The sequence below is a fragment of the Shigella flexneri 2a str. 301 genome (assembly GCF_000006925.2).
Lineage (GTDB): Bacteria > Pseudomonadota > Gammaproteobacteria > Enterobacterales > Enterobacteriaceae > ECMA0423.
The window spans coordinates 55933-113603 of record NC_004851.1; the positions used below are offsets into that span (position 1 = coordinate 55933).

The following is a 57671-nucleotide window of genomic DNA, read 5'->3' on the forward strand; positions in this document are numbered from 1 at the left end:
CCTGAGTGGTGACGACCCAGTTATTTCCATAGTTAGTTCCTGAGGAAAGCACGCCAATCAGTACCCATTTTTTTTGCAGGGAATCATAAGCAAACAGGGGGGAGCCGCTGTCCCCCATATTCAGATAATTAGCCAGAGGTCCATTCGCGGGATTAAAAATGTCACCGGTCTGAGCTGTAATCATCTGTCCGTTGTTATAGGAGTTCAGCGCGCTGACGGTTCCCCCAACAAGAAATCCGCCATTGGTATACACTTGGGTGCGATTACCATTTTTGTCTTTGACGTACTGCATCCCCCCCCCAAGGCGATAGAATTCAGTAAAGCGTCCGCCGGCCTGATAGGCACCGCTCACAGCCCCGATGTCAGACACTTCTGCCGGCGCCACCTCTGTCACCAGTTTACTCAGGCGGCGGGTTTTAATATCAAGACCGCTATTATTATTTGTACCAACCGCAGTATAGGTGTTTTTGGCGTATCCGAAGCTCATCGTGTCAGAACCGCTGACATGTTTGGCGGTAACCACATACTGAGGGGAGTAAAGTGTATGGTCTCCCGGAGGCAGGCTACCGGTAGTAATAGTGGCACTACTGAAATCAGCCATCGGGGCTTTATCAAGTTTACCGACCAGATTGCCCTGCTTGTCGTAAATGGAAATATTCGTGGTCCCCGGCGTAAACTGACCTTTATTCTCGGCAAAGTCGCGGAATATCTGATAAGGGATCTCTGCACTGACCGTTGCTGACAGAGCTGGCCATGCCGAGGAAAGTGATAAAGCTGCAACAGACGTAAGAATAACCCGACGTGAAAGTCTGCGATGGCTTTTGCAGGTAACCCTGCGGGCCAGTTCGGAGACAGCAATCAGGCTTTTGGTTATATGGCAATACTTAAGATAATATATTTTGTTCATATAGAAACATCAACCTAATTTTGACAAAGATTAATTACATAGGATGTAGATGGAGCAGTCCGAGATTCTACTAATATCAATTATTAAGCATCTGTTTTTTAGTTGGTGTAATATAATTTTTATTAAGGTAAGCGGAAAAACAACCAAAAAAAACGCAAGATGTTATTTTTTTATCATTTTGAGCCAGTTTGGCTGGGGGGATACTCTTCTCTTAAGCTTCTTGCTCAACTTTAAAAATAGTTATGCCAGTTCGGTATCGATAAGGGGCAGTTTGGATATCGAGAACCACGGCAGCCTGACGGCTGCAAATTGAAAACTGCCCCTGTTCGTCCTGGTGTTGCCGCACGCTCCGCAGAATATGTATGCTCTGAGGACCTGTTTTATTAAGGACTCATCCTCTTATGTTGACCCGCAAAAGTATAGATACCGTTCTGCTCTCTGTTGGTGCTGAGAAGCTCTCACAACGTGAATGGGACTGGATGAAGATGCTCAAACCCATGGACCCACCACCTGCGATGGTCGCGGCCTCCATCCTGGAGCGCCGTGGCGACACAGCAGCCCTTACCCGGCTACAGGATACCGGGGGTTAATCCGTCCTCATGTTGTCCGCTTTTACTCCCCGCCCGCTGAAACGTCTGTTCACGGCCAACCAGTGCTGGACATCCTTCCTGGATGCGGGCGGTCTGCGCGATATCGAGGTTGAGGCTGTCACAAAAATGCTGGCCTGCGGCACGCGGATACTGGGCGTGAAGGAATACATCTGCGATAAACCTGAGTGCCCCCACGTCAGATACGTCACTAACTCATGCGGCAGCCGTGCCTGCCCGTCCTGCGGAAAAAAGGCCACAGACCTGTGGATAGCGACACAGCTGAATCGTCTTCCTGACTGCGACTGGGTACACCTGGTCTTCACCCTGCCGGACACGCAGTGGCCGGTGTTCGAAAGCAACCGGTGGCTGCTGAATGACGTGTGCCGTCTGGCGGTGGAGAATCTGCTGTATGCCGCCCGGAAACGGGGGCAGGAACCCGGTATCTTCTGCGCCATCCACACGTATGGCCGTCGTCTCAACTGGCATCCGCATGTACATGTGTCTGTAACCTGTGGAGGTCTGAATAAGCATGGTCAGTGGAAAAAGCTGAGCTTCCTGAAAGACGCGATGCGTTCGCGGTGGATGTGGAATATGCGGCAACGGCTTCTGAAAGCGTGGTCAGAGGGGCTGGCGATGCCGGAGTCGTTGTCACATATCACGACGGAATCACAGAGGAGAAGCCTGGTGCTGAAAGCCGGAGGAAAATACTGGCATGTGTACATGTCGAAAAAAACGGCCGGCGGGAGGAATACGGCGCGCTACCTGGGTCGTTATCTGAAGAAGCCGCCGATAGCGGCCTCCCGGCTGGCACATTACAACGGAGGGGCGAGCCTGAGCTTCCGTTACCTGGACCACAAAACGGGAGAAACGGCGACGGAAACGCTGACACAGCGTGAGCTGGTCGCGAGGCTGAATCAGCACATCCCGGAGAAGTTTTTTAAGATGGTGAGGTACTTCGGGTTCCTTGCCAACCGGGTGTGTGGAGAGAAGCTGCCGCAGGTGTACCGTGCTCTGGGGATGGATAAACCGGAACCAGTGGCGAAAGTGTGCTATGCACAAATGGTGAAACAGTTCCTGAGTCGTGACCCGTTCGAATGCGTGCTGTGTGGCGGCCGGATGGTATACCGCCGGGCCATCGCGGGACTGAATGTGGAGGGGCTGAAGAAAAACGCGCGGGATATCAGTCTGCTGAGGTATATGCCGGCCTGACACAGGCTAAGTGTGCCCGGGAATCGGTGCAAGTATAAAAAACAGCCTGTTGCGGTATAAGAATCGACCATGCAGAGAGAGAAAACACCGGAGTGGAGGGAAAAGCAGAAAAGCTCACGTGGCATAAGGCGTGGACAGCGGTATCGTCTGGTTTTTCAATTTCCTATACGTGAACTATGGCTCGCTACGACCTTCCCGATTAGGCATGGACCATCATCAAGCCTCTGTTACCTCCTGAACCCGCCACACCACGGGCCGGACGCCCATGGGCTGAGCACCGTAAAATCATCAATGGCATGTTCTGGGTGTTATGTTCCAGTGCACCATGGCGCGATTTACCCGAACGATATGGGGCATGGAAAACTGTTTATAACCGCTTTAACCGATGGTCAAAGTCAGGCGTGATTAATATTATTTTCAACAGGTTGCTTTCGCTACTTGATGCAAACGGCTTTATTGACTGGTCTGCCACCGCGCTGGATGGCAGTAATATCCGGGCGCTGAAATGTGCCGCCGGTGCTCAAAAAAACATCCCGATATCGACGGAGATAATGGGCCGGGTCGCTCTCGCGGCGGTTTTGGCACCAAAATCCATCTGGCAACAGACGGAAGTGGCCTCCCGTTAAATATCGTGCTAAGCCCCGGACAAGCTCATGAAAGCCAGTTCGCGCAACGACTTCTGGACGGGATTGGCGTTCAGCGTCAGAACGGCAGCATGAAACGCCGTGGACATGCGGTACTGGCTGATAAAGCGTATTCAGGGCGCGCATTGCGCAACGAGCTGAAAAATAACGGTATAAAGGCAGTAATCCCCCGAAAGTCAAATGAGAAAATGGCATCGGATGGACGTGCACAGCTTGATCGTGATGCGTACTGCAACCGTAATGTCGTTGAACGGTGCTTTGGGCGGCTGAAAGAATATCGCCGCATCGCCACGCGTTACGACAAAACGGCGAGAAATTACCTGGCGATGGTGAAACTGGGCTGCATCCGACTCTTTTATCAACGCTTACGTAATTAAGGGACACAGCCTAAATAGCTGCGCGGAATAGTAGATCCCTTTGAGGGAACTTAGCCCGGATTGTGCGATCTGATCAATCGCCAAATCAAAACAAATCACCAACCGGACTGAGCAATGCCGATCATAGCACCAATTTCCCGTGACGAACGACGCCTGATGCAGAAAGCCATCCATAAAACACACGATAAAAATTATGCCCGCAGACTGACTGCCATGCTGATGCTGCACCGGGGCGACCGTGTCAGCGACGTTGCCAGAACGCTCTGCTGCGCCCGCTCCTCTGTTGGACGCTGGATTAACTGGTTCACGCAGTCGGGTGTTGAGGGACTGAAATCATTACCTGCCGGGCGTGCCCGTCGCTGGCCGTTTGAGCATATCTGCACACTGTTACGTGAGCTGGTAAAACATTCTCCCGGCGACTTTGGCTACCAGCGTTCACGCTGGAGTACAGAACTGCTGGCAATAAAAATCAATGAGATAACCGGTTGCCAGTTAAATGCCGGAACCGTTCGCCGCTGGTTGCCGTCTGTGGGGATTGTGTGGCGAAGGGCTGCGCCAACTCTGCGTATCCGTGACCCGCATAAAGATGAAAAGATGGCAGCAATCCATAAAGCACTGGACGAATGCAGCGCAGAGCATCCGGTCTTTTATGAAGATGAAGTGGATATCCATCTTCATCCCAAAATCGGTGCGGACTGGCAACTGCGCGGACAGCAAAAACGGGTGGTCACGCCGGGACAGAATGAAAAATATTATCTGGCCGGAGCGCTGCACAGCGGGACAGGTAAAGTCAGCTATGTGGGCGGCAACAGCAAAAGTTCGGCGCTGTTCATCAGCCTGCTGAAGCGGCTTAAAGCGACATACCGTCGTGCGAAAACCATCACGCTGATCGTGGACAACTACATTATCCACAAAAGCCGGGAAACACAGAGCTGGCTGAAGGAGAACCCGAAGTTCAGGGGCATTTATCAGCCGGTTTACTCGCCATGGGTGAATCATGTTGAACGGCTATGGCAGGCACTTCACGACACAATAACGCGTAATCATCAGTGCCGCTCAATGTGGCAACTGTTGAAAAAAGTTCGCCATTTTATGGAAACCGTCAGCCCATTCCCCGGAGGCAAACATGGGCTGGCAAAAGTGTAGCGGTATTAAGCGCAGCTATTTAGATTATTGCCGCATTTTCTCCACCACGATCAGAGCCGAAAAAAGATAATTTTTTTCCAACTGCCACCCGGCGTAATGCGTTTTCACCAATGTTACCCCACCTATTGCGGCAAAAGGTAATGTCTTCAATCGATAGAAGTTTCTGGTAATCTACTGGTATTTGAGGTTTTCCATGACTACCGTTACTGTTCATTGTCCGCGCTGTAATTCCGATGAAGTTTATCGACATGGCCGTAGTTGTTCCCGGCATGAGCGTTTCCGTTGTCGCTCATGTAAACGTGTTTTCCAGCTCACTTACTCTTATGAAGCCAGAAAACTCGGCGTTAAGGAGCAGATCGTTGAAATGGCACATAACGGCGCAGGGGGCCGTGATACCGCCAGGACACTGAAAATCGGCATCAATACCGTCATACGGACATTAAAAAGCTCTCGCCCCGGCGGATAACATCTGCGCCAGTCGCTCACGCTGATGTTGCCCTTATCTGTGAACTTGATGAGCAGTGGCGCTTCGTTGGCAGCAAGGCGCAACAACACTGGCCCTGGTATGCGTACAACACTAAAACTGGCGGTGTGTTGGCTTACACTTGCGGGCCACGGAATGATGAGACCTGTCGGGAACTGTTAGCCCTGTTGACTCCGTTCTGTATCGGCATGGTGACCAGCGATGACTGGGGCAGCTACGCCAGAGAAGTGCCGGAGGAGAAACACCTGACCGGCAAAATCTTCACGCAACGTATGAACGTAACAACCTGACCCTCCGCCCCCGCATCAAGCGGCTGGCACGTAAAACAATCTGCTTCTCGCGTTCCGTGGAAATCCACGAAAAAGTCATCGGTTCCTTCATTGAAAAGCACATATTCTAATGATTGGAAGTACTACCCGGCAAAACTCATTCAGTGCATTCCAGTGATTCAGGATATAGTTGAACGCCTTTACCATTTCAGCATGGTTTGACAAAGTTTTCCTCTGGAGCTTTATCCAGTCATACAAGGACTTCATTCGCGGCACACATTTCTCCTGCCTGACCGCAAGCCGTTTTTCTGCCGGCCTCCCTCGTATTAAATGTGTATCGTTTTTTTACAGTAATTTTAATTTGTCATTCTATAATAGGAATAAATGAGCTTGACTAAAATATGATGTAAAACAAATATACTTACTCGGCTTACATTTCCTTGCTCACTGGAATGTTGAATTCAGTGTTATTATTGACTGCAGCCACAATAAAAAAAGAATTCCATAGAAAACCTCCATAAATAAATTACAACTAACTTCTGTTATGTGTAAAATGGAAACTATTAAAACTTAATATCGGAAATGGTAAGTGAAATTTGTATAAATATACAATTTTAAATATTTATTCTCACAAATATAAGGTTGACCTAGCATTATGTTCTCTGTAAATAATACACACTCATCAGTTTCTTGCTCCCCCTCTATTAACTCAAACTCAACCAGTAATGAACATTATCTGAGAATCCTGACTGAATGGGAAAAGAACTCTTCTCCCGGGGAAGAGCGAGGCATTGCTTTTAACAGACTCTCCCAGTGCTTTCAGAATCAAGAAGCAGTATTAAATTTATCAGACCTAAATTTGACGTCTCTTCCCGAATTACCAAAGCATATTTCTGCTTTGATTGTAGAAAATAATAAATTAACATCATTGCCAAAGCTGCCTGCATTTCTTAAAGAACTTAATGCTGATAATAACAGGCTTTCTGTGATACCAGAACTTCCTGAGTCATTAACAACTTTAAGTGTTCGTTCTAATCAACTGGAAAACCTTCCTGTTTTGCCAAACCATTTAACATCATTATTTGTTGAAAATAACAGGCTATATAACTTACCGGCTCTTCCCGAAAAATTGAAATTTTTACATGTTTATTATAACAGGCTGACAACATTACCCGACTTACCGGATAAACTGGAAATTCTCTGTGCTCAGCGCAATAATCTGGTTACTTTTCCTCAATTTTCTGATAGAAACAATATCAGACAAAAGGAATATTATTTTCATTTTAATCAGATAACCACTCTTCCGGAGAGTTTTTCACAATTAGATTCAAGTTACAGGATTAATATTTCAGGGAATCCATTGTCGACTCGCGTTCTGCAATCCCTGCAAAGATTAACCTCTTCGCCGGACTACCACGGCCCACAGATTTACTTCTCCATGAGTGACGGACAACAGAATACACTCCATCGCCCCCTGGCTGATGCCGTGACAGCATGGTTCCCGGAAAACAAACAATCTGATGTATCACAGATATGGCATGCTTTTGAACATGAAGAGCATGCCAACACCTTTTCCGCGTTCCTTGACCGCCTTTCCGATACCGTCTCTGCACGCAATACCTCCGGATTCCGTGAACAGGTCGCTGCATGGCTGGAAAAACTCAGTGCCTCTGCGGAGCTTCGACAGCAGTCTTTCGCTGTTGCTGCTGATGCCACTGAGAGCTGTGAGGACCGTGTCGCGCTCACATGGAACAATCTCCGGAAAACCCTCCTGGTCCATCAGGCATCAGAAGGCCTTTTCGATAATGATACCGGCGCTCTGCTCTCCCTGGGCAGGGAAATGTTCCGCCTCGAAATTCTGGAGGACATTGCCCGGGATAAAGTCAGAACTCTCCATTTTGTGGATGAGATAGAAGTCTACCTGGCCTTCCAGACCATGCTCGCAGAGAAACTTCAGCTCTCTACTGCCGTGAAGGAAATGCGTTTCTATGGCGTGTCGGGAGTGACAGCAAATGACCTCCGCACTGCCGAAGCCATGGTCAGAAGCCGTGAAGAGAATGAATTTACGGACTGGTTCTCCCTCTGGGGACCATGGCATGCTGTACTGAAGCGTACGGAAGCTGACCGCTGGGCGCAGGCAGAAGAGCAGAAGTATGAGATGCTGGAGAATGAGTACTCTCAGAGGGTGGCTGACCGGCTGAAAGCATCAGGTCTGAGCGGTGATGCGGATGCGGAGAGGGAAGCCGGTGCACAGGTGATGCGTGAGACTGAACAGCAGATTTACCGTCAGTTGACTGACGAGGTACTGGCCCTGCGATTGTCTGAAAACGGCTCACGACTGCACCATTCATAATCACGTCGCATAAGCATAAACCGCAGACCGGATTGACTCCGGAAAAACTGTGACCCGATTACGGACCTTAACAACAACCCGTAAATCCTCGCTCAATACCGGCAGGGATTTACGGCGTGCAACTGACTTTTTTGAGGGGATAACCAACCAGATCGTTTGCTATGGGAATATCGAGACAGTAATGAGTTAAATGATAAAAATTGTTTGAAAATATAGGGGATAAAGATCAATCCAAACTGGATGAAAGTAGAACTGGTCACATTAACATGGGTAGACTGATATAACAATCGACGGTTACTGGAAAGACAGGAACATATTCCTCCAGCCGGAATGAAAACGCCGATAAAGCTCTAGGATTGTTTTTTTAAAGACTTTCTCGTTTTATTTGCATTAATAGACCAAGATATGAATAGTGAGGGGTTAATAAATGAAACCGATCAACAATCATTCTTTTTTTCGTTCCCTTTGTGGCTTATCATGTATATCTCGTTTATCGGTAGAAGAACAGTGTACCAGAGATTACCACCGCATCTGGGATGACTGGGCTAGGGAAGGAACAACAACAGAAAATCGCATCCAGGCGGTTCGATTATTGAAAATATGTCTGGATACCCGGGAGCCTGTTCTCAATTTAAGCTTACTGAAACTACGTTCTTTACCACCACTCCCTTTGCATATACGTGAACTTAATATTTCCAACAATGAGTTAATCTCCCTACCTGAAAATTCTCCGCTTTTGACAGAACTTCATGTAAATGGTAACAACTTGAATATACTCCCGACACTTCCATCTCAACTGATTAAGCTTAATATTTCATTCAATCGAAATTTGTCATGTCTGCCATCATTACCACCATATTTACAATCACTCTCGGCACGTTTTAATAGTCTGGAGACGTTACCAGAGCTTCCATCAACGCTAACAATATTACGTATTGAAGGTAATCGCCTTACTGTCTTGCCTGAATTGCCTCATAGACTACAAGAACTCTTTGTTTCCGGCAACAGACTACAGGAACTACCAGAATTTCCTCAGAGCTTAAAATATTTGAAGGTAGGTGAAAATCAACTACGCAGATTATCCAGATTACCGCAAGAACTATTGGCACTGGATGTTTCCAACAACCTACTAACTTCATTACCCGAAAATATAATCACATTGCCCATTTGTACGAATGTTAACATTTCAGGGAATCCATTGTCGACTCACGTTCTGCAATCCCTGCAAAGATTAACCTCTTCGCCGGACTACCACGGCCCGCAGATTTACTTCTCCATGAGTGACGGACAACAGAATACACTCCATCGCCCCCTGGCTGATGCCGTGACAGCATGGTTCCCGGAAAACAAACAATCTGATGTATCACAGATATGGCATGCTTTTGAACATGAAGAGCATGCCAACACCTTTTCCGCGTTCCTTGACCGCCTTTCCGATACCGTCTCTGCACGCAATACCTCCGGATTCCGTGAACAGGTCGCTGCATGGCTGGAAAAACTCAGTGCCTCTGCGGAGCTTCGACAGCAGTCTTTCGCTGTTGCTGCTGATGCCACTGAGAGCTGTGAGGACCGTGTCGCGCTCACATGGAACAATCTCCGGAAAACCCTCCTGGTCCATCAGGCATCAGAAGGCCTTTTCGATAATGATACCGGCGCTCTGCTCTCCCTGGGCAGGGAAATGTTCCGCCTCGAAATTCTGGAGGACATTGCCCGGGATAAAGTCAGAACTCTCCATTTTGTGGATGAGATAGAAGTCTACCTGGCCTTCCAGACCATGCTCGCAGAGAAACTTCAGCTCTCTACTGCCGTGAAGGAAATGCGTTTCTATGGCGTGTCGGGAGTGACAGCAAATGACCTCCGCACTGCCGAAGCCATGGTCAGAAGCCGTGAAGAGAATGAATTTACGGACTGGTTCTCCCTCTGGGGACCATGGCATGCTGTACTGAAGCGTACGGAAGCTGACCGCTGGGCGCAGGCAGAAGAGCAGAAGTATGAGATGCTGGAGAATGAGTACTCTCAGAGGGTGGCTGACCGGCTGAAAGCATCAGGTCTGAGCGGTGATGCGGATGCGGAGAGGGAAGCCGGTGCACAGGTGATGCGTGAGACTGAACAGCAGATTTACCGTCAGTTGACTGACGAGGTACTGGCCTGAACCGCCCCGGGAATCCTGGAGACTAAACTTCCTGAGAAAGAGGTAAACAGGATGACTAAAAATACTCGTTTTTCCCCCGAAGTCCGTCAACGGGCAGTCCGTATGGTTCTGGAAAGTCAGGGCGAATATGACTCACAATGGGCGACAATTTGTTCCATTGCTCCAAAGATTGGCTGTACGCCGGAGACTCTGCGTGTCTGGGGTCGCCAGCATGAGCGGGATACCGGGGGCGGTGATGGAGGGCTCATCACCGCTGAACGTCAGCGTCTGAAAGAGCCGGAACGTGAAAATCGTGAACTGCGCCGCAGTAACAATATCCTTCGCCTGGCTTCCGCTTATTTTGCAAAGGCGGAGTTCGACCGCCTCTGGAAAAAATAATGCCACTGCTGGATAAGCTGCGTGAGCAGTACGGGGTCGGACCGGTATGCAGCGAACTGCATATTGCCCCGTCAACGTATTACCACTGTCAGCAACAGCGACATCATCCGGATAAACGCAGTGCCCGTGCGCAGCGCGATGACTGGCTGAAGAAAGAGATACAGCGCGTATACGATGAAAATCACAAGGTATACGGTGTAAAGTCTGGCGTCAGTTGTTACGGGAAGGTATCAGAGTGGCCAGATGCACTGTGGCACGTCTCATGGCGGTTATGGGACTTGCCGGTGTTCTCCGGGGTAAAAAGGTCCGTACGACCATCAGCCGGAAAGCCGTTGCCGCAGGCGACCGCGTAAACCGTCAGTTCGTGGCAGAACGACCTGACCAGCTGTGGGTGGCTGATTTTACTTACGTCAGCACATGGCGGGGCTTCGTCTATGTGGCGTTCATCATTGATGTGTTTGCCGGATACATCGTGGGGTGGCGGGTCTCATCGTCCATGGAAACGACATTCGTGCTGGATGCACTGGAGCAGGCGTTATGGGCCCGTCGACCGTCCGGCACGGTCCATCACAGTGATAAAGGTTCTCAGTATGTATCGCTGGCCTACACACAGCGGCTTAAGGAAGCCGGATTACTGGCATCAACAGGAAGTACAGGCGACTCGTATGACAACGCGATGGCGGAGAGCATCAATGGTCTTTACAAAGCGGAGGTAATACACCGTAAGAGCTGGAAAAACCGTGCAGAAGTGGAACTGGCCACACTCACGTGGGTGGACTGGTATAACAATCGACGATTGCTGGAAAGGCTGGGCCATACTCCTCCGGCAGAAGCAGAAAAGCTTATTATGCTTCCATCGGAAACGATGATCTGGCAGCCTGAGTTCACAGATAAAACACTCTCCAGGAAACCCGGGGCGGTTCAGTGAACCTCGATCGGTGTGGTGGATTAGCCCGGCAGGTGGGCGCTGGCTCCTGAGCGCCATAAACAGGGCTTTACCCGTCAACTCTTTCGTCATGCGCTCTCCCATGGCGTAACCGACAATTTCGCACGTATAAACATCTTTGACGCCAGCGAGATACAGCCATCCTTCCCGGGTGGCAACATACGTTATATCTGCGACCCAGACCTGATTAGGGGGGTTGGGGAGCAATGGAACAGTAAACGCCGTTAAGAAGTCAATTTAAATAGCCAAAAATTAACTAGCCAATTTACATTGCAGGTTGTAATTTTTAACCACCTTTTTTACGATAGCCAAATTACCTATACCCATCCCGGCCCTGCCAAGCCATACCCGCTATCGGCGATGAAAATGCTTTTGTGCGCGGTCGGAGTGGTCCCGACGAGGGTTTTACCCGAAGTCGGGGCGTATCTCCGCGTTAGCGGGCCGTGAGGGCCGCTTACGAGCGTGTATGAGAGACGTACAGTGGTTTTGTCCGCTCACACCAGTACATACAGGTACGGAAATAAAACCAGTCGAAATGCCGGTAACGACGATTACTCCTGTCTCTGATGCCGGTGGACTACAAGATTTTATTTACTGGCGTCCTGATGCGGACAGGGCTGGTATGGAACCTGTTTATGTGATACTTAATGATCCTCTGGATTCCGGGCGATTTACGCGTAAACAACTAAATAAAAATATCTTAAACATGCAAGTAATTTTGGTATTCTCGATACAAGAATAAATAGTAGTAACTACTATAGCTGCAAATAATGTTAAAAACATTTCTATGATCATCTTTACATTTTTCATGATTGACAATTGTTTTTGGTTAAAAAAAGACAACTAATGAGTGTGATAATGCAATACTTTGAGTGATTATATAATGATAAGTAAACAGGTTTGCGACAATTGGTTATCAGTATTACAGAAGGATTAAATATGTCATTATTCACAGAACCTAAGGAAATTGAAAGATTACCCTCTGAAGAGATTGAACGATTATATCCCGTCCTGCGATACAGGGTCTTTATCAGCATTTTCCTCGGATATATGGGGTATTATTTTGTCCGAAACACCACCAGTGTGTTATCCGGTGTGCTGCACATGTCTGCAACCGAGATCGGCATTATCTCCTGTGCCGGTTTTTTATCCTATGGTATATCAAAGTTTGTTTCCGGACTTATTTCTGACAGAAGTAATTCAAAAGTATTTTTGTCTCTTGGTTTATTCCTGTCCGGACTGGTAAATTTTCTGATAGGATATATTCCCGGGATCATCACATCCGTTACGTTATTTTCAACAATGTATTTACTTAACGGCTGGATCCAAGGTATGGGATATCCTCCTGGTGCCAAAACACTGGTGTTCTGGTATGAACATCGGGAAAGGATCACCTGGGCCACACTGTGGAATTTATCGCACAATGTCGGGGGAGCTCTGGCCCCCGTTCTGATTGGTTTCAGTTTTGGTTTTTTCGGCGACAGTGCTCTGGATCATGCCCGGGCCGCATTTATCTTCCCAGGAGTACTGTGTATGGCAATGAGTGTGCTGATTTACTTTATTCAGGTGGACAGACCTGTATCAGTGGGGCTTCCTCCCATTGAAGAATGGAAAGGTAACGTCGTTTCACACCCGGCTAAAGGCCGTGAACAAGGTCCGAGACTCTCCATTCCTGATATCATCAGAAAACATATCATCCGAAATAATAAACTCATTTACTGCTGTATCTATGGTTCGTTTGTTTATATTCTGAGATACGGTATTGTTTCCTGGGCTCCTAAGTTTTTAAGTGACAGTCTGGATGTCGGTGGTAAGGATATGGGAAAACTGGCATCAATGGGGGGGGGTTCTGTTTTTGAAATCGGTGGTGTGGCTGGTATGCTTCTTGCCGGATACCTGTCTGTCAGACTGTTCAGAAACTCAAAACCATTAACAAATACTTTATTTCTGGCACTTACCATTATTTTATTAATCGCGTACTGGTACGTGCCATCAGGCAATGAATATCTCTGGCTAAACTATACAATCCTTATTCTGTTGGGGCTGGCAGTGTATGGTCCGGTGATGTTTATTGGTCTTTATTCAATGGAGCTTGTTCCTAAAGAAGCTGCCGGAGCCGCATCAGGGCTGTCAGGCACATTTTCCTATATCTTCGGCTCAATTGTTGCGACACTGGGAATGGGACTTGTTGTCGATTATCTGGGATGGGGGGCCACATTTATCGTACTGATACTGTCTGCTGTTTTTGCCATCATTTTCACACTGATGAGTCGTGAACGCTCACTGGAGTTCGAAAAAGAGTAATTTTCTCAGGAAAAACATAAAATTACTGACTAAATATTTATTTTTTGAATCGCAGGGCATTCCGGATAAGGTTGATATCGTGTCACGGCTGAAGACCTATGGATACAGTATTTCTGGTGTGGAGACGGATGACGGATATAAGGCGCTTGTCCGCGCTTTTCAGCTTCATTTCCGGCAGAAAAATTATGACGGCATAATGGATGCTGAAACCGCTGCCATCCTGTATGCATTGCTGGAGAAGTATTTCCCGGGTAAATAAGGAGTGAGTCGTCAGAGCTGCGATATATCTCCTTCCTCCATGGGCTGTCTCTTATACACAAATCCCCACCCGGGGATTTGTGATGTCAGATGTCCCCAGTAAGACTATGTTTTCATTGCGCTCTATGAAGCTGAGTGCTGATGAATCCCCTAATGATTTTTATCAAAATCATTAAGTTAAGGTAGATACACATCTTGTCATATGATCAAATGGTTTCGCCAAAAATCAATAATCAGACAACAAAATGTGCGAACTCGATATTTTACACGACTCTCTTTACCAATTCTGCCCCGAATTACACTTAAAACGACTCAACAGCTTAACGTTGGCTTGCCACGCCTTACTTGACTGTAAAACTCTCACTCTTACCGAACTTGGCCGTAACCTGCCAACCAAAGCGAGAACAAAACATAACATCAAACGAATCGACCGATTGTTAGGTAATCGTCACCTCCACAAAGAGCGACTCGCTGTATACCGTTGGCATGCTAGCTTTATCTGTTCGGGCAATACGATGCCCATTGTACTTGTTGACTGGTCTGATATCCGTGAGCAAAAACGGCTTATGGTATTGCGAGCTTCAGTCGCACTACACGGTCGTTCTGTTACTCTTTATGAGAAAGCGTTCCCGCTTTCAGAGCAATGTTCAAAGAAAGCTCATGACCAATTTCTAGCCGACCTTGCGAGCATTCTACCGAGTAACACCACACCGCTCATTGTCAGTGATGCTGGCTTTAAAGTGCCATGGTATAAATCCGTTGAGAAGCTGGGTTGGTACTGGTTAAGTCGAGTAAGAGGAAAAGTACAATATGCAGACCTAGGAGCGGAAAACTGGAAACCTATCAGCAGCTTACATGATATGTCATCTAGTCACTCAAAGACTTTAGGCTATAAGAGGCTGACTAAAAGCAATCCAATCTCATGCCAAATTCTATTGTATAAATCTCGCTCTAAAGGCCGAAAAAATCAGCGCTCGACACGGACTCATTGTCACCACCCGTCACCTAAAATCTACTCAGCGTCGGCAAAGGAGCCATGGATTCTAGCAACTAACTTACCTGTTGAAATTCGAACACCCAAACAACTTGTTAATATCTATTCGAAGCGAATGCAGATTGAAGAAACCTTCCGAGACTTGAAAAGTCCTGCCTACGGACTAGGCCTACGCCATAGCCGAACGAGCAGCTCAGAGCGTTTTGATATCATGCTGCTAATCGCCCTGATGCTTCAACTAACATGTTGGCTTGCGGGCGTTCATGCTCAGAAACAAGGTTGGGACAAGCACTTCCAGGCTAACACAGTCAGAAATCGAAACGTACTCTCAACAGTTCGCTTAGGCATGGAAGTTTTGCGGCATTCTGGCTACACAATAACAAGGGAAGACTCACTCGTGGCTGCAACCCTGCTTACTCAAAATCTATTCACACATGGTTACGTTTTGGGGAAATTATGAGGGGATCTCTCAGAGCTGAGTGAGCGTAACGACTGGAGCTGCTTCTGCGGTGCTCCGGTGGCGAACGTGAAGTCATACTCTTCGAACATTTTCACCGCCGGGAAGGCTGCCATTCGGGTATACATCGCCTGTTTACGTTGATGACGTGCCAGTTTTTCTTCATGAAGCATGATGCTCCAAGTAAACGTTCACCGAACACCGTATTGACGATTATCCTGATGGTAGCACCACCTTCCATGGCAGGAGGTCGTCAACTCGGTTGGAAGGCCATTCCGGCAGTACGCTCAGAATATGGCGCAGATACGCTTCCGGATCGATACCGTTCAGACGGCAGGTGCCGATCAGCCCGTACAGCAGTGCACCACGCTCGCCGCCGTGATCGCTACCGAAGAACACGTAATTTTTCTTTCCGAGACAGACTGCACGAAGCGCTCTTTCCGCTGTGTTATTGTCCGCCTCCGCCAGACCGTCATCACTGTAATAACAGAGGGCGTCCCACTGATTCAGTACATAGCTGAATGCTTCGCCCAGTCTGGATTTTTTCGACAGCGTGCCATTCTTCTCCACCATCCATTCATGCAGCGACGTCAGTAACGCTTTGCTTCGCTGCTGCCTGACTGCAAGACACTCTGACTCTGGTAATCCCCGTATTTCATCCTCGATGGCGTACAGTTCACTGATTCGCTTCAGGGCTTCTTCTGCCGTCGCACGCAAGTAATCCGGGGCCCGCTATGCCGCGCTCTATCGGGCGGGACGGGGCTGGCGCTTTGAACCGCCCCGGGTTTCCTGGAGAGTGTTTTATCTGTGAACTCAGGCTGCCAGATCATCGTTTCCGATGGAAGCATAATAAGCTTTTCTGCTTCTGCCGGAGGAGTATGGCCCAGCCTTTCCAGCAATCGTCGATTGTTATACCAGTCCACCCACGTGAGTGTGGCCAGTTCCACTTCTGCACGGTTTTTCCAGCTCTTACGGTGTATTACCTCCGCTTTGTAAAGACCATTGATGCTCTCCGCCATCGCGTTGTCATACGAGTCGCCTGTACTTCCTGTTGATGCCAGTAATCCGGCTTCCTTAAGCCGCTGTGTGTAGGCCAGCGATACATACTGAGAACCTTTATCACTGTGATGGACCGTGCCGGACGGTCGACGGGCCCATAACGCCTGCTCCAGTGCATCCAGCACGAATGTCGTTTCCATGGACGATGAGACCCGCCACCCCACGATGTATCCGGCAAACACATCAATGATGAACGCCACATAGACGAAGCCCTGCCATGTGCTGACGTAAGTAAAATCAGCCACCCACAGCTGGTCAGGTCGTTCTGCCACGAACTGACGGTTTACGCGGTCGCCTGCGGCAACGGCTTTCCGGCTGATGGTCGTACGGACCTTTTTACCCCGGAGAACACCGGCAAGTCCCATAACCGCCATGAGACGTGCCACAGTGCATCTGGCCACTCTGATACCTTCCCGTAACAACTGACGCCAGACTTTACACCGTATACCTTGTGATTTTCATCGTATACGCGCTGTATCTCTTTCTTCAGCCAGTCATCGCGCTGCGCACGGGCACTGCGTTTATCCGGATGATGTCGCTGTTGCTGACAGTGGTAATACGTTGACGGGGCAATATGCAGTTCGCTGCATAGCGGTCCGACCCCGTACTGCTCACGCAGCTTATCCAGCAGTGGCATCATTTTTTCCAGAGGCGGTCGAACTCCGCCTTCGCAAAATAAGCGGAAGCCTGGCGAAGGATATCGTTACTGCGGCGCAGTTCACGATTTTCACGCTCCGGCTCTTTCAGACGCTGACGTTCAGCGGTGGTGAGCCCTCCATCACCGCCCCCGGTATCCCGCTCATGCTGGCGACCCCAGACACGCAGAGTCTCCGGCGTACAGCCAATCTTTGGAGCAATGGAACAAATTGTCGCCCATTGTGAGTCATATTCGCCCTGACTTTCCAGAACCATACGGACTGCCCGTTGACGGACTTCGGGAGAAAAACGAGTATTTTTAGTCATCCTGTTTACCTCTTTCTCAGGAAGTTTAGTCTCCAGGATTCCCGGGGCGGTTCACCCGATTATCTGTTCCTGAAGGCACTTTAGGACAATGGGTTACCGCCGCAAGAAAAGGACTCAATACACCAGGCTCCCGCACATGTCACGAACGGTGCAATAGTGATCCACACCCAACGCCTGAAATCAGATCTAGGGGGTAATTAAGCGCAGCGCCTGCGCTGTCACAACAGGCAGTAGACCAGGAATGGAGTTATATGGACTTCCTGGAGCATCTGCTTCATGAAGAAAAACTGGCACGTCATCAACGTAAACAGGCGATGTATACCCGAATGGCAGCCTTCCCGGCGGTGAAAACGTTCGAAGAGTATGACTTCACATTCGCCACCGGAGCACCGCAGAAGCAACTCCAGTCGTTACGCTCACTCAGCTTCATAGAACGTAATGAAAATATCGTATTACTGGGGCCATCAGGTGTGGGGAAAACCCATCTGGCAATAGCGATGGGCTATGAAGCAGTCCGTGTAGGTATCAAAGTTCGCTTCACAACAGCAGCAGATCTGTTACTTCAGTTATCTACGGCACAACGTCAGGGCCGTTATAAAACGACGCTTCAGCGTGGAGTAATGGCCCCCCGCCTGCTCATCATTGATGAAATAGGCTATCTGCCGTTCAGTCAGGAAGAAGCAAAACTGTTCTTCCAGGTCATCGCTAAACGTTACGAAAAGAGCGCAATGATCCTGACATCCAATCTACCGTTCGGGCAGTGGGATCAAACGTTCGCCGGTGATGCAGCACTGACCTCAGCGATGCTGGGCCGTATCTTACACCACTCACATGTCGTTCAAATCAAAGGAGAAAGCTATCGACTCAGACAGAAACGAAAGGCCGGGGTTATAGCAGAAGCTAATCCTGAGTAAAACGGTGGATCAATATTGGGCCGTTGGTGGAGATATAAGTGGATCACTTTTCATCCGTCGTTGACATCTGTCAGTAATGAATCGCTGCTACCCGACAGCACGGAAGTAAGCTGCCGGGCGGGGACGGAAGTGTGAGGTATTTCAGGGGCAGACACCCGACATCCCAGAAACCGTCGGTCCCGTCCGGGGCCGGCACCCAGGTTCACGTATAGGAAATTGAAAAACCAGACGATACCGCTGTCCACGCCTTATGCCACGTGAGCTTTTCTGCTTTTCCCTCCACTCCGGTGTTTTCTCTCTCTGCATGGTCGATTCTTATACCGCAACAGGCTGTTTTTTATACTTGCACCGATTCCCGGGCACACTTAGCCTGTGTCAGGCCGGCATATACCTCAGCAGACTGATATCCCGCGCGTTTTTCTTCAGCCCCTCCACATTCAGTCCCGCGATGGCCCGGCGGTATACCATCCGGCCGCCACACAGCACGCATTCGAACGGGTCACGACTCAGGAACTGTTTCACCATTTGTGCATAGCACACTTTCGCCACTGGTTCCGGTTTATCCATCCCCAGAGCACGGTACACCTGCGGCAGCTTCTCTCCACACACCCGGTTGGCAAGGAACCCGAAGTACCTCACCATCTTAAAAAACTTCTCCGGGATGTGCTGTTTCAGCCTCGCGACCAGCTCACGCTGTGTCCTGAGAGATCCCCTCATAATTTCCCCAAAACGTAACCATGTGTGAATAGATTTTGAGTAAGCAGGGTTGCAGCCACGAGTGAGTCTTCCCTTGTTATTGTGTAGCCAGAATGCCGCAAAACTTCCATGCCTAAGCGAACTGTTGAGAGTACGTTTCGATTTCTGACTGTGTTAGCCTGGAAGTGCTTGTCCCAACCTTGTTTCTGAGCATGAACGCCCGCAAGCCAACATGTTAGTTGAAGCATCAGGGCGATTAGCAGCATGATATCAAAACGCTCTGAGCTGCTCGTTCGGCTATGGCGTAGGCCTAGTCCGTAGGCAGGACTTTTCAAGTCTCGGAAGGTTTCTTCAATCTGCATTCGCTTCGAATAGATATTAACAAGTTGTTTGGGTGTTCGAATTTCAACAGGTAAGTTAGTTGCTAGAATCCATGGCTCCTTTGCCGACGCTGAGTAGATTTTAGGTGACGGGTGGTGACAATGAGTCCGTGTCGAGCGCTGATTTTTTCGGCCTTTAGAGCGAGATTTATACAATAGAATTTGGCATGAGATTGGATTGCTTTTAGTCAGCCTCTTATAGCCTAAAGTCTTTGAGTGACTAGATGACATATCATGTAAGTTGCTGATAGGTTTCCAGTTTTCCGCTCCTAGGTCTGCATATTGTACTTTTCCTCTTACTCGACTTAACCAGTACCAACCCAGCTTCTCAACGGATTTATACCATGGCACTTTAAAGCCAGCATCACTGACAATGAGCGGTGTGGTGTTACTCGGTAGAATGCTCGCAAGGTCGGCTAGAAATTGGTCATGAGCTTTCTTTGAACATTGCTCTGAAAGCGGGAACGCTTTCTCATAAAGAGTAACAGAACGACCGTGTAGTGCGACTGAAGCTCGCAATACCATAAGCCGTTTTTGCTCACGGATATCAGACCAGTCAACAAGTACAATGGGCATCGTATTGCCCGAACAGATAAAGCTAGCATGCCAACGGTATACAGCGAGTCGCTCTTTGTGGAGGTGACGATTACCTAACAATCGGTCGATTCGTTTGATGTTATGTTTTGTTCTCGCTTTGGTTGGCAGGTTACGGCCAAGTTCGGTAAGAGTGAGAGTTTTACAGTCAAGTAAGGCGTGGCAAGCCAACGTTAAGCTGTTGAGTCGTTTTAAGTGTAATTCGGGGCAGAATTGGTAAAGAGAGTCGTGTAAAATATCGAGTTCGCACATTTTGTTGTCTGATTATTGATTTTTGGCGAAACCATTTGATCATATGACAAGATGTGTATCTACCTTAACTTAATGATTTTGATAAAAATCATTAGGGGATTCATCAGGCTGTGTCAGCGTTTCCGTCGCCGTTTCTCCCGTTTTGTGGTCCAGGTAACGGAAGCTCAGGCTCGCCCCTCCGTTGTAATGTGCCAGCCGGGAGGCCGCTATCGGCGGCTTCTTCAGATAACGACCCAGGTAGCGCGCCGTATTCCTCCCGCCGGCCGTTTTTTTCGACATGTACACATGCCAGTATTTTCCTCCGGCTTTCAGCACCAGGCTTCTCCTCTGTGATTCCGTCGTGATATGTGACAACGACTCCGGCATCGCCAGCCCCTCTGACCACGCTTTCAGAAGCCGTTGCCGCATATTCCACATCCACCGCGAACGCATCGCGTCTTTCAGGAAGCTCAGCTTTTTCCACTGACCATGCTTATTCAGACCTCCACAGGTTACAGACACATGTACATGCGGATGCCAGTTGAGACGACGGCCATACGTGTGGATGGCGCAGAAGATACCGGGTTCCTGCCCCCGTTTCCGGGCGGCATACAGCAGATTCTCCACCGCCAGACGGCACACGTCATTCAGCAGCCACCGGTTGCTTTCGAACACCGGCCACTGCGTGTCCGGCAGGGTGAAGACCAGGTGTACCCAGTCGCAGTCAGGAAGACGATTCAGCTGTGTCGCTATCCACAGGTCTGTGGCCTTTTTTCCGCAGGACGGGCAGGCACGGCTGCCGCATGAGTTAGTGACGTATCTGACGTGGGGGCACTCAGGTTTATCGCAGATGTATTCCTTCACGCCCAGTATCCGCGTGCCGCAGGCCAGCATTTTTGTGACAGCCTCAACCTCGATATCGCGCAGACCGCCCGCATCCAGGAAGGATGTCCAGCACTGGTTGGTTGTGAACAGGCGTTTCAGCGGTCGGGGCTGAAAATCACCACCACTTCGGGTCATCCGCCTTCATCTCCGCTTCTGTTTCGTATAAATCAAAACGACGGCAGGTATGGCAGAACGTGACGTATTCGTACGGTGAATCCGGGTACATTTTGTGGAAGGTTTCCCAGAAACAGACCGTGCAGGAGGGATGACCGGTGATAAAGTCTGCAAATACGGACTTATAAGGGTGATTATTGGCTCTGGCGACGGCTTTCAGAACCTCTTTCACCATTCTGGTGTGGACTTTCTGGTGCTCCAGGTTGTGTGACATGGGAACTCATTCTGGATGGTTACTCTGAAAGCTCATATTCTGCCACACCCCGATTTGCAGCCGCCAGGCTGCCGTGGTTCACAGATAAAACACTCTCCAGGAAACCCGGGGCGGTTCACTGCGTGTCTGGGTTCGCCAGCATGAGCGGGATACCGGGGGCGGTTCACACGAACATACCACAGACAGTTGATTTTGGTACGCCCAGGCGACGTCCGGCCACAACCCGTGGTAAATGTTCTTCGAAATGAAGGCGTAAAGCTTCAGTGATCCAGGTCCGGTATTCCATACGATAGTGTCCACTTCAAAATGATGGACATTATTTTTGTGGAACCGGAGGTAACAGACCAGACGGTTTAAATGAGCCGGTTACCTCAAATTCAGTGTATCACCACGAGATAATATTCAGCTTTTTATATTCTTCATAATTTCTAGAAAATCACTTCCATTTTTTTTGTCCAAGTGTTCTGCTATTTCTTCAGGTGTAATATTTTCATTTTTTATTATTCCCATATAAGTTTTTATTGCCTCAAAATTCCTATTTTGAAAAGCTATAATTAATCCAGATACCCCATTTGGGCCTTCTGCTGCCAGTAATTTTGATGCCTGATGTGGAGTAAGGTCTGCAGTGTGAAGTATTTTCCCATAAGCAATAATTGTTTCTACACATCCATTATGCAAGGCTACAAACAATCCAGATAAACCATTAGAATCTTTCGCTTCTAACAGCTCTGCTTTTTTATCCAAGTTAAGTTTTGCCTCATTCAAGATATCACCATAAGCTAAGATTGCATCAGCCTGTCCATTATTCAATGCTAACAGAAGTCCGGGAACATTGTCATATCTCCTTGAGGCCAGCAAATTTACAATATCCTCTGAGTTGAGGAGAGGGGGGCTAAGAATGAGCTCACCGTATGCGCGTATAGCATCTGCATGTCCATTTTGAAGAGCAAACATTAGTCCGGGTATCTGTCTGTGTACTTCATCATAATAATAAGCGGTCAGCAAATTTTTCAGCTTATTGTATTCGATATTTATTGCTCTCTTCTTGAGAAGCCTTCCGTATGTTTTGATAGTTTCTGCATGCCCATTTTGAAGTGCTTGGGATAAACCCGATATTCGTCCTCCCATTCCTTCCGCAGTTAGTAGTTCTACCGTTTTATCAAGGTTAAGTCCAGAAGTTTCCAAGAGTTCTCCGTATGCTAAGATTGTATCTGAATGCCCATTTTGTAAAGCTAAAAGCAATCCTGACAAACCATCGTCATTTTTGGCTGCCAAAAGTAATTCTAACGTATTGTCTGAAAGGTCAGATAGTTGTACGACTCTTGTTACTTTTTGGATTAGCTCAGTCAATCCCATACGCATCGCGTGATAAATAACTTTGGGGTGAAGTAAATTATCAGGCCATCTGATTATGGAGGACATGCTTGTTGGAGTATGTCTGTCCACAAATATAGACATACCGTCGGATATAAGACCATAACATTTCTGATGTTTTTCATCAAGAAAATTATCTACAGTCAGTTTTTTTATTTTAGCTAAGTTAAATTTGTTAAACTCTGCTCGTAAATGAGTTGCTGTATGGTTGGGATCATAAAGCTGAATGACAAAATCCCCCCCATTTTTAGTTTCTTTAATCTTCAAGCCTAATGCCATATTGTGATTTGATGTACTTATTTCTAGTGCTCTGCTTTTTTCGGAATGAAAAATCATTTCATTGAAAATATAAAAAATAATATCTCCCCATGAACCGTTTTCAACAAAATAAATAATAGCAGGCACATTAATAGCCTTTTCTTCTTCACTCACTGAAACATAATTTTTAATTTCATCCGGAAAAGCAAAGTGATGATAATCCACGTGACCACTACTTTTGTTAAACTGTGCTATCCAGTAGGAAGCTAAATGTCGACAGACAATAAGTCTTCCAGAGTGATCGGTAACTTGGCAATTTAGATTTAATAAAAAACTCCTCTTGTCAGAAAAATATGGCAATTGTTTTGAGTGCAATAGAGACTGGATTGTCTCAACAGAGACGTTGTCTTTATTTATCATATTTTGCAAACATATTTTCCTTGATGGGATTAAATTTACTGATGGCATATGTATATATTCCTTTCATTGATGGGTTGTGACGCAGACTTAGTGTTGTTGTACTCTTTGCCCTTTGGATGATTGATGGCAAAGATTGATGTGGTTTGTCACCGTTACTCTGAAACTCAGGGGGGTATCCGGAACGGCCATTCCAGTTCAGGGGGGCTGCTCTATCGCTGTAAGCAGTGCCTGAAGACCTTCCAGTTCGACTACCGCTACAACGGGGCGAAACCCATCAAACTTTCCAACTATTATCACATTGAGCCATACTGACAATAAACAATATATCGATATTTTGTGCAAATACTGCCTTTTGCTAAACGATATTCAATTTTGATTAAATATATTTATTGTCAGATGTTGCACCATATTTCAATAATAGTTTTATCATTTCTGCATTCTCATATTTTATTGCGTTATCCAACATACAATCCCCACTATTAGTTTTTTTGAACTTTGTGTTTACATCAACCAATCCCTTATTGATAAAATACTCAAGTACTTTACAGCTTGAATTATGAGCGCTAAGTAGATACTCAATATCATACAACTCATGCTTTATGGAAATAACATCTTGTCTAGTTATCTCAAAATTAGATAATATATATAAGGCGACATCCTCTTTTTGATTAGTAATCGAAAGAAAAAGAGCCTGGAGAGCAATTTTTTTGTTAGTGACCTGCTTGTTAATTTCTTCGTAATTAGATGCTGTAACAGCCTCCTCTAAGGATATTTCTCTAATCTTAACTTTTTTGAAGTTTTCTGTACTTACCATCCTAGGTATATGGTACTCTGGCTGAAAAACAAAGTTTATGATTCTATCCAGATCCACAGGGGCAAGATTTTTTCCATAGCAAAACTCCTTGAAGCTTTGGTCTTCACTTTTTCTAATAAAGTCAATCAGGTATAATCCGAGCCCTAACTTCATATCTTTAGTATTGAATATTGGTACATCTATAATTCCTTTACTTCCATGTACGTATCGACTAACTTCTTTATTAACCTCTGAAAATTTATCTAAAAATGATTGGTGCTCATGGTAAAAAACAGGTGGAATAGCATTATCAAAGTGATCGGTTAATGTCATATATCCATATGGAGAGTCATGATCAATGATATACGCATTTGCACCAAAATCAACAGTGTGATGTTTTGTATTCAGGGGGTGTTTTTTCTGATGGTTAGAGATTTCAACGCCAAAAAACACAAAGTCATGATTAGCTATTTTTTTTATATCATCAGCGTATGTGTTTCGTTTTGTGCATATTCCTTCAGACTGAATTTTATTGAATGACTTAATGTTTAAAATTTTATCAGACAAATCAGAATTACTTTGATGTCTGAAGATTAAATCAGAATTAATAATTAGCGAAAGCAAATTGAGTTCCTCTGCAGAAAGAGGATGAAGTTTTTCCCTTATTTCAGATATATAATGCTTCGATAATCTGTCAAGGTGCTCAATAGCCTTAAATGAGGCTTTAGCGTCTGATGGTGCATCAATTGCTATATTTAAAGATTTAAAGTTAGAGCCTTGAGAGAACATTCTACTATAACTCTGTGCTGCTATAGTTTTCCTAAAGAAACTTTTAATAATATTTGCACTATCTTTTAAATTTTTTTCATCTGGCATAGTTTGTTGTGCAGCGTTTCGCACTGATGTCACTTTTGGAAACAATGTATGTAATCTGTTATCCATAGAATCTATATTGCATTGGGTATTTGCTGAGTTCAGTGTTTCTGATATATTCATAAAATGAACCTTATATGAAAACAGTTTTAATTAATATCTTTCCCTACAAGATATAGCAGGGTATGAATTACAATTTTTGAGTATATATACAATATACTGCATGTAATTAGATAAGAGTATTATATACTTTTGATGTTATGTGATGCCAGATATTTCAAAATATCTAAAATCCGATGCTTAAGAACTCAAGTTAATCTTTTTTGTGAAATTATTTTCATAATTTAATAACTATATCAATTTTATTGAACAGCAATGAATTTTACTATAAAAAAACGATACTTTCTCTGATTCCTCTTATGGAGTGCTTCCAGTTAGTGGAATGTGTATTCTGCAATGAAATCCTCGATGATTTTTTCATGAAGCTCAACTAAGTGTGAAAAACTGATGTTTTTTAATAGAGGTTAGTTTGGCCATATATAATTATTGTACTTTTGCAGTTTTTTTGTTACTTCCCTTATGAGTTCAAAATCGCCTTAATGGAGCAGTCACTGCAACCCAGAGCCTGTGTGGCGTAGATCGCCCGTGAAAATGGAATCTGCCGTTCGGTTTTTGCGCGAAGTTTTTCTGAGCTTTTACCGAACTGCATACGCTGCAGTTTCGCAACCAGCGCCTTCAGTCGGTTGATTTCGGAAGCATAAGCCGCCATCCGCTGTGAGAGCAGGCGGTTGTATTCAGCCATCTGGTGGATAGTGTCCTGTTGCGTCTGCAACAGTGCCCGCAGGCGGGCGTTCTCATGAGCAAGTGAGGTGTCCATTTCCTCACTTTACAACGGGTTATATGCGGATTCCAGCACGTTCCGTTCGTTTTGGATGTTTGTCGGGTAAGGACAGTTCATTGCTGGACTGCCCTCCCCTAAGAACGGTGCATACCGGTTTCCCGGTACACCGCTCAAGCCTTTATAAGCCCTTTTTGAGAGAGCCGGCTTCACAACTGTGTAACTGTCGATGGCAATTTGGATGTAACAAGACAAGGTTAGATAATTCTTCACCGCCCCCATAACTTTCTTCACCTTATGGTGTACGTTCCAGCCAGTTTCATGGGTAATGCGCTGCCGGCATATCGGACACAAAGAGCCTTGTGACTCGAGTAGGCAGCCTGACGGCTGCGGTTTGTCATGGTCTGCAATTACCGTTATAAAAACAGGCAATGTCATTGTCTTTCAGGTGGTTATATGGCCCGTTCAGCTAAATCCCGTAAACGTAAACCCGCCTCTCAAAGAAGCAAACTTCCCCGCTATGTCGTGAAGCTTCACGAAGATGATTTTTTTGACGAAGAAGACGCAGAAGTTCTGCGCTTTGATTGAACCGCCCCGGGAATCCTGGAGACTAGGCTGTGTCCCTTAATTACGTAAGCGTTGATAAAAGAGTCGGATGCAGCCCAGTTTCACCATCGCCAGGTAATTTCTCGCCGTTTTGTCGTAACGCGTGGCGATGCGGCGATATTCTTTCAGCCGCCCAAAGCACCGTTCAACGACATTACGGTTGCAGTACGCATCACGATCAAGCTGTGCACGTCCATCCGATGCCATTTTCTCATTTGACTTTCGGGGGATTACTGCCTTTATACCGTTATTTTTCAGCTCGTTGCGCAATGCGCGCCCTGAATACGCTTTATCAGCCAGTACCGCATGTCCACGGCGTTTCATGCTGCCGTTCTGACGCTGAACGCCAATCCCGTCCAGAAGTCGTTGCGCGAACTGGCTTTCATGAGCTTGTCCGGGGCTTAGCACGATATTTAACGGGAGGCCACTTCCGTCTGTTGCCAGATGGATTTTGGTGCCAAAACCGCCGCGAGAGCGACCCGGCCCATTATCTCCGTCGATATCGGGATGTTTTTTTGAGCACCGGCGGCACATTTCAGCGCCCGGATATTACTGCCATCCAGCGCGGTGGCAGACCAGTCAATAAAGCCGTTTGCATCAAGTAGCGAAAGCAACCTGTTGAAAATAATATTAATCACGCCTGACTTTGACCATCGGTTAAAGCGGTTATAAACAGTTTTCCATGCCCCATATCGTTCGGGTAAATCGCGCCATGGTGCACTGGAACATAACACCCAGAACATGCCATTGATGATTTTACGGTGCTCAGCCCATGGGCGTCCGGCCCGTGGTGTGGCGGGTTCAGGAGGTAACAGGGGCTTGATGATTCGAGCATTTTCTGCCCGCAGTGCCGATAATTCATCGCTGTCAGATTTGTGAACCATGCCCTGCTGTAAATCTCCGCATAGATTATGTCTGTTTGATCTCAGTATCGTAAAAAAGCGGCTCTGCAAGTCCTCCTAATTGGTGACATTACCGACCATTTTTCTTCCTTATGTTTTGAGGGTATGTCTTTAAATATTTAAAGAAGACTTTAGAAAAATACGATGGTGAACTGTAACCTAACTCAGATGATATGACAGAAATGGGAGTATTTGTCCTTCGTAATTTCCTGATAGCTTCTGTAAGCTTTATTTTATGTACAAATGTACTTATAGAACCGACCTCTTTGTACATTCTTCTTTTTAAAGAAGATTCACTCATTAAAACCGCACTGGCCAACTCGGAATTACTCCAGTTACGGGAGTAATTTGCCATCACAATTCTGGCGATTTTTTCAGACACAGAAACAAATGATGGTGCATGAAGAATAAGCCCAACATTTTTGTTTTTTTTCAGAATACATGAAAGCAAATAAGAACTCCGAACTTTATCGTAAATGGCATCTGTCTCCGTCTTTTTATTATCAGTGCACTGATGAGCACACTGAGATATTAACCAGGACATTGCATAGGGTTCATCTCCCCCCCGTTACTTTATTCGTACCCCTTATAATGGGGTGTTAGCCAGCCAGACCCGGCATGATTACTGCCCCCAGTCGTCCATGATCCGGGGGGTGATGTCACCGGGTCTGGTGGGGCGCTGGTAACCGCTAATAGGGGTCAGGTCAGGCACTTTTGCCGGGACCGTCTGTAACGTGGATGCCGGTACCTGCTCCCCGTGGTTATCTGGTTAACCCATATACAAGGGAGACAGAATGACCGAATCCAGCGATTACGAATCCGTCCAGGTCTTTATCGGCGTTGATGTCGGTAAAGATACGCATCACGCTGTTGCCATTAATCGTTCAGGTAAACGCCTGTTCGATAAAGCATTACCCAACGACGAAAACAAACTCAGGTCGCTAATATCTGACCTGAAACAACATGGTCAGATACTGCTGGTTGTTGATCAGCCAGCTACCATCGGTGCGTTACCTGTCGCCGTTGCCCGCTCAGAAGGAGTCCTTGTCGGATACCTCCCTGGACTGGCCATGCGCCGCATAGCCGACTTACACGCCGGTGAAGCTAAAACTGATGCTCGTGACGCTGCCATCATTGCCGAAGCTGCCCGTACCCTGCCTCACGCGCTACGCACGCTGAAACTGGCTGACGAGCAAATCGCCGAACTCTCCATGCTCTGCGGCTTCGATGATGATCTTGCCGCACAGACAACGCAGGCCAGCAACCGTATCCTCGGCCTTCTGACCCAGATACATCCGGCACCGGAGCGCGTTCTCGGTCCGAGACTTGAGCACCCGGCGGTACTCGATCTTCTCCAGCGATATCCCTCACCAGAAAAACTCGCTTCGCTGGGTGAGAAGAAGCTGGCAGCCCAGCTCTGCAAACTTGCGCCTCGTCTGGGTAAACGCCTTGCAGCAGACATAGCTCAGGCACTGGCCGAACAAACCGTCGTCGTTCCCGGCACGAATGCCGCTGCCGTAGTACTGCCACGTCTGGCACTCCAGCTCATCACGCTGCGTAAGCAAAGAGACGAGGTGGCGCTTGAGGTAGAACAGCGAGTTCTTGCTCACCCTCTTTACCCGGTCCTGACCAGTATGCCCGGAGTCGGTGTCAGGACCGCAGCCAGACTCCTCACCGAGGTCGCCTGCCGCGCCTTCGCCTCTGCCGCACATCTCGCTGCTTATGCTGGCCTTGCGCCGGTAACTCGGCGATCCGGCTCGTCAATACGCGGTGAGCATCCCTCGCGACGGGGTAATAAAGCTCTCAAACGGGCGTTGTTCCTGTCGGCCTTCGCCGCGCTCAGGGATCCGCTCTCCAGGGCTTACTACACCCGCAAAATGAGTCAGGGAAAACGACACAATCAGGTGCTTATCGCCCTGGCGAGACGACGCTGCGACGTTCTGTTCGCCATGATGCGCGACGGGACTTTTTATACCCCGCAGGGGTCATAACATGCTTGACAACTTAATAGGCCCCCCACTAGAAAAATCAATCAAAACATAATCGGGAGATATAAGCTGAGCTTTGGAAATTTTTTTTAATCGTTCAATGTCATGATCAAATAAAACGTTATGTTCACTTATTTCCTCTGACGTAAATCGCACAACACAAATATCTCTTCTTTGAAGAACAGATATATCCCTGTCAAATAAAAGAGAAAAAGGAACTAATTTATTAATAAATATACCATTGTATTTTGATACATAAATAACAGTATTTTGGACAGATATGTGGAATGGTTCGCCTGATGTATAGATAAAGTAGAAAAACGGCAGAGGGATTTCAATGTATTTAAATATTTTCGCGTGCGTCCCTGAGTAAGGGACTACAGGAGGTTTATTATTAATAAATATCTGTTTTTTCATATCAAAGCTTGATTTTTACTTATACATCTTTAGAATCAATCAGATTTTGTAAATCTGCGCCATCATCACACCTGATGGTATGAGAAAAGCCGCTCATCTTATCCCGTTATCAAAGCCTAAGACCTATGGTGTCCAGTCACCTGACAAGCACATCCTCCATAGTTTTCGGTATCATTTTTTCTACCCAAAGTATCAACTTTCAGAAATACCGCCCATATTTAACAACATCAACGAACCGTCCAAGCCGAGCTGAAATCCTCTTCCTGAAACAACTCTGTCAGCCCGCTAATCTGTTTCAGCCTCAGCACTTCATCCTGGTCCATTCCCAGCTCTGTACCAATACGTTCATTCGTCCAGCCCAGACGTGAAAGATCCCTGACAATATCAGACATTAAAGTGATCTGGTGTTTCCCCCTGGCCCGGTTATGTCGAATGGTCGCGGCATACGTGCGGCCTGTCCCTTTCTCTCCGGATTAATGCAGGCTACAGGCAACCAGCCCCTCAGGCGTTTTCCTGCATCTGCTTCCCGCCCCAGTAACTGACGATGAAAACCATCCACCACCAGATAATGATTCTTCTCCTCTGACACCACCACCGGTTGTGTGAAACCATCTTTCTCCAGAGACTGTTTCAGTAGTTTTTTCTCACCTAGTGCCATGACATTAGGGTTGTAATCGTTGGCCACCACCTCATCCGCTTTCACCCACAACACACAGTCCACAGGCTCCTGTGCAAAAGGACTGACCTCATGAAGCACTCTGCGCAGATGATTCAGAGCCTGTATGCTCTCTTTTTCAGTTCGTACCTGACTGAAATACTGACGAATCATGTTGCCAAGTATCTCCGGTGTCACAGAGTCCCCCATTCCTTCCTCCTTTCCTTCATACGCTGCAGGTAACGTTCATAGTGCCGGGGTTTGTTCGGACTGAAGGAGAGAGTCCGGCACCAGAAATCATTCTTTATGAGTGTCTTACAGATACGTCGCCAGGACGGGTGAGGTGTACTGGCAATAGCGGACATGGATTTGCCCCTATATTTCCAGACATCTGTTATCACTTAACCCATTACAAGCCCGCTGCCGCAGATATTCCCGTGGCGAGCGATAACCCAGCGCACTATGCGGATGCCATTCGTTATAATGCTCGAACGCCTCTGCAAGGTTCTTTGCTGCCGTTAACCCGTCTGGTTTGGGCATGATACTGATGTAGTCACGCTTTATCGTTTTCACGAAGCTCTCTGCTATTCCGTTACTCTCCGGACTCCGCACCGCCGTGTTCTTCGGTTCAAGTCCCAACATCCGGGCGAACTGGCGTGTTTCATTAGCCCGGTAGCATGAACCATTATCCGTCAGCCACTCCACTGGAGACGACGGAAGATCGTTGCCGAAGCGGCGTTCCACCGCTCCCAGCATGACGTCCTGTACTGTTTCACTGTTGAAGCCGCCGGTAGTCCCCGCCCAGTGCAGTGCCTCACGATCACAGCAGTCCAGCGCGAACGTGACACGCAGTCTCTCTCCGTTATCACAGCAGAACTCGAACCCGTCAGAGCACCATCGCTGATTGCTTTCTTTCACGGCCACTCTGCCTGTATGTGCCCGTTTCGATGGCGGTACAGCAGGTTTTCGCTCAAGCAACAGCGCATTCTGGCGCATGAGCCGGTAAACACGTTTGGCATTGATCGCAGGCATACCATCAAGTTCTGCCTGTCTGCGAAGCAGCGCCCATACCCGACGATAACCATACGTGGGCAGCTCTCCGATAACATGGTGTATACGGAGAAGCACATCCGTATCATCAGTGTGACGACTGCGGCGGCCATCCATCCAGTCATCGGTTCGTCTGAGAATGACGTGCAACTGCGCACGCGACACCCGGAGACAACGGCTGACTAAGCTTACTCCCCATCCCCGGGCAATAAGGGCGCGTGCGCTATCCACTTTTTTGCCCGTCCATATTCAACGGCTTCTTTGAGGAGTTCATTTTCCATCGTTTTCTTGCCGAGCAGGCGCTGGAGTTCTTTAATCTGCTTCATGGCGGCAGCAAGTTCAGAGGCAGGAACAACCTGTTCTCCGGCGGCCACAGCAGTAAGACTTCCTTCCTGGTATTGCTTACGCCAGAGAAATAACTGGCTGGCTGCTACACCATGTTGCCGGGCAACGAGGGAGACCGTCATCCCCGGTTCAAAGCTCTGCTGAACAATTGCGATCTTTTCCTGTGTGGTACGCCGTCTGCGTTTCTCCGGCCCTAAGACATCAATAATCTGTTCTCCAATGACTAGTCTAAAAACTAGTATTAAGACTATCACTTAAATAAGTGATACTGGTTGTCTGGAGATTCAGGGGGCCAGTCTAGGACACTACCATTTGTTCTTTTTTTAAGCAGCCATCTGATGATATTTTTCCCTGAAGGCTGCCGGGGAGATATTCCCCAGACGAGAGTGACGACGCTGACGATTGTAGAAAATCTCAATGTATTCCCGTATTACTGAGATGGCTTCATCCCGGTTATTAAAACGATAGTGGCTCAGGCTCTCATTTTTCAGCGTTCCCCAGAAGCTTTCCATCGGAGCGTTGTCGTAACAGTTACCTTTACGCGACATTGATGTTTTCAGACCAGACTGCTCCTGTATGACCCGGTAATCGTATGCGCAGTACTGTGAACCTCGATCAGAGTGGTGGATTAGCCCGGCAGGTGGGCGCTGGCTCCTGAGCGCCATAAACAGGGCTTTACCTGTCAGCTCTTTTGTCATGCGCTCTCCCATGGCGTAGCCGACAATTTCGCACGTATAAACATCTTTGATGCCAGCGAGGTACAACCATCCCTCCTGTGTGGCAACATACGTCAGGTCCGCCACCCAGACCTGATTTGGTGCTGTAGGAGCGAACGTCTGGTTCAGCAGATTTGGCGCAACTGGCAGATTGTGGTTCGGGTTCGTAGTCGCTCTGAACTTGCGTTTCTGCTTACAGCGTAGCCTTAGCTCCTTACGAAGACGTGCCAGTCGGTCACGACCAACGATGATGCCATTCTCTGCCAGCTCCGTCTGGAGCCGCCGGGTTCCATATGTTTCGCGAGTGCGGATATGTGCCACCTTAATCTCCAGTTTTAGCCGCTCATCACTTTGTTTTCTGTCTGAGGGTTCATGCTGTACCCAGTTGTAATAACCGCTCCTGGATACACCAAATACCTGACACATCGCTTCAATGGGAAATTGTTGTCGCCATTGTTCGATTAACGCGTATTTTTCAGCGACTCCTGTGCAAAATACGCTGTTGCTTTTTTTAATATATCGCGCTCAAGGCGAGCTTCATTTAACGCCTTACGCAGTTGCAGAATTTCAGATTCCAGTTCAGCCACCGTGCGGGAACCAGGAGTACCGAGCCCTTTTCTGGCGGCGGTAACCCATTGTCCTAAAGTGCCTTCAGGAAGAGATAATCGGGAAGCGCCTTCACTGATCGAAAGTTGATTTTCAAGAACCGTTCTGACAGCTTCGGCTTTGAACTCTTTAGAGTAACGTTGGGTTTTTCTGCTCATTATTAGCTCCTTCTGATGCCATTCTATTTCAGGAAGGAGTGTCCGTTAAACTCAGGCTACCTCAGTCTTCGGGCCAGCAAAAGTCGTTCAACAGGAAGAATTCTGGTTCTGAGTCTGCTGGCAACGTTGAGCACTATCGTAATGTGGTTACTCGGTTATCACGCTGAAAATAAAGGGTTACACCTGAAATATCAGGCTAACAGCATTAAATCCCGGCGGGTTATCTCATATCTGACGTTAGCGAAGAATGTTCTTCGACACTCGCCACTTATTTTAAGACGAACAGTACTGAGCACAGTTCTAAACCATCTGTCCAGAACCTACCGAAATATGGTGCTGGTTTATTAGCAGTAATTTTGTGGGGATCCCTCAGCCCTTATAGGGGGCATTCTGAAAAGCCACCTCCTCAGGAGGTGGTCTTTTACTGTGCACAGAAAAATCCGGAAACGAGTGAGCGTTTCCGGATTCTTACACAGCCACTGGATCGGTCAACTGATCCTTAACTGATCGGCATTACTCCCTATTGAGGGAGTTTAAGAAACAATGTTTGCACCTGAGTTTTTGATGGCTTAAAACCATGATGAATATAAAATTGTTTTGCGTTTTCCGTAAGCGCATGAACCATAATTGCACGCACACCGATATTTTCGGCAACCCTGTAACAACGACGAACTGCATCATGAAGTAAATCCGCGCCAAGCCCTTTTCCTCGAAATGACACATCTACAGCCAGGCGTGCAAGTATAATTACAGGAATGGGGTCTGGCATATTGCGCCGAAGGTTACCTGTAGCTTCTGTATGATTGACACTACCAGTGGCCAGTGAGTAAAAACCGACTATTTGTTGCGTACCTTTTCTGCATACAACAAAAGTCCGGGTGGCTCCGATTGCCTGATTTTTTAGCTCCTTCTGCTTTAACCAGTCATCAAGTACAGCTTCACTGCTGACAAATTCAGCGACCTGATGAAATGAGGATAAAGGTTCTGGTGCAGTTACACATCCCATTGAGGTTTCCTTGCCAGCAATTTTTCGATGGCAGGATCATCTGCAACCGGAGCATCAAGCATTTCAATGAACTCTTCATATTGCCTGTCATTAAAATTAAACACCCGCCGGTCGAGAATAACATCTTCAGCAGCTTTACAGGCCATTTCCAGAATGAAATCTGTACGCGACTTATGAAGAATTTCTGCAGCAGCATCAATGAGTATCCGCTGTGATTCTCTTGCTCTGAGATTGAGCTGAACACCTGATTTCATAAAGCCTCCGTATATCATTTGCTTTACAACAATAGCATATTGACAATATATAGCAAATGATATACACAAAGTAACAGATTACAGATGCCGCGTCAGCGGCATTTACCTCTGTGGACGTAACCGCACTCAAAGGGGATATCGGGTGGCGCAGGGGCACCGCCCCCCTACGCTCCCACGGAGCCGTACGTGACACTCTCGCGTCATACGGCTCTTGTCGTTGAACCATTCAAGTATCGTAAGCTAAGCACCAGTGTGCAAACAGCGTCGGGCAGTCGTGACGAATTCGCAGTAACCACTCGAATGCACGCACCAGACTACCTCGCGCTCGCTTGTGTTTGCGGGCAATCCACTTGGCCAAGTGCAGGTCAACCTGCGCCATTACCGGGTATAGCTTCGATTGGTAACCTCAAACGCCTCGACTGACTGCCCATCGACACCTGCCGCACCTCGATTAGCTTTGACCCGCTGGTATGCTTTCCAAACCGCATACTTAGAGACCTCGAACGGCTTTGGCTGACTCATGGGCTCCTCCCGGCTATCCGGTTGACCGATAAACCAGCCCCAACGACTGACCCCCTTCGCTCCATGCCCATTACAGGCACTTCCTCACTACTACGAAGCCATCTGCCCCTGTGTCTCGCATCGGTACTCAGGCGCTTGCAGTGCCTCTGCTCCGCGCCGCTCCCTTAGCATCGAGACGACAGGTTCCCACGTTCCGTACGAGAGCCTGTGTTGCGTTCATGCTGCCTATATGCCGGATGCCGCCCAGCCAGTACCAGATATCTGCTGGACTCGTCATGCGCTGCGTAGATAGCACATTTTCGACATCGCCTAGAGGTTCCTTTCGACACTTCATCGACAGTTCACTTTCGTTCATCTCCGCAACACCTACCTGACACATGTTCTGCGCCTTTTAACCTTGACGCTCACCACCACCGCTCTTAACGGCAGCAGCTCAAGGCGGTTTGAAGGCTGCGTCTGGACGCCGCCCCTCATCTCTCATACAGCATTGCATCCAACATCACGCCACTGGATGCATTCGTGGCACACCTACGCCGGAAACGCCGAAATTCCCGGCCTGTGATTTTTAGTGGTCCTTCGGTACTTCAGTAACTCCATCAGCTATCCCCTGAGCAAGTCGTTCCATCCATTTCGCAAATCGAAAATACCCGGGGTATTGCAGACAAATATAATCCATCTGAACTTTTGAGGTGCTGTCCATCACCCGTTTAAAGTAACCGGCTCATTTAAACCGTCTGGTCTGTTACCTCCGGTTCCACAAAAATAATGTCCATCATTTTGAAGGTAAGCGCCCCGAGAAGTACGTAGCGTAAGGATTATTTTACAGACGAGAAGTTCCAGGGCAGCAGTTCATGCACTTGGTTCGACGGCCAGTCATTGAGCTTCTCGATCACTTCGCGCAACCAGTCCTCCGGCTCCACTTCGTTCTGTTTGCAGGTGACCAGCAGACTGTAGATGATCGCCGCACTTTCTCCTCCCTTGTCTGAGCCGAAAAAGAGATAATTTTTTCTTCCAACCGCCACCGATCGTAACGCGTTTTCACCGATGTTGTTGTCTATTTCCACCCGGCCGTCACGACAGAACTCGTTCAGCGCATTCCAGTGATTCAGGATATAGTCGAACGCCTTCGCCATCTCCGCATGTTTCGACAGCGTTTTCCTCTGCAACTGTATCCAGTCGTACAACGACTGCATCAACTGGACGCTTCTGGCTTTTCTGACTGCAAGCCGTTCCTCTGCCGGACTGCCACGTATCTCCGCTTCTATGTCGTATAACTCTGCTATCCGTCTGAGCGCTTCCTGAGTCATTTCTGTCGGACGGCGCACATCCTCGTCATGGATTTTTCGGCGGGCGTGGGCCAGGCACCCGGCTTCCTTCACCCGGCCCGTTTCGTACAGTACGTTATAACCTGCATAGGCATCAGCGGGCAGTACGCCCTGATACTTTGCCAGGTGGAGCTGCGGATGTTCTCCTTTGCGATCTGCCGAATACGCGAACCAGACGGCTGCCGGCAGGGATGAACCCGCATTACGATCATCCCTGACGTATACCCACAGACGACCCGTTTTCGTCTTTCCGTTCCCCGGGGCCAGTACTTTCACCGGAGTGTCATCTGCGTGCACCTTTCCTGCCTCCAGAACATAGTCATTCAGCGCTATATACAGAGGACGGAGTTTGTCTGCCATTTCTGATACCCAGCGCACCATGGTATTACGGCTCAGCTCCACGCCCTGTCGCGCGTATATTTCTGACTGGCGATATAAAGGGATATGTTCCATATATTTGCTGACCAGGATCCGTGCAAGTAACCCTGCACTGGCATAACCGCGTTCGATCGGTTTAGGAGGAAGTGGTGCCTGAACGATGACATCACACCGGCTACAGGCCAGTTTGGGACGTATGGTTTCGATAACTTTAAAGGCGGTATTAATGATATCCAGTTGCTCTGAGATTGTTTCCCCCATTTCTTTCAGAACACCTCCACAGGCCGGGCAACTGGTTTCAGCAGGCAGAAGGCGATGTGTCTCCCGGGGAAGTTCTGCCGGCAGCGGTTTTCGTGAAGATTTTCGTCCCGGGAATTCAGGCTTACTGGCGATCGGGTTTTCTGACGGGGGACTGGTGTCAGGTGAATCTGTGACTGACGATGCATCTTCCAGAAGATTTCTGGCTGTGTTCAGCCGGTTTTCCAGTTCCGACAGTCGTTTTTCTGCCTGTCGGATCTGATTTTCAAGCTTATGACGCTTTTTCTCTGAACTCTGGCCGAACAACATACGACGCAACCTGTCGAGTTGCGCTTTCAGCCGTTCAATTTCCTGCTCATAGCCCGCGACCTGACAGGCATACTGTCGAAGCCGACTCTGTTGCTTACGCAACATGGCTTTAAGCAGCTCAATATCATCGGGGAGTTCATTGTTCATTCCCTTGTTTTATCACGGGTTATATCCGGATGCCAGGCCGTTCTGTCCGTTTGGGATGTTGCCACGCGATCCCCTCCAGTAGCATGGATAACTGAGCTGGCGTCAGGTGCACTTTCCCTTCCCGGGTCACCGGCCAGACGTTTGGCGAACAGGCATAACCCGTCACGATCGGCCCACAGTATTTTCACCATTTTGCCACTGCGGCCCCGGAAGACGAAGATATGCCCGGAGAACGGGTCATCTTTCAGCGTGTTCTGCACCTTCGAAGCCAGGCCATTGAAGCCACAACGCATATCTGTGATGCCAGCGATGATCCAGATTTTGGTACCGGTCGGCAGCGTTATCATCGGATACCCCCTTTCATTTCGCGGATTAGCGCCCGTAACAGTTCCGGAGTGAGAGGGTCAAACAGTTTTACCACACCTGATTTAAGATGCAGCTCGCACCGTGGGACGTTTCCGGGAGCCCCCTCAGGGCGCTCATCATGCTTGTTACGCCAGAAGGGATTTGTAACTGGTCTGGTCGGCTCCGGCGTATCAGTCAGTGCCACCGGGACAGGCATGCATTCCTGTATGTCATCATCGCTCAGTAAGCCGTCCTCGTACTGGCTTTTCCATTTAACCAGCAGGTTATTATTGATATCGTGTTCTCTGGCGATCCGGGCAACAACAGCCCCAGGCTGTAATGCCTGCTTAGCCAGACGGACCTTAAATTCACGGCTATAGCTGGTTCGCCGTTCTTTTCGCCATGAGCCTTCTCTGATTTGAGGCTCTGTTAATTCCTTCTTTCTGTTGGCATAAAGGATGGCGTCAAGTTGAGCGAATGAAACTGAATCGGGCAATGGCCATGCGATACCGGATGCAAGAAATCGCTGAAAAAGCGTATGTATTGTGGAATGACTGAGACCCAGACGCTGAGCGATGGCCCGGATGGTCAGTTTATCTTCAAATCTTAAACGCAGGGCATCAGGCAAATAAGAACGGAAGCAGGGAATATCTTTTGTTGTCTGGGAATTCATCGTTCGTGTCCATCAATATAGATGGGCGCGATTGTTGCCAGACAGGACAATTTTCACAAGACGTCGCTGATGGGGCGCTTACATTAATCCCGTACTCTCTGGCCAGTTGGGCCACGCAGGCCCCTAGCTGGTAAGATTTTTCAATAAGATCAAGCTTAAACTCCATAGAGTCATAGAGTAAGAGGCACGAATCCTGCGGGGGCGAAGAGAATCTGACATTGATAGAGTCCATTAACGTTATAAGAGGACTCTATCATCGCCAATCATCAGACATTGAAATAGACGACACTGAGATGACGCTTACAATTCTTTTGGTTTCTGTAATAAGTAATCTGACATCCCCCGTGCCCAGAAGAGGAGAGGGATATCAAGCCCAAGGGTTAATAATTGATACTACGGTTAAAATTGCCTTCAGTAAAGGAAGTGTGATTAAACTCAGGGGATTTCAGAGTGAAAATCGTACAACATATTAAAATATGTTCGTTATAATACATACAAGAAAATATTAAGTTAGATAATATTATTCTAAATAACTGCAGATAAAAACGCACATAATGGGGGATGTTTTATGAAAATACCTGAAGCAGTAAATCATATTAATGTTCAGAACAATATTGATCTTGTTGATGGAAAAATAAATCCGAACAAAGATACAAAAGCATTACAAAAAAACATATCATGCGTAACAAACTCATCCTCTTCTGGCATAAGTGAAAAACATTTAGATCACTGTGCTGATACTGTGAAAAGCTTTTTAAGGAAGTCTATAGCAGCGCAAAGTTATAGTAAAATGTTCTCTCAAGGGACCAGTTTCAAATCATTAAATCTTTCTATTGAAGCGCCATCTGGAGCACGGTCATCATTTCGGTCACTTGAGCACCTCGATAAGGTGTCCAGACACTATCTTTCTGAAATAATACAAAAAACTCATCCTCTTTCTTCGGATGAACGTCACTTGCTCTCTATTATTATTAATTCTGATTTTAACTTCAGACATCAAAGTAACGCTAACCTGTCAAATAATACTCTTAATATTAAGTCCTTTGATAAAATTAAGTCTGAGAATATACAAACATATAAAAACACATTCTCTGAGGATATTGAAGAAATAGCTAACCACGATTTTGTTTTTTTTGGGGTTGAAATTTCCAATCATCAAGAAACACTCCCACTAAATAAAACACATCATACTGTGGATTTTGGTGCTAATGCGTATATCATTGATCATGACTCTCCATATGGATATATGACATTAACCGACCACTTTGATAATGCTATTCCACCTGTTTTTTACCATGAGCACCAATCATTTTTCTTAGATAACTTTAAAGAGGTTGTGGATGAAGTTAGCAGGTATGTGCATGGTAATCAGGGAAAAACTGATGTGCCAATATTTAATACTAAAGATATGAGGCTTGGAATTGGGTTGCATCTTATTGATTTTATAAGAAAGAGTAAAGATCAAAGATTCCGAGAGTTTTGTTATAATAAAAACATTGATCCTGTTAGTCTGGATAGAATTATAAACTTTGTGTTTCAGCTTGAGTATCATATACCAAGAATGCTAAGTACAGATAACTTCAAAAAAATAAAACTCAGAGACATATCTTTGGAGGATGCGATTAAAGCATCTAATTATGAAGAGATTAACAATAAAGTGACTGATAAAAAAATGGCTCATCAGGCCCTTGCTTATTCTTTAGGCAATAAAAAAGCTGATATAGCACTTTATTTACTATCTAAATTTAATTTTACAAAACAAGATGTCGCAGAGATGGAGAAAATGAAAAACAATAGATATTGTAATCTGTATGATGTTGAATACTTACTTAGTAAAGATGGTGCCAACTATAAAGTGCTAGAATATTTTATCAATAATGGATTGGTTGATGTAAACAAAAAATTTCAAAAAGTAAATAGTGGGGACACTATGCTTGACAATGCAATGAAAAGCAAAGATTCAAAAATGATTGATTTTTTATTAAAAAATGGAGCAATATTAGGCAAACGATTTGAGATATGACCTAAAAGCTCGGCCAAATAATAATGTCGTCGATTATCGAAGTCATCATGAGTGATTCTGTCCCCACAGTGCAGCATCAGCATGACAGTGAATTGTCTGGCGTGGTCCATTTAATGAGATGGAGATGGTCCCTCTTTCCTAAATAGCTGTGCCTAATACCGCTACACTTTTGCCAGCCCATGTTTGCCTCCGGGGAATGGGCTGACGGTTCCTTCAAAATCCATTGCACGCAGTTATGTCGGAGCGGGAACTTGACTCCTGTCTTTACGGGAGTGAGGTAGCCTGAGTTTAACGGACACTCCTTCCTGAAATAGAATGGCATCAGAAGGAGCCAATAATGAGCAGAAAAACCCAACGTTACTCTACGGAGTTTAAAGCCGAAGCCGTCAAAACGGTTCCTGAAAATCAGCTTTCGATCAGTGAAGGCGCTTCCCGATTATCTGTTCCTGAAGGCACTTTAGGACAATGGGTTACCGCCGCAAGAAAAGGGCTCAATACACCAGGCTCCCGCACAGTGGCTGAGCTGGAATCTGAAGTTATGCAACTGCGTAAGGCTTTAAATGAAGCACGACTTGAGCGAGATATATTAAAAAAAGCAACAGCGTATTTTGCACAGGAGTCGCTGAAAAATACGCGTTAGTCGAACAATGGCGACAACAATTCCCTGTTGAAGCGATGTGTCGGGTACCTGGTGTATATCCGCACTCGCGAAACATATGGAACCCGGCGGCTCCAGACGGAGCTGGCAGATAACGGAATTATCGTCGGTCGTGACAGACTGGCACGTCTTCGTAAGGAGCTGAGGCTGCACTGTAAGCAGAAACGCAAGTTCAGGGCGACCACAAACTCTGACCACAATCTGCCGGTTACGCCGAATCTGCTGAATCAGAACTTTACGCCCACAGCACCTAATCAGGTCTGGGTCGCAGATATAACGTATGTTGCCACCCGGGAAGGATGGCTGTATCTCGCCGGCGTCAAAGATGTTTATACGTGCGAAATTGTCGGTTACGCCATGGGAGAGCGCATGATGAAAGAGTTGACGGGTAAAGCCCTGTTTATGGCGCTCAGGAGCCAGCGCCTACCTGCCGGGCTAATCCACCACACCGATCGAGGTTCACAGTACTGCGCATACGATTACAGGGTCATACAGGAGCAGTCTGGTCTGAAAACATCAATGTCGCGTAAAGGTAACTGTTACGACAACGCTCCGATGGAAAGCTTCTGGGGAACGCTGAAAAATGAAAGCCTGAGCCACTATCGTTTTAAGAGCCGGGATGAGGCCATCTCAGTAATACGGGAATACATTGAGATTTTCTACAATCGTCAGCGTCGTCACTCTCGTCTGGGGAATATCTCCCCGGCAGCCTTCAGGGAAAAATATCATCAGATGGCTGCTTAAAAAAAGAACAAATGGTAGTGTCCGCTATTGCCAGTACACCTCAGTTCTGGGCCTTGCCCGTAGCAGTTATTTTTATCACCGGGCTGCACTGAAAGCCGGTGATAAATACGCCACGATACGTAAGATGCTGACAGATATCTTTAACAGTAATTACCAGTGTTATGGCTATCGTCGCCTGCATGCGATGCTCAGGCATGAGGGGGGGCGGCTATCAGAAAAGGTTGTACGCAGACTTATGGTGGAGGAACAGCTTGTCGTCAGTCGTAACCGTCGTCGTCGCTACAGCTCATATTGCGGAGAAATCGGACCGGCTCCGGATAACCTTATCGCCAGAGATTTTAAGGCGGAGCAACCTAATCAGAAATAGCTGACAGATATCACGGAGTTCCAGCTCCCTGCAGGTAAAGTCTGGCTGTCACCAGTGGTGGACTGCTTCGATGGAAAAGTTGTGAGCTGGTCTCTCAGTACACGCCCTGATGCTGAACTGGTCAACACTATGCTGGATAGCGCTGTCGAAACGTTAAATGCTGGCGAACGACCGGTGATACACAGTGACAGAGGTGGGCATTATCGCTGGCCAGGCTGGCTGGAAAGAGTGAATGCAGCAGGTCTTATTCGCTCAATGTCCCGTAAAGGATGTTCACCTGATAATGCTGCATGCGAAGGCTTTTTCGGCAGACTGAAAACGGAAATGTATTATGGGCGTAAATGGTCGGGCATCACGCCAGAAAAGTTCATGCAGCAAGTGGATGCTTACATCAGATGGTATAACGAGCGGCGTATAAAATTATCGCTGGGTGCCGTCAGCCCCAAAATGTACCGCCAACAATGCGGGCTGGAATGATAAAGCAGTCCAGGAAATCGTCCGCATCCCCCCTTCACCATTTGGATTGTCCGCTCCACCCAACATGTTGTTTCCTTAAGGTTCCTACACCACAAAGGAAACTCTCATGCTGCGCAGTGGATGGCTGACGTTGCCGACAGGCGGGAACTTCGCCAGTTCAGGCAGACACCGGAACAGCGCTTCACGCAGGAACAGGAGCATCTGCAGCCGCTGCTGGGTACGGACTTCGATATCCGTCATGTCTCCTGGGATGGCTATATCGAGGTTGGCGGGAACCGTTACAGTGTGCCGGAAAGCCTGTGTGGTCAGCTGGTATCAATACGGATCTCGCTGGATGATGAACTGCGGATCTACAGTAATGAGCAACAGGTAGCATCGCACCGTCTCTGTTCGGCTGCATACGGCTGGCAGACCGTGCCGGAGCATCACGCTCCACTCTGGCAGCAGGCTTCGGAGCGCATGGCCGAATGGCTGGGGGAGATACAGAAACGGGTAATCACTGTCTGTGACCGGGAAGCGGATATCTGGCATTACCTGTATTATAAAGTCAGCCACGGACAGCGTGGTGCGTGCTGCACAGAATCGCCGGCTGGAAGAGGCACCCGGCAAGCTCTTCGAACTGCCGGAAGTCCTGGCAACCGCAGGAAGCCACACGCTGAATGTGATGCAAAAAGGCGGGCGGGCAGCCCGTCAGGCCCGGATGTTCATCAGTTACAGCGAAGTCAGCATAAAAAATCCCGACAACAGCGGCCAGGCGCTCCCGCTCACGTATGTCTGTTGCCGGGAGCAGGCAGAGGACGGTGCCTGCTGGCATCTGCTGACGTCAGGAAAAGCGGCGAGTGCCGCCGATGCACGACGTATTGTCAGCCATTACGAGCGACGCTGGCTGACAGAGGAATACCACAAGGCGTGGAAAAGTGGTGGTACATGGAATCGCTGCGAATGCAGACCCGGGATAACCTTGAGCGCATGGTGGTTATCCTGGCGTTTATAGCGGTACGGGTGCTGGGCCTGCGGCAGGGAGGTGTCAGTGAAGAAACACAAAATGACAGCTGTGAGAAAATACTGACGCCGACAGAGTGGAAACTACTGTGGGTTAAGCTGGAAGGAAAGCCGCTTCCGGTGCAGGCACCGACCCTGAAATGGGCCTGGGGCGATGGCATGACAGCAAACGCACAGGTCGTCCCGGTTGGGGCGTCATGTGGGATGGCTGGTCAGACTTCAGGATATGGTTGAGGGTTACCTGGTGATGAAGTCTCTTGATCAGGAGCTCTGATCAAGAGACAGCAGCTTAGGGGGGTGCCCCTATTAAGTTGTCAAGCATGTTATGACCCCTGCGGGGTATAAAAAGTCCCGTCGCGCATCATGGCGAACAGAACGTCGCAGCGTCGTCTCGCCAGGGCGATAAGCGCCTGATTGTGTCGTTTTCCCTGACTCATTTTGCGGGTGTAGTAAGCCCTGGAGAGCGGATCCCTGAGCGCGGTGAAGGCCGACAGGAACAACGCCCGTTTGAGAGCTTTATTACCCCGTCGCGAGGGATGCTCACCGCGTATTGACGAGCCGGATCGCCGAGTTACCGGCGCAAGGCCAGCATAAGCAGCGAGATGTGCGGCAGAGGCGAAGGCGCGGCAGGCGACCTCGGTGAGGAGTCTGGCTGCGGTCCTGACACCGACTCCGGGCATACTGGTCAGGACCGGGTAAAGAGGGTGAGCAAGAACTCGCTGTTCTACCTCAAGCGCCACCTCGTCTCTTTGCTTACGCAGCGTGATGAGCTGGAGTGCCAGACGTGGCAGTACTACGGCAGCGGCATTCGTGCCGGGAACGACGACGGTTTGTTCGGCCAGTGCCTGAGCTATGTCTGCTGCAAGGCGTTTACCCAGACGAGGCGCAAGTTTGCAGAGCTGGGCTGCCAGCTTCTTCTCACCCAGCGAAGCGAGTTTTTCTGGTGAGGGATATCGCTGGAGAAGATCGAGTACCGCCGGGTGCTCAAGTCTCGGACCGAGAACGCGCTCCGGTGCCGGATGTATCTGGGTCAGAAGGCCGCGGATACGGTTGCTGGCCTGCGTTGTCTGTGCGGCAAGATCATCATCGAAGCCGCAGAGCATGGAGAGTTCGGCGATTTGCTCGTCAGCCAGTTTCAGCGTGCGTAGCGCGTGAGGCAGGGTACGGGCAGCTTCGGCAATGATGGCAGCGTTACGAGCATCAGTTTTAGCTTCACCGGCGTGTAAGTCGGCTATGCGGCGCATGGCCAGTCCAGGGAGGTATCCGACAAGGACTCCTTCTGAGCGGGCAACGGCGACAGGTAACGCACCGATGGTAGCTGGCTGATCAACAACCAGCAGTATCTGACCATGTTGTTTCAGGTCAGATATTAGCGACCTGAGTTTGTTTTCGTCGTTGGGTAATGCTTTATCGAACAGGCGTTTACCTGAACGATTAATGGCAACAGCGTGATGCGTATCTTTACCGACATCAACGCCGATAAAGACCAGGACGGATTCGTAATCGCTGGATTCGGTCATTCTGTCTCCCTTGTATATGGGTTAACCAGATAACCACGGAGAGCAGGTACCGGCATCCACGTTACAGACGGTCCCGGCAAAAGTGCCTGACCTGACCCCTATTAGCGGTTACCAGCGCCCCACCAGACCCGGTGACATCACCCCCCGGATCATGGACGACTGGGGGCAGTAATCATGCCGGGTCTGGCTGGCTAACACCCCATTATAAGGGGTACGAATAAAGTAACGGGGTTGTCGAAGCTCACCAGATTTTCACCAGGATGCACGTCATACTCTTTTTTCTCCGGAGGCAGTGCCAGCATGGACTGCTGCTCTTCGAGCCAGCGATCACAGGGACGGGCCTGGATTGTTTCATGCTTTCGTTGGTTAGCGACATCGTGCAGCCAGCGCAGACCGTGGCGGTTGGCTGTTTCAACATCGACAGTGCTCCCCATCGGGCGCAGGCGAGTCATTAGTGGGATGTAAAAACTGTTACGGGTGTACTGCACCATCCGTTCCACCTTACCTTTAGTCTGTGCCCTGAAGGGGCGACACAGTCGGGGAGAGAAGCCCATCTCCTTGCCGAACTGCCACAGCGAAGGATGGAACCGGTGCTGACCGGTCTGATATGCGTCACGTTGCAGAACCACAGTTTTCATATTGTCATACAACACTTCGCGCGGCACACCACCAAAGAAGCGGAACGCATTACGATGGCAGGTCTCCAGCGTGTCATAACGCATATTGTCAGTGAATTCGATGTACAACATTCGGCTGTATCCGGGAACAGCAACGAACACGTGAAGCGGTGAGCGACCATTACGCATAGTGCCCCAGTCAACCTGCATCTGTCGTCCGGGTTCAGTTTCGAACCGAACGGCAGGCTCCTGCTCCTGAGGAACCGAGAGAGAACGAATGAATGCCCTGAGAATGGTCATTCCGCCACGATATCCCTGGTCTCTGATCTCGCGAGCGATTACCGTTGCCGGGATTTTGTAAGGATGAGCATCGGCGATGCGTTGACGAATATAATCCCGGTATTCATCCAGGAGTGAAGCAACAGCAGGTCGCGGCGTATATTTTGGCGGCTCAGATTTTGCCTGCAAATAACGTTTAACGGTATTGCGGGAGAGCCCCAGTTCTCTGGCAATCGTCCGGCTACTCATTCCCTGCTTGTGCAGGATTTTAATTTCCATAACTGTCTCAAAAGTGACCATAAGCTCTCCTGAATCAGGAGAGCAGATTACCCCCTGGATCTGATTTCAGGCGTTGGGTGTGGATCACTATTGCACCGTTCGTGACACTTGTTGACTACCTGTGCGGCATCTGGTATCAAGGTGGCGTGAAGCCGGTTCAGGTTCTCATGCGGAACGTTGGAACCTATATCCCCCCGATACCAAAGGCGAAATGTAAGTGACAAAATGCAATGAACACGTTCTCCGTTAACTGAGGAGCATGGTGATAAATAAAGGTAAATGCAGAAGGTGTAGAGTCTCGCAGATTTCTGACATCATAGAGCCTAACATTAGATGCATAACGCTACAGATTGTAGAATCTCTACAGGTGAAATATACACTGGTTGGCGTTTATGTCGCAAAACATGTCATTCAGGTTCATCTCACCAATAAGGATATGAGTGAAGTGGAGGATAAGTGAGTCTGCTGTCAGAGTTTTCTGGTGTATGTCAGTAACTGCGAACCATGTCTGCTTGATATGGGAGCTTATGGAGGCTCTCTGTACAAGGTTAGGGAGCTAACAAAGCAGGGATAAAAAGTCCGCCTGATGCAGGCACGGTTCGTTAAATCTTTTGCCATTGGTAACAAAATGGTGCGATGAATGTTCAGGCTATCTTTATCTTGATGGTGGTTCAGCTGTTTGGTAAAGAAATCGCTGTAACAATAGAAGAACTGCAGGCAGTACTGGTCCCACATCGTTTGCTCAGTCAACTGGTGAAGTTCCGTAGCGCGTAAATTAATGCTTTGCATGAAACGTTACTGGAGTGGATGAAAGAATACCTGCATATATCATTACTGCGTTGGATTACCAGTACAACAGATTGAATGAACTGGACATGTTGATAGACGGCATTGAAAAGCAGCTTATAAGCATAGTGCGGCAGAGTTAATTGGAGAGCACTTCGCCTTCTGAGTATTAAGTAAGCATGGTGGTACCTGCGGATACTATCTATTCACTGTGCTCGGTCGGCAGCCTTACTGACCAAGGAGTTGGGGGAGTTGATAACAAAGTTGAAAAAACAGCTCTCAACCAAGGTGGTTATTGTAACAATAGCAAATAAGCTGGTGTGACCTGTATCACAATAACCGATTATGGACGTAAATACGACAAAAATATGTCAGTATCAGGCGGTATTAATTGCTGATGCTGATGGACATTAACTCTTAATAAAAGGGTGGATGCTGAAAGGTTGTTATGGTGACGGACGTGATGACGACGGAAAAGAGTATGAGGTTTTGGATTTAAAGTTCGTTCGGGGAATAAGGACCCGGTCAGCTAATTCTCATAGTAGTTCGCATTGCTGGATGCAATACTGTGCTGCAATTACTCGTCGATGTCGGAACAACGGAAGCCTTGCAAACGGGGATGTATTCATACAGGTGTTATGTTATATGGGGTTTTATTGCAGGGGGCTATACCAAGAGAATATATGATATCTCATCAGACTGATGTGAGGGTAAATGAGAATAGAGTAAACGAACAAGGTTGTTTTTTGGCGAGGAAGCAGATGTATGACAATTCTTGTGGAGCTGCCAGTTTACTCTGTGCTGCAAAGGAATTAGGGGTTGATAAAATACCACAATACAAAGGGTCTATGTCCGAAATGACAAGGAAGAGTTCTCTTGATTTGGATAATCGTTGTGAGCGGGATTTATACTTAATAACTAGTGGTAATTATAATCCGAGAATACACAAAGATAATATCGCGGATGCCGGTTATTCTATGCCTGATAAGATAGTCATGGCTACGAGGCTTCTTGGATTGAATGCTTATGTCGTTGAAGAAAGTAACATTTTTTCGCAAGTAATTAGTTTTATTTATCCCGATGCAAGGGACTTATTAATTGGCATGGGATGTAATATAGTACATCAACGAGATGTGTTATCTTCTAACCAAAGAGTTTTGGAAGCTGTTGCTGTATCCTTTATTGGAGTTCCTGTCGGCCTCCACTGGGTGTTGTGTAGACCTGATGGAAGCTATATGGATCCAGCTGTAGGAGAAAATTATTCTTGTTTTTCAACTATGGAATTAGGTGCAAGAAGAAGTAATTCTAACTTTATAGGATATACTAAAATAGGTATTTCCATAGTTATAACTAATGAGGCTTTGTAAATTGTCGTTTTTTATCTGTGAAGGAGCTTGAATATTTTGGGGTGGGGGGCATAACAAATGATATTACTGAGTACAAATTTAGCTATATTGGGCGGATTAGTTGTGTGGGAAGACGAAATGTTTCTCTTGAAATAAGTGAGCTCCCTCAAGGAATGATTGTGTGCTTAAATATTTAAGTGCTGGTAAGTTTGAGAAGGCTGACATATTTTGCAGAGCAAACAGTGATTGACTTGGATGATATTTTTATTTTAGTCACTCGTTGTAATTGGAGTATGCTTTATTTTATTTGAAAATAGATGTATTTTATACCCGCAATTTAAACTGTAAGCCCTATGAGGGGTATGGATATTATAAGTTACTCTTTGACCAAGCATAACTTTTGGGGTTAGAAAAATAAATCTCTTGTTAATAATTAATATGATTTTAAAATCAAACTTGTTTATAATTATAAAATAATGTAAGTCGGTCATTTTATGGGAAGATTAGGAGAATAAAACAGTAATTATATTTGAGAAATCTGCTAATATATTCTTAAAGCTTTTTTGATACTGTGAACGAAGTCTGTTAATGGTGGATTTTTTGTTTATCACCATGTAAAAAAAATTGAGTAGTAAAAGCGTTGACTGCTAATCCTCGCTGTTTTTATTGAAACGATTAAAAATACGCTGAATATTTTCGGCCAGTCACTCATATTCACATAAAATTTTGACCATCATGCCGCATCCCTTAGTTGCACAATTCATTTTCAATGATATGAATATTACTAATTTCACCAGATAATTTTCTCGTGGTCAGCAGGGTATGAGTTTTCACCGTAATTTTAAGGAAACACAGTGCGTGGGGATTGAATAACAGATAGCCGACGGAATTACCCCACCGGCTGAAAGTCAAGTTCAACGAAGATTTTTATTATCTGAATTGGGCAGTTTACATCAGTGTTCGATGTTTATGAAGACGATAGATGGCGAGAAATTATATCCCGAATAGCTTCATCTATTTCTCTCTGAACTGTTTTGTTTATTTTAGATAATGTAAATATTAGAGTTCTGTTTGTTTTATTCTCTTTTCTTTTTATGTAAGTCCGTTTGTCTTTAGAAATAAATAACGAGTCAACTTTTAGCGAAGGGTTTTGCTTTCTGTTTTTGCTTTTCTTTATGATGTTTAAAATTTCTTTTTTATATATGTCCGGGGGCAAATTTGTATCAAGGTCTTTTATTTCTTCCTTTAATATTGGTAGTGTAGAACTAAGAGATTCATTAGCCTTTTCAAGTCCTTTATAATAATTGAATAATATCTTGTAGTCATTAAAGTTAAGTTCTGACGCGATTGGAAATAGAGATATTATTTCCTGTGGAACGCTTGCTGCCTGAAAGGCACGAGTGACTTTCGCGCGAGACAGATTCTCTTTTTTGGCTATGTCTTTATAGGACATCCCTGATACTTTCAGAAAATTAAGACCAATACCAAGTTCTCGGATGCTATGCTCTTTTGCTGTTTGTATATCGTTTGCTAGTTTTCTGGCATCAAGAGTAGATATATATTCTTTTGAATATAGAACTTCAAGATCTGCTCCTGCATATATTGCAGATGCTCTTCTACGAGTGCCATCCAGAATTTCAATTCTACCATCAATCTCCCTTCCTATTACAGGGAAGAATTGTTGTAGCTTTATAGTTTTTATGATATCGGCTAATGATTCTTCTGTTAGGGATTCTTGATCGCGTACATTCGTTTTTTGGTTGACGAAGGTTAAATCTTGGATCCTTTTATGAGGAATCTTGGCTTTGATAAAGGAAACTTTATTACCAGAATGGAGTGTAAACTCTTTCTTTTGGCCTTCCTTTATACTTAACAAGTCGTTGCACAAATCCACCATATCACACCCTGTTTATTCATATTGATTTATATTGACAAAAGTTAAATGCAGTGTGAGCAAGATTGTATGTAACTGTTGATGATAGTCAACGGTAGTCTTAAAAATTACTATTTTAATAGCTGGATTGATGCAATTTATCTTTATTGGATAAAAGAATAATATTCTTGTGGAGCTCTGATGTGAGAGCTCCATAGATGAAAAAATGCTTATCAATTACTATATTGATTTTGTACTATTTTTGACTACAGAAATAAGATCTCCAATAGTAATAATGTGTTCTAATGTAGATTCATCTATACGTAGATTGAACTCAAAACTAATCATATCCAGCATTTCAATCAGAGAAAGAGAATCGGCAGAAAGATCTTCAATAAATTTAGTTTCTTCAGATAGTTTGCTGTACGCTATACCATAGCAAAAGGCCACTATTGATAATATTTTTTCTTTTATCATATTTTAATCCTTATTGATATTCTTTAATACTTTTGATAGGGAAGTGGTTACATCTTTTGCTGCTTTATATATATTATTGTTTTCAGCTGTAATATCATTGTTATTTTTTAAATCAGATATATCATCTGTAAGTAATTCTGCAGAGGTATCGTCAATTTTTGACAATACCTTGCTGAGGGCGCTAGATACTTCTTTTGCCTTTTCATAGATCGCATGATTTTTATCAATTGTATCTGCGTTGGTTTCTGTTACGTAGTTTCTTATATTTGCATCTGTAACTTTTAATTTGTTGTTTATTCTATGTTCTGTTGTGGATTTTGTAATGTCCTTTGATTTTTCCTGTAACTCTCGTTCTTGTGTTCCTGATTTAGTTCCAATGAGAGATATAAGATTACTTAGGGAGTTTGTTACTTTTTTTGAAGCTTCAAATATCGTTTCCCGTGTTAAATATGTGTCTCCATTTCTTGATAAAAAATCAGTCTGAAGTACTTTTGAATCAGTGTTTGAGTTGAATTTATTGATTTGCGAAGCTACTCTATGAGAAAGAGAAGCGCTACTTTTAGTTGTATCTGATGAGTTATCATTACTGCTTGTCACTCCTTCCGGGTGGAGAGGGGGGGTGGTTGAAGAGTTCTGTATGTTCAGAGGCCTGTGTCCCCGAGAAAGAGAGTTATTTGCAGATCTTTCTTGACTACTCGTAGTTAACAGGTCTGAACCTATTCCATCCGAATTATCTGGAGTATGGTTGAAAGCCTTTTCTAAAGCTGAATTATTTGCAAATGTCTGGACAGTATCTGATATAGAGTGTGGTAGAACGGAAGTTACTTTTTGAACTAGTGCTCTTTGTGGATTTAGTAATGAGTTTCCGTTACGGGATAATAGATCGTTTGTCTGAGAAGTAGGAGACTGTGCATCATTTTCTGGGTTCTCGTGATAGCTATTGTCATATACTCTGTTGTCAAAAACTCTATTATCGTAAGTTCTATTATCATTATTTATATGATAGTGAATTACAGGTTGGGATGTTTTCTCATTGGCTCCGGGGGTTGGTCCGCCATCTGGCATATCTTCGGGAGGTGTAGGGAGGCCATCTTGGATAGGATGCGAATCTTTTATATCTTCTAAAATATCATTAAGGACTTTTCTCAACAGCTCAGGAAACACGGCTACTGTATTTAAGTCTCTTGACAGTTTACCTATACCAAATCCTTTACTATCAATAGTATTTTTACGTTGATTGCGCAAACTATCAAAGGCAAGTTTTGCCTGTGCGTCAACTAAATCATCTAGTTTGAGAGATGAAACAGTTTCATTACTTAACTTTAATTCAGCAAGAATATTATTCTTGATAAATGATGATACTTCAGTATTGAGGAGTTTTTGTCCCAATGATAAAGCTTCACCAGATGTGTGTTGTTGTGCTAATAGTGCAAGTCTGTGCTCAATGTTTTGTCGTAATTGATGGAGTTTCTTATTCTTTGCCGACCATGGTCCAAAGGCAGAATCTTGGGATAATTTATCTTTTATAATTAGTTCCGAATACTGTGCGACAATTTTTTGAAGTCCCTTTTCGTTTTCAAAATTAAGACCATTTTGATGTACTAAGGAGTACAAAACATTTGAAAATTCGAGAATCTCGCTTTTGGCATACGCATTCATTGAGTTGGAATAAATGCTTCTTAACACATCTTCTTTCCCTGAGGAAGAAAATAAAAAATCAAGACATTTCTGATTAAAAGACGTTGCAAAGTTTTCTTTTTCAGACACTGATGCTGGTGTTTTTAGAGAAGTTTGCGAACTATGGATATCGGATATTTTGCTTTTTAACTCGCTGTATTCTGTTGATGATGGTGAAGTTGCCTTATATAAGAATGTTGGCGCTTGAGTATTATTTACATTATGCATGGCGCACCTCAGAAATGGAGAAAAAGTTTATCTGTATCTGTACATGAGCTTATTGTACTACTCAAAACCTTTACTAAATTATCAAAAATACTATTGGCATTACTGTATTTTTGAACTAAAGTTTGAAGATTATTTTTCATTGTTTCATCTTCGGCAGAGAATCCGGCATTCCATGCCTGATATTTTGCATTATCTAGCACAACCTCGCCATTTCCACCTAGATTATCTAAGCTTTTTAACATATTGTCTATTGGGGTCATGTTTATACTGACAACATATCCCCCGTTTTTTTGAGATACCTTGCCGATTGTTCCACCTAATTCTGTAAGCCATTTATTTGCTTGTTCCTGACTAACAGTATTATTTGCTGGATATAGCGGTTTATCTTTATATTTTTCCTTGAGTTCTTCCAATGCCTTTTTAAGCGAGTTGACTTGTAATTTCACGGAGTTTCCGTCGTTACCTCCGGGAGAGATCCAGCCGGCAAGACTGGAAAGAACAGCGCTAAAATCTTGATACATTTGAGTATATGAACTAACGGCATGTTCATATACTTTCAGATACTGTTCATTAATATCATTGATGGAGTTTGCAATTTTAGCCCACAGTTCTCTATGAGATATCATTTGATCTCCATCAAGCTCGGCTTCTTTCGGAGCTGAATGTAATAATTCTCTTGCGTCTTTATTAATTGGATATTCGTGCCTGGAAAGAATATCCAATAGTTGAGCGGATTTATTTACATCCATGCTAATCTGAGATGAATGTAATGCTATTTCTTCTAGCGATGTTTTAGTCAACGTTTTTTGTGAAAGCTCTTTCTTTAATGCCTGATTTGTTGTTCTGATATTATGAAGGGTGTCGTTGAGCATAGTAAGGGAACTTACAGGATGAGAACTGGTCGTTGTTTTTATATCAGAATTAACTGTTTCGGTTGATGAACCGTTGGTATTGTTTGGACTGAATGATGAGGTGGAAATACTATTAGTCAGAGTTGTTATATTCATGGTTATTTCCTTACAGGAAGAGCCATATATTATTATGGCTCTTGGATATATTAAGCTCGAATGTTACCAGCAATCTGACTGGCTGTCGAATTCTTTGATTGGTTGATGCTGTCAATTATATTCAATAATTTTTGTATTAATTGATTTGTCGCTTGGGATGCTTCTTTAGATACTTGGGATGCTTCCTCTGCTTGTTTACTGCTGGCCTGACTGATTAGTTGTTCTTCTTCTTCAAGAGCAGATGCATAACGCCCTCCTGATGTGGATATATTACCAGCAACGGCTGATGTTTCCATTGTTGCACGGCCAATGTTTTGTTTTTGCTGCGCAGAAAGGGTATTGAGCTCGTAAGTTCTTCTCTGGGTGTCAATTTTATCCTGCAAAGAAATATCGGGAGAACTAAGAGAAGTTTTATGTTCAGTTGACAGGGATATATTATCTGGCGCCAGTTTATTTTTACCTAAAAATTTTGTGCTAGAGTTAGTTTGTGGTGAGGTGATATTTGTATCTATTTGTTTATTTAACCCTAATTTAGAACCTGCAAGCTCTTTTTCAAGAGATTGAGCAGTGGCAAGGTTCTTTCTTAAGGCTCCTTTTTGGTCGCTAATCCCTGAATGCGTTTTTTTGGCACCGATACCCGTTATACCTACTTGTGTGACTGCTCCAGTAATGCTTGATGATAGGGCTGCCAGGCCTTGCCGAACAATGTTCTCTGCAGCTGATTTTGTAGCATCGAACGCAATCAATGACAATTGAGAGCCCAATTTAGTTTCTGCAGTGCGGAGAGCAGAAAGTAGAACGGCTACACTAATAATTAAAGAAACAGCATTAGAAGAAAGACTGGAAATATCCAGAGTGTTCTCTGGAGTAAGGGTGTGACTCATCTCTGAACGATCTTTCATCTTTTTGTCAGTAAGGCGAGCAATGATTTCTGAATCATGCTGAACCTGCTCTGATAACTTTAAAAGTTGATCATCATTTAATGTGGTTGTTAATACGGGATTTTTACCGACATTAAGTGGAATATGCGCTGCAATCTGCTGATAATTTTGTGATTTTTGTGTTTCGGAAGAACTTTGAGTTTGTTTTGTGGATATATCTGTATATAAAATCTGGGTTGGTTTTGTGTTTTGAATTTCCATAACATTCTCCTTATTTGTATCAAGCAGTAGTTTGTTGCAAAATTGCTTTTGCAACATCAGTTCTATTAGCCTGAGAGTTGGACATTGAGGCTAATAGATCTGCAATTACTTCCTGCAATTGGCCGAATTTTTCTATTGCTTCACTGATATATTTTGACAGTTGTTCAACTTGATATTTCGATAATGTCAGGTCTGCTAGATTTGTCGACGCGCTGTTCTGGAAAACAGCAGAAGCGACACTTCCTCCCGCTTGTGTGGCAGAGTTAACACTTTCTCCTAATAAAACTGCTTGGTTTAAATGGGTGGAAATAATTTGTTTGGATATTACTTCATCACCCGCTGCACCAAGAAATTTATTTAATCTGGCAACAGCATTAGTGATTAAATCGTCCAGTTGAGAAGAAAAATTCTTGAGAAACTTTGGTATAAGGTCTGTGAGGGTTTTACCTATTATTTTGCCAATATTTTCTGCAAGTTTTGCTGCTGCCTGTTTACCAACAGTGGCTACGAGAACGACTGCTGCAACTAGGACAAGAGCGCCTGCGATTGCCCCCAGAATAGAGCCAATCATTTTGGCTTTTTTCGAGTCGACGCCCAAGCCTTCGAGCATTTTTGTAAATGCATCTGAAAGGAGTTTGATTAAGGGTTCAATGACTGCTTTCATGATCGGATTCAGGGCTTGTTCCATGAAGGAATTGCCGGTCGCTGCTTGTACTATAGCATCCGTAACCATAAGAGCTAAACCAACAGCTGCCAGTGCTAGAGAGGCTCCTCCAGAAAAAGCTGCTGCAACAACACTAACGATAGTTAAAAGTGCCCCAAGTATTTTCCCAACACAACCCATTACTCTGTTGAGTTCTTCTGCTTTACGTACTTCAGCAGCATACTCATCAGATTTTCTCTCCATTTCAGTTTTTCTTGATTCTTGGAGAGACTGGAATAGAGCCAGATCATTTTTTAAAGATTCTTCATTATTTTTTCCAACTAGTTGAATAAAGGTTGCCATCAATTGAGTAACACTGGCAAGTCCGGTTAATGATTTCTGCTGGGTTGATAGCTGTTCAGCAGATGCTGTGTTTGAAAATGCAGAAAAAGAGTCTATTTCTTTTTCGAGTTGCATTGATTTATCTGTAAGTTTGCTATGAATTGACAGGGTTTTCTGCTCAATCAATGTCCTGTCTTTAACTGCTGCGTCTTTTTTGATAGTGAGTTGTATTTCTTCCCGGCTTAATTTTTTCTTTTCTGGTGACTCTGGGTCGAGTTCGGATAATCTTGTTTGAATTTGGTTAATTTTATTTTCTAGGTCTTTTATTTTAGAATCTGCGTTTTTTAGTTTATTAATTTGTTTTTCATAGTCTCTGGTTAGTCCTTCAGTTTCAGATAGAAGAGTGTTAATTTTATCGGAGAATTCTAGGTTTTTTTGCTGTCTTGCCTGTTGCTGGGACTTCCAAGCAGTAATTTTATTTGTTAATGCAGTTAAAGATTTTTCACCGAGTATTTGAATAAGGTTTCCAATTAAAAGCGTTAGTTGGGAACTTGCATTTAATGACTTTGGTGCTTTAAGTTCAGGGATTAATATATTTGAAGTTGAGTGTGCATTAGTTGTATTAATATTTTGGTTAGCAGTAAGATCAGCAATTGTAAGAGAAAATAATTTGTTAGCTGCATCATTTGCAGCTTGGATAGTATTGTCTCCAAGCTCAGTGGAAGCCAATATTTTGGCAAGAGGAAAACCAGTGGTTGTGGTGCTTACATTATGCATAATAATTACTCCTTGATATCCTGAATTGCGTCCAAGTATGATTGTGCTTTTATTTTTAATTTTTCATCATTGCTGTGTTGAATTACGAGTTCGAAGCACTCTTTAGCTTTTAAGGGGGCTTTCAACCGAAGCTGGCATTGTCCAGTATGGAATACTGGTGTATAGTCATTTTTTCCTAATGCAAAAGCGACAGCATAAAGGTCTGCTGCTTGTTGGAACTGTTCTTTTATCTGATAAATAGCTGCGAGTCCCATAATGTAGTCTACATTGTAAAAGTCGTATATACATAAAAACCTGAAGAAAACTTCAGCTTCCTCTATTCTTCCTTTGTTGTAAAAGTCATAAGCATATGAATAAATGTCATCCATCATATCATCAGGAATTGCATTAATATCTTTCAGTGTAGCGCCAGAGTTAATTGCATCAATTACTGCAGTAGAGATGCTTTCATTTTCGGTGATATTTAAAGACATAAGGTCTCCTTTTTGTCTGCTTTACTTTAATAAGTATAAGATTTAATATAAAAGATTTAATTTGTATTGCTTTGACGGTATACAGCCTTTAGAACCTCTGCGCTTATTTCTATTTGTAAAACTTTTGTTGATTCATTAAA

60 protein-coding genes, 1 pseudogene and 26 other annotated features (2 of these 87 only partly in view) are annotated in these 57671 nt (G+C 45.9%); of the genes and pseudogenes, 25 read left to right on the forward strand and 36 right to left on the reverse strand.

Annotated elements, in window-relative coordinates; all coding sequences use genetic code 11:
• Nucleotides 1–907, reverse strand: the 5' end (the start) of a protein-coding gene (gene sepA / locus CP0070) for an extracellular serine protease SepA (protein ID NP_858203.1). The gene continues 3188 nt to the left of window position 1, outside the view; the window shows 907 of its 4095 coding nt (coding positions 1–907); the start codon lies at nucleotides 905–907; the stop codon falls past the left edge of the window.
• Between the two features lie 282 nt (nucleotides 908–1189).
• Nucleotides 1190–1652 (forward strand) — a mobile genetic element (partial).
• Between sepA and CP0071 the strand changes: the two genes are divergently transcribed.
• The 14 genes from CP0071 (at nucleotide 1309) to CP0084 (ending at nucleotide 15471) form a co-directional block, all read left to right on the forward strand.
• Nucleotides 1309–1497, forward strand: coding sequence for an IS1294 transposase (locus tag CP0071; RefSeq protein ID NP_858204.1), 189 nt, complete (start codon nucleotides 1309–1311; stop codon nucleotides 1495–1497). Its footprint overlaps the feature before it by 189 nt.
• Entirely contained in the window at nucleotides 1507–2706 is a 1200-nt protein-coding gene (locus CP0072) for an IS1294 transposase (protein NP_858205.1), read from the forward strand.
• Nucleotides 1708–2878, forward strand: a mobile genetic element (partial). Its footprint overlaps the gene before it by 999 nt.
• Nucleotides 2877–3740 (reverse strand) — a mobile genetic element (partial). It overlaps the preceding feature by 2 nt.
• A complete protein-coding gene (locus CP0073) occupies nucleotides 3003–3332 on the forward strand; it encodes an ISSfl1 ORF1 (RefSeq protein ID NP_858206.1) in 330 nt (109 codons plus the stop codon). Its footprint overlaps the feature before it by 330 nt.
• A complete protein-coding gene (locus CP0074) occupies nucleotides 3338–3727 on the forward strand; it encodes an ISSfl1 ORF2 (protein NP_858207.1) in 390 nt (129 codons plus the stop codon). (Lies within the feature at nucleotides 2877–3740.)
• Nucleotides 3738–4897 (forward strand) — a mobile genetic element.
• Nucleotides 3842–4873 carry an IS630 orf gene (locus CP0075; RefSeq protein NP_858208.1) on the forward strand — a complete coding sequence of 344 codons (1032 nt, stop codon included), beginning with the start codon at nucleotides 3842–3844 and terminating at the stop codon, nucleotides 4871–4873. It overlaps the preceding feature by 1032 nt.
• Before the next feature lie 157 nt (nucleotides 4898–5054).
• Nucleotides 5055–5339, forward strand: a complete 285-nt coding sequence (locus CP0076) for an iso-IS1 ORF1 (protein NP_858209.1) — start codon at nucleotides 5055–5057, stop codon at nucleotides 5337–5339.
• Nucleotides 5175–5767, forward strand: a mobile genetic element (partial). Its footprint overlaps the gene before it by 165 nt.
• Nucleotides 5465–5647, forward strand: a complete 183-nt coding sequence (locus tag CP0077) for an iso-IS1 ORF2 (protein ID NP_858210.1) — start codon at nucleotides 5465–5467, stop codon at nucleotides 5645–5647. Its footprint overlaps the feature before it by 183 nt.
• 514 nt (nucleotides 5768–6281) lie before the next feature.
• The gene (gene ipaH7.8, locus CP0078; RefSeq protein ID NP_858211.1) at nucleotides 6282–7979 is read left to right on the forward strand and encodes an invasion plasmid antigen; all 1698 of its coding nucleotides are present in this window, start codon (nucleotides 6282–6284) and stop codon (nucleotides 7977–7979) included.
• Nucleotides 7980–8406: 427 nt separating this feature from the next.
• Entirely contained in the window at nucleotides 8407–10131 is a 1725-nt protein-coding gene (gene ipaH4.5 / locus CP0079; RefSeq protein ID NP_858212.1) for an invasion plasmid antigen, read from the forward strand.
• Nucleotides 10129–11433, forward strand: a mobile genetic element. (Overlaps the previous gene by 3 nt.)
• The gene (locus tag CP0080) at nucleotides 10183–10509 is read left to right on the forward strand and encodes an IS629 ORF1 (RefSeq protein NP_858213.1); all 327 of its coding nucleotides are present in this window, start codon (nucleotides 10183–10185) and stop codon (nucleotides 10507–10509) included. Its footprint overlaps the feature before it by 327 nt.
• On the forward strand, nucleotides 10724–11437 hold the full coding sequence (locus CP0081; protein NP_858214.1) for an IS629 ORF2: 714 nt from the start codon (nucleotides 10724–10726) through the stop codon (nucleotides 11435–11437).
• Nucleotides 11434–11644, forward strand: a mobile genetic element (partial). (Overlaps the previous gene by 4 nt.)
• A 711-nt stretch (nucleotides 11645–12355) precedes the next feature.
• Nucleotides 12356–13759 (forward strand): invasion plasmid gene product, encoded by a 1404-nt coding sequence (gene ipgH, locus CP0082; protein NP_858215.1) that lies wholly within the window; start codon nucleotides 12356–12358, stop codon nucleotides 13757–13759.
• The gene (locus CP0083) at nucleotides 13728–14018 is read left to right on the forward strand and encodes a hypothetical protein (RefSeq protein NP_858216.1); all 291 of its coding nucleotides are present in this window, start codon (nucleotides 13728–13730) and stop codon (nucleotides 14016–14018) included. Before ipgH ends, CP0083 begins: the two co-directional genes overlap by 32 nt.
• 137 nt (nucleotides 14019–14155) lie before the next feature.
• Nucleotides 14156–15484 (forward strand) — a mobile genetic element.
• The gene (locus CP0084; protein ID NP_858217.1) at nucleotides 14263–15471 is read left to right on the forward strand and encodes an iso-IS10R ORF; all 1209 of its coding nucleotides are present in this window, start codon (nucleotides 14263–14265) and stop codon (nucleotides 15469–15471) included. Its footprint overlaps the feature before it by 1209 nt.
• On the opposite strand, the gene CP0085 is transcribed toward CP0084, so the two are convergent.
• The 4 genes from CP0085 to CP0088 all read right to left on the reverse strand — a co-directional run bounded on the left by CP0085 (nucleotide 15450) and on the right by CP0088 (nucleotide 17490).
• Nucleotides 15450–15641 (reverse strand): IS100 ORF2, encoded by a 192-nt coding sequence (locus CP0085; RefSeq protein ID NP_858218.1) that lies wholly within the window; start codon nucleotides 15639–15641, stop codon nucleotides 15450–15452. The two genes, CP0084 and CP0085, sit on opposite strands and share 22 nt — an antisense overlap.
• Nucleotides 15485–15650 (reverse strand) — a mobile genetic element (partial). It overlaps the preceding gene by 157 nt.
• 31 nt (nucleotides 15651–15681) lie before the next feature.
• Complete coding sequence (locus CP0086) at nucleotides 15682–16185, reverse strand: hypothetical protein (protein ID NP_858219.1); 504 nt, start codon at nucleotides 16183–16185, stop codon at nucleotides 15682–15684.
• Nucleotides 16158–16949, reverse strand: a complete 792-nt coding sequence (locus CP0087) for an IS629 ORF2 (protein ID NP_858220.1) — start codon at nucleotides 16947–16949, stop codon at nucleotides 16158–16160. Before CP0087 ends, CP0086 begins: the two co-directional genes overlap by 28 nt.
• Nucleotides 16240–17544, reverse strand: a mobile genetic element. (Overlaps the previous gene by 710 nt.)
• Nucleotides 17164–17490 (reverse strand): IS629 ORF1, encoded by a 327-nt coding sequence (locus CP0088; RefSeq protein ID NP_858221.1) that lies wholly within the window; start codon nucleotides 17488–17490, stop codon nucleotides 17164–17166. (Overlaps the previous feature by 327 nt.)
• A 144-nt stretch (nucleotides 17545–17688) precedes the next feature.
• Nucleotides 17689–18470 (forward strand) — a mobile genetic element (partial).
• Here CP0088 and CP0089 point away from each other — a divergent pair.
• Nucleotides 17742–18404, forward strand: coding sequence for a transposase/IS protein (locus tag CP0089; RefSeq protein ID NP_858222.1), 663 nt, complete (start codon nucleotides 17742–17744; stop codon nucleotides 18402–18404). (Overlaps the previous feature by 663 nt.)
• Before the next feature lie 137 nt (nucleotides 18471–18607).
• Nucleotides 18608–19104: a mobile genetic element (partial), on the reverse strand.
• Nucleotides 18777–19139: an IS1294 transposase gene (locus CP0090; protein ID NP_858223.1), complete on the forward strand. Its 363-nt coding sequence runs from the start codon at nucleotides 18777–18779 to the stop codon at nucleotides 19137–19139. (Overlaps the previous feature by 328 nt.)
• Complete coding sequence (locus CP0164) at nucleotides 18780–19046, reverse strand: IS1294 transposase (protein NP_858297.1); 267 nt, start codon at nucleotides 19044–19046, stop codon at nucleotides 18780–18782. The two genes, CP0090 and CP0164, sit on opposite strands and share 267 nt — an antisense overlap.
• Nucleotides 19105–20433, reverse strand: a mobile genetic element.
• On the reverse strand, nucleotides 19118–20326 hold the full coding sequence (locus tag CP0091; protein ID NP_858224.1) for an iso-IS10R ORF: 1209 nt from the start codon (nucleotides 20324–20326) through the stop codon (nucleotides 19118–19120). Its footprint overlaps the feature before it by 1209 nt.
• Nucleotides 20396–21325, reverse strand: coding sequence for an IS1294 transposase (locus CP0092; protein NP_858225.1), 930 nt, complete (start codon nucleotides 21323–21325; stop codon nucleotides 20396–20398).
• Nucleotides 21326–21980: 655 nt before the next feature.
• Nucleotides 21981–23678, reverse strand: a complete 1698-nt coding sequence (gene ospD3 / locus CP0093) for a hypothetical protein (RefSeq protein ID NP_858226.1) — start codon at nucleotides 23676–23678, stop codon at nucleotides 21981–21983.
• Nucleotides 23679–24006: 328 nt separating this feature from the next.
• A complete protein-coding gene (ospC1, locus tag CP0094) occupies nucleotides 24007–25419 on the reverse strand; it encodes a protein OspC1 (protein NP_858227.1) in 1413 nt (470 codons plus the stop codon).
• Between the two features lie 454 nt (nucleotides 25420–25873).
• On the reverse strand, nucleotides 25874–26173 hold the full coding sequence (locus CP0095) for an ISSfl4 ORF3 (RefSeq protein NP_858228.1): 300 nt from the start codon (nucleotides 26171–26173) through the stop codon (nucleotides 25874–25876).
• A gap of 9 nt (nucleotides 26174–26182) precedes the next feature.
• A complete protein-coding gene (locus CP0097) occupies nucleotides 26183–26572 on the reverse strand; it encodes a hypothetical protein (RefSeq protein ID NP_858230.2) in 390 nt (129 codons plus the stop codon).
• Nucleotides 26503–26719, forward strand: a mobile genetic element (partial). (Overlaps the previous gene by 70 nt.)
• Here CP0097 and CP0096 point away from each other — a divergent pair.
• Nucleotides 26534–26722 carry an IS91 ORF2 gene (locus CP0096; protein NP_858229.2) on the forward strand — a complete coding sequence of 63 codons (189 nt, stop codon included), beginning with the start codon at nucleotides 26534–26536 and terminating at the stop codon, nucleotides 26720–26722. It overlaps the preceding feature by 186 nt. The genes CP0097 and CP0096 overlap by 39 nt on opposite strands.
• Before the next feature lie 21 nt (nucleotides 26723–26743).
• Nucleotides 26744–27567 (forward strand) — a mobile genetic element (partial).
• Here the strand turns inward: CP0096 and CP0098 are convergent.
• The 3 genes from CP0098 to CP0100 all read right to left on the reverse strand — a co-directional run bounded on the left by CP0098 (nucleotide 26759) and on the right by CP0100 (nucleotide 28186).
• Entirely contained in the window at nucleotides 26759–27148 is a 390-nt protein-coding gene (locus CP0098; RefSeq protein NP_858231.1) for an ISSfl1 ORF2, read from the reverse strand. It overlaps the preceding feature by 390 nt.
• The gene (locus tag CP0099) at nucleotides 27154–27693 is read right to left on the reverse strand and encodes an ISSfl1 ORF1 (RefSeq protein NP_858232.1); all 540 of its coding nucleotides are present in this window, start codon (nucleotides 27691–27693) and stop codon (nucleotides 27154–27156) included.
• Nucleotides 27694–27712: 19 nt before the next feature.
• Entirely contained in the window at nucleotides 27713–28186 is a 474-nt protein-coding gene (locus tag CP0100; RefSeq protein NP_858233.1) for a hypothetical protein, read from the reverse strand.
• A 104-nt stretch (nucleotides 28187–28290) separates the two neighbouring features.
• Nucleotides 28291–29654: a mobile genetic element (partial), on the reverse strand.
• Between CP0100 and CP0101 the strand changes: the two genes are divergently transcribed.
• Complete coding sequence (locus CP0101; RefSeq protein ID NP_858234.1) at nucleotides 28437–29633, forward strand: ISSfl2 ORF; 1197 nt, start codon at nucleotides 28437–28439, stop codon at nucleotides 29631–29633. (Overlaps the previous feature by 1197 nt.)
• On the opposite strand, the gene CP0102 is transcribed toward CP0101, so the two are convergent.
• The 8 genes and pseudogenes from CP0102 to CP0110 all read right to left on the reverse strand — a co-directional run bounded on the left by CP0102 (nucleotide 29628) and on the right by CP0110 (nucleotide 34855).
• On the reverse strand, nucleotides 29628–30047 hold the full coding sequence (locus CP0102) for a hypothetical protein (RefSeq protein NP_858235.1): 420 nt from the start codon (nucleotides 30045–30047) through the stop codon (nucleotides 29628–29630). The two genes, CP0101 and CP0102, sit on opposite strands and share 6 nt — an antisense overlap.
• A 224-nt stretch (nucleotides 30048–30271) precedes the next feature.
• Nucleotides 30272–30912 (reverse strand) — a sequence feature (Similar to Shigella flexneri orf, conserved hypothetical protein ref: NP_085259.1 (212 aa). BLAST with identity of 99% in 211 aa. This CDS contains an in-frame stop codon. The sequence has been checked and is believed to be correct.).
• Nucleotides 30272–30912 (reverse strand): annotated as a pseudogene (locus CP0104). (Overlaps the previous feature by 641 nt.)
• 154 nt (nucleotides 30913–31066) lie before the next feature.
• Nucleotides 31067–32397 (forward strand) — a mobile genetic element.
• Nucleotides 31078–31983 carry an insertion element IS2 transposase InsD gene (locus CP0105; protein NP_858238.1) on the reverse strand — a complete coding sequence of 302 codons (906 nt, stop codon included), beginning with the start codon at nucleotides 31981–31983 and terminating at the stop codon, nucleotides 31078–31080. It overlaps the preceding feature by 906 nt.
• Nucleotides 31941–32351 (reverse strand): insertion sequence 2 OrfA protein, encoded by a 411-nt coding sequence (locus CP0106; protein ID NP_858239.1) that lies wholly within the window; start codon nucleotides 32349–32351, stop codon nucleotides 31941–31943. Its footprint lies within the feature at nucleotides 31067–32397. Before CP0106 ends, CP0105 begins: the two co-directional genes overlap by 43 nt.
• Nucleotides 32398–33641, forward strand: a mobile genetic element (partial).
• Nucleotides 32421–33239, reverse strand: a complete 819-nt coding sequence (locus tag CP0107) for an IS600 ORF2 (protein ID NP_858240.1) — start codon at nucleotides 33237–33239, stop codon at nucleotides 32421–32423. Its footprint overlaps the feature before it by 819 nt.
• The gene (locus tag CP0108) at nucleotides 33275–33577 is read right to left on the reverse strand and encodes an IS600 ORF1 (protein ID NP_858241.1); all 303 of its coding nucleotides are present in this window, start codon (nucleotides 33575–33577) and stop codon (nucleotides 33275–33277) included. Its footprint lies within the feature at nucleotides 32398–33641.
• Nucleotides 33642–33951, reverse strand: a mobile genetic element (partial).
• 146 nt (nucleotides 33952–34097) lie between these two features.
• Nucleotides 34098–34583, reverse strand: coding sequence for a hypothetical protein (locus CP0109; protein ID NP_858242.1), 486 nt, complete (start codon nucleotides 34581–34583; stop codon nucleotides 34098–34100).
• Nucleotides 34571–34855, reverse strand: a complete 285-nt coding sequence (locus tag CP0110) for a hypothetical protein (protein ID NP_858243.2) — start codon at nucleotides 34853–34855, stop codon at nucleotides 34571–34573. The genes CP0109 and CP0110 overlap by 13 nt, the downstream gene beginning before the upstream one ends.
• Nucleotides 34856–35756: 901 nt before the next feature.
• Between CP0110 and CP0111 the strand changes: the two genes are divergently transcribed.
• Complete coding sequence (locus CP0111; protein NP_858244.1) at nucleotides 35757–35921, forward strand: hypothetical protein; 165 nt, start codon at nucleotides 35757–35759, stop codon at nucleotides 35919–35921.
• 221 nt (nucleotides 35922–36142) lie between these two features.
• Nucleotides 36143–38876 (forward strand) — a mobile genetic element.
• Here the strand turns inward: CP0111 and CP0112 are convergent.
• From CP0112 to CP0114, 3 genes are all read right to left on the reverse strand, one after another.
• A complete protein-coding gene (locus CP0112) occupies nucleotides 36175–37776 on the reverse strand; it encodes an ISSfl4 ORF3 (protein ID NP_858245.1) in 1602 nt (533 codons plus the stop codon). Its footprint overlaps the feature before it by 1602 nt.
• Nucleotides 37773–38123, reverse strand: a complete 351-nt coding sequence (locus CP0113) for an ISSfl4 ORF2 (protein NP_858246.1) — start codon at nucleotides 38121–38123, stop codon at nucleotides 37773–37775. Before CP0113 ends, CP0112 begins: the two co-directional genes overlap by 4 nt.
• Nucleotides 38120–38794, reverse strand: coding sequence for an ISSfl4 ORF1 (locus tag CP0114; RefSeq protein NP_858247.1), 675 nt, complete (start codon nucleotides 38792–38794; stop codon nucleotides 38120–38122). Before CP0114 ends, CP0113 begins: the two co-directional genes overlap by 4 nt.
• Before the next feature lie 486 nt (nucleotides 38877–39362).
• On the opposite strand from CP0114, the gene ospC3 reads away from it, so the two are divergent.
• The 5 genes from ospC3 (at nucleotide 39363) to CP0119 (ending at nucleotide 44299) form a co-directional block, all read left to right on the forward strand.
• The gene (ospC3, locus tag CP0115) at nucleotides 39363–40817 is read left to right on the forward strand and encodes an OspC3 (protein ID NP_858248.1); all 1455 of its coding nucleotides are present in this window, start codon (nucleotides 39363–39365) and stop codon (nucleotides 40815–40817) included.
• A 273-nt stretch (nucleotides 40818–41090) separates the two neighbouring features.
• Nucleotides 41091–41514 (reverse strand) — a mobile genetic element (partial).
• Nucleotides 41155–41457, forward strand: coding sequence for an IS600 ORF1 (locus CP0116; RefSeq protein NP_858249.1), 303 nt, complete (start codon nucleotides 41155–41157; stop codon nucleotides 41455–41457). (Overlaps the previous feature by 303 nt.)
• Nucleotides 41485–42219 carry an IS600 ORF2 gene (locus tag CP0117; RefSeq protein ID NP_858250.1) on the forward strand — a complete coding sequence of 245 codons (735 nt, stop codon included), beginning with the start codon at nucleotides 41485–41487 and terminating at the stop codon, nucleotides 42217–42219.
• Nucleotides 41513–42262, reverse strand: a mobile genetic element (partial). It overlaps the preceding gene by 707 nt.
• A gap of 378 nt (nucleotides 42263–42640) precedes the next feature.
• On the forward strand, nucleotides 42641–43063 hold the full coding sequence (locus tag CP0118; protein NP_858251.1) for an IS150 ORF B: 423 nt from the start codon (nucleotides 42641–42643) through the stop codon (nucleotides 43061–43063).
• A gap of 223 nt (nucleotides 43064–43286) precedes the next feature.
• Nucleotides 43287–43511, forward strand: a mobile genetic element (partial).
• An 11-nt stretch (nucleotides 43512–43522) separates the two neighbouring features.
• Nucleotides 43523–44299, forward strand: a complete 777-nt coding sequence (locus CP0119; protein ID NP_858252.2) for a transposase — start codon at nucleotides 43523–43525, stop codon at nucleotides 44297–44299.
• Between the two features lie 58 nt (nucleotides 44300–44357).
• Nucleotides 44358–45731 (forward strand) — a mobile genetic element.
• Here the strand turns inward: CP0119 and CP0120 are convergent.
• The gene (locus CP0120; protein ID NP_858253.1) at nucleotides 44389–45585 is read right to left on the reverse strand and encodes an ISSfl2 ORF; all 1197 of its coding nucleotides are present in this window, start codon (nucleotides 45583–45585) and stop codon (nucleotides 44389–44391) included. Its footprint overlaps the feature before it by 1197 nt.
• A gap of 45 nt (nucleotides 45732–45776) precedes the next feature.
• Entirely contained in the window at nucleotides 45777–46781 is a 1005-nt protein-coding gene (locus CP0121; protein ID NP_858254.1) for an IS100 ORF1, read from the reverse strand.
• Nucleotides 45817–46868, reverse strand: a mobile genetic element (partial). It overlaps the preceding gene by 965 nt.
• A gap of 1265 nt (nucleotides 46869–48133) precedes the next feature.
• Here CP0121 and ipaJ point away from each other — a divergent pair.
• On the forward strand, nucleotides 48134–48913 hold the full coding sequence (gene ipaJ / locus CP0122; protein NP_858255.2) for an IpaJ, invasion plasmid antigen: 780 nt from the start codon (nucleotides 48134–48136) through the stop codon (nucleotides 48911–48913).
• 946 nt (nucleotides 48914–49859) lie between these two features.
• Here ipaJ and virB read toward each other — a convergent pair.
• From virB to ipgB1, 8 genes are all read right to left on the reverse strand, one after another.
• Nucleotides 49860–50789, reverse strand: a complete 930-nt coding sequence (virB, locus tag CP0123; protein ID NP_858256.1) for a transcriptional activator VirB — start codon at nucleotides 50787–50789, stop codon at nucleotides 49860–49862.
• Between the two features lie 216 nt (nucleotides 50790–51005).
• Nucleotides 51006–51242 carry an Acp, putative acyl carrier protein gene (acp, locus tag CP0124; protein ID NP_858257.1) on the reverse strand — a complete coding sequence of 79 codons (237 nt, stop codon included), beginning with the start codon at nucleotides 51240–51242 and terminating at the stop codon, nucleotides 51006–51008.
• Nucleotides 51243–51245: 3 nt separating this feature from the next.
• The gene (ipaA, locus tag CP0125) at nucleotides 51246–53147 is read right to left on the reverse strand and encodes a hypothetical protein (RefSeq protein ID NP_858258.1); all 1902 of its coding nucleotides are present in this window, start codon (nucleotides 53145–53147) and stop codon (nucleotides 51246–51248) included.
• An 8-nt stretch (nucleotides 53148–53155) separates the two neighbouring features.
• Nucleotides 53156–54154 carry a hypothetical protein gene (ipaD, locus tag CP0126; RefSeq protein ID NP_858259.1) on the reverse strand — a complete coding sequence of 333 codons (999 nt, stop codon included), beginning with the start codon at nucleotides 54152–54154 and terminating at the stop codon, nucleotides 53156–53158.
• A gap of 50 nt (nucleotides 54155–54204) precedes the next feature.
• On the reverse strand, nucleotides 54205–55296 hold the full coding sequence (ipaC, locus tag CP0127; protein NP_858260.2) for an IpaC, secreted by the Mxi-Spa secretion machinery, required for entry into epithelial cells: 1092 nt from the start codon (nucleotides 55294–55296) through the stop codon (nucleotides 54205–54207).
• 19 nt (nucleotides 55297–55315) lie between these two features.
• On the reverse strand, nucleotides 55316–57058 hold the full coding sequence (gene ipaB / locus CP0128; protein NP_858261.1) for an IpaB, secreted by the Mxi-Spa secretion machinery, required for entry into epithelial cells: 1743 nt from the start codon (nucleotides 57056–57058) through the stop codon (nucleotides 55316–55318).
• A 5-nt stretch (nucleotides 57059–57063) separates the two neighbouring features.
• Nucleotides 57064–57531, reverse strand: coding sequence for an IpgC, cytoplasmic chaperone for IpaB and IpaC (gene ipgC, locus CP0129; RefSeq protein NP_858262.1), 468 nt, complete (start codon nucleotides 57529–57531; stop codon nucleotides 57064–57066).
• A 56-nt stretch (nucleotides 57532–57587) separates the two neighbouring features.
• On the reverse strand, nucleotides 57588–57671 hold the end of the coding sequence (gene ipgB1, locus CP0130; protein NP_858263.1) for a protein IpgB1. Its footprint extends 543 nt past the window's final position; only the last 84 of its 627 coding nucleotides appear in the window; its start codon lies off the right edge, out of view — the gene reads right to left on this strand; the stop codon is at nucleotides 57588–57590.

Coding starts and splice junctions, on each gene's coding strand:
- CP0071 (NP_858204.1), top strand. CDS start 1,309: ATGTTGACCCGCAAAAGTATAGATACCGTTCTGCTCTCTGTTGGTGCT.
- CP0072 (NP_858205.1), top strand. CDS start 1,507: ATGTTGTCCGCTTTTACTCCCCGCCCGCTGAAACGTCTGTTCACGGCC.
- CP0073 (NP_858206.1), top strand. CDS start 3,003: ATGTTCTGGGTGTTATGTTCCAGTGCACCATGGCGCGATTTACCCGAA.
- CP0075 (NP_858208.1), top strand. CDS start 3,842: ATGCCGATCATAGCACCAATTTCCCGTGACGAACGACGCCTGATGCAG.
- ipaH7.8 (NP_858211.1), top strand. CDS start 6,282: ATGTTCTCTGTAAATAATACACACTCATCAGTTTCTTGCTCCCCCTCT.
- ipaH4.5 (NP_858212.1), top strand. CDS start 8,407: ATGAAACCGATCAACAATCATTCTTTTTTTCGTTCCCTTTGTGGCTTA.
- CP0080 (NP_858213.1), top strand. CDS start 10,183: ATGACTAAAAATACTCGTTTTTCCCCCGAAGTCCGTCAACGGGCAGTC.
- CP0084 (NP_858217.1), top strand. CDS start 14,263: ATGTGCGAACTCGATATTTTACACGACTCTCTTTACCAATTCTGCCCC.
- CP0085 (NP_858218.1), bottom strand. CDS start 15,641: ATGCTTCATGAAGAAAAACTGGCACGTCATCAACGTAAACAGGCGATG.
- CP0088 (NP_858221.1), bottom strand. CDS start 17,490: ATGACTAAAAATACTCGTTTTTCTCCCGAAGTCCGTCAACGGGCAGTC.
- CP0089 (NP_858222.1), top strand. CDS start 17,742: ATGGACTTCCTGGAGCATCTGCTTCATGAAGAAAAACTGGCACGTCAT.
- CP0164 (NP_858297.1), bottom strand. CDS start 19,046: ATGGTGAGGTACTTCGGGTTCCTTGCCAACCGGGTGTGTGGAGAGAAG.
- CP0091 (NP_858224.1), bottom strand. CDS start 20,326: ATGTGCGAACTCGATATTTTACACGACTCTCTTTACCAATTCTGCCCC.
- CP0092 (NP_858225.1), bottom strand. CDS start 21,325: ATGACCCGAAGTGGTGGTGATTTTCAGCCCCGACCGCTGAAACGCCTG.
- ospD3 (NP_858226.1), bottom strand. CDS start 23,678: ATGCCATCAGTAAATTTAATCCCATCAAGGAAAATATGTTTGCAAAAT.
- ospC1 (NP_858227.1), bottom strand. CDS start 25,419: ATGAATATATCAGAAACACTGAACTCAGCAAATACCCAATGCAATATA.
- CP0095 (NP_858228.1), bottom strand. CDS start 26,173: ATGGACACCTCACTTGCTCATGAGAACGCCCGCCTGCGGGCACTGTTG.
- CP0096 (NP_858229.2), top strand. CDS start 26,534: ATGGTCTGCAATTACCGTTATAAAAACAGGCAATGTCATTGTCTTTCA.
- CP0097 (NP_858230.2), bottom strand. CDS start 26,572: ATGACATTGCCTGTTTTTATAACGGTAATTGCAGACCATGACAAACCG.
- CP0100 (NP_858233.1), bottom strand. CDS start 28,186: ATGTCCTGGTTAATATCTCAGTGTGCTCATCAGTGCACTGATAATAAA.
- CP0101 (NP_858234.1), top strand. CDS start 28,437: ATGACCGAATCCAGCGATTACGAATCCGTCCAGGTCTTTATCGGCGTT.
- CP0102 (NP_858235.1), bottom strand. CDS start 30,047: ATGAAAAAACAGATATTTATTAATAATAAACCTCCTGTAGTCCCTTAC.
- CP0107 (NP_858240.1), bottom strand. CDS start 33,239: ATGTGTCAGGTATTTGGTGTATCCAGGAGCGGTTATTACAACTGGGTA.
- CP0108 (NP_858241.1), bottom strand. CDS start 33,577: ATGAGCAGAAAAACCCAACGTTACTCTAAAGAGTTCAAAGCCGAAGCT.
- CP0109 (NP_858242.1), bottom strand. CDS start 34,583: ATGGGATGTGTAACTGCACCAGAACCTTTATCCTCATTTCATCAGGTC.
- CP0110 (NP_858243.2), bottom strand. CDS start 34,855: ATGATATACGGAGGCTTTATGAAATCAGGTGTTCAGCTCAATCTCAGA.
- CP0112 (NP_858245.1), bottom strand. CDS start 37,776: ATGAACAATGAACTCCCCGATGATATTGAGCTGCTTAAAGCCATGTTG.
- CP0113 (NP_858246.1), bottom strand. CDS start 38,123: ATGATAACGCTGCCGACCGGTACCAAAATCTGGATCATCGCTGGCATC.
- CP0114 (NP_858247.1), bottom strand. CDS start 38,794: ATGAATTCCCAGACAACAAAAGATATTCCCTGCTTCCGTTCTTATTTG.
- ospC3 (NP_858248.1), top strand. CDS start 39,363: ATGAAAATACCTGAAGCAGTAAATCATATTAATGTTCAGAACAATATT.
- CP0116 (NP_858249.1), top strand. CDS start 41,155: ATGAGCAGAAAAACCCAACGTTACTCTACGGAGTTTAAAGCCGAAGCC.
- CP0119 (NP_858252.2), top strand. CDS start 43,523: ATGGCCGAATGGCTGGGGGAGATACAGAAACGGGTAATCACTGTCTGT.
- CP0120 (NP_858253.1), bottom strand. CDS start 45,585: ATGACCGAATCCAGCGATTACGAATCCGTCCTGGTCTTTATCGGCGTT.
- CP0121 (NP_858254.1), bottom strand. CDS start 46,781: ATGGTCACTTTTGAGACAGTTATGGAAATTAAAATCCTGCACAAGCAG.
- ipaJ (NP_858255.2), top strand. CDS start 48,134: ATGTCGGAACAACGGAAGCCTTGCAAACGGGGATGTATTCATACAGGT.
- virB (NP_858256.1), bottom strand. CDS start 50,789: ATGGTGGATTTGTGCAACGACTTGTTAAGTATAAAGGAAGGCCAAAAG.
- acp (NP_858257.1), bottom strand. CDS start 51,242: ATGATAAAAGAAAAAATATTATCAATAGTGGCCTTTTGCTATGGTATA.
- ipaA (NP_858258.1), bottom strand. CDS start 53,147: ATGCATAATGTAAATAATACTCAAGCGCCAACATTCTTATATAAGGCA.
- ipaD (NP_858259.1), bottom strand. CDS start 54,154: ATGAATATAACAACTCTGACTAATAGTATTTCCACCTCATCATTCAGT.
- ipaC (NP_858260.2), bottom strand. CDS start 55,296: ATGGAAATTCAAAACACAAAACCAACCCAGATTTTATATACAGATATA.
- ipaB (NP_858261.1), bottom strand. CDS start 57,058: ATGCATAATGTAAGCACCACAACCACTGGTTTTCCTCTTGCCAAAATA.
- ipgC (NP_858262.1), bottom strand. CDS start 57,531: ATGTCTTTAAATATCACCGAAAATGAAAGCATCTCTACTGCAGTAATT.